The following is a 57,671-nucleotide window of genomic DNA, read 5'->3' on the forward strand; positions in this document are numbered from 1 at the left end:
GCACCCCTGCAACGTCAGGGTGTGCGGTGGTTGACAGGTTCATAGTGTTACGGCGGCCATAGCGGAGGGGAAACGCCCGGTCCCATTCCGAACCCGGAAGCTAAGCCCTCCAGCGCCGATGGTACTGCACCCGAGAGAGTGTGGGAGAGTAGGACGCCGCCGGACAAACCTTTCCTTCAGGGGCCCACCATCTGGTGGGCCCCTGAAGCGTTTCTCAGGCCTTGTCGAAGAGTGCCGCCTACGACATCCGCATCCGTTCCGCGAACCGAGTGAGCTCGTCGAGGTCGTCGCCGGCGGGGATCACCAGTCGGGTCACGCCCTCTTCGGCGAGGGCCTCGACCTGGTCCTTCGTGAGGTCGGGAGAACCCCAGCGGGTGTACTCCGGCCGGCCCGCCAGGTCGCGTTGCAGCGCGCGTTCCTCCGGCGGGAGCATGCCGCCCGGGAACCAGCCGTCCCCACGAGACGCCGCTCGCCGGGCCGCGGCACGGCTGGCGCCGCCGACGTGGATCGGCAGCATGGCCAGGGGTGCCGGGAAGCTGGTCAGGTCCTTGAACGCGAAGAACTCTCCGTCGAAGCTCACCGGGCCCCCGGTCCACAGCAGGCGCAGCACGTCGATGGCCTCGTCGGCGCGGCGGCCCCTGCTGCTGAAGTCGACGCCGACCGCCGCGGCCTCCGCCGGGATGTTGCCGATGCCGATGGTCAGCAGGCGCATCCGGCCCCGGGATAACACGTCGATCGTGGCCAGGCGCTTGGCCAGGATGACCGGGTGGCGGTACGGCAGGAGGAGCACTCCCGTTCCGAGCAGGACGCGGTCGGTCGACGCGGCCACGAAGGTGAGGGCGTCGAGCGGGTCCAGGAACGGTACCGACTCCATGGTCAGGTGGTCGGGGACGTAGAAGCCCTCGAAGCCGCAGGCCTCGGCGTGCCGGGCGACGGCGACCAGCAGCTCGGGGTCGGTGGGCCGGTGGTGGACGGCAAACCTCATGGCCGGGACCGTAGAGGTTGACGCCGGCGTCAACGCAAGGCTCTGGCCACCGCGTCCGCGGCGTTGACGACGTGGGTTCTGGCTTCCTCCTTGATCTGGGCGAGGGCGACCACGCCGACGCTGGCCTCCAGGCCCTCGACGTGTGGGACGGCGGCCGCCACGCCGAAGGCGCCCGGCTGCAGCTCGCCCTCGGTCGCTACCGCGCCGAAGTCGCCGTCCCGGCCGGCCAGGATCGCCTTGCCCGCCGCGCCGACCTCCAGCGGGTGGCGGGAGCCCGTTCGGTACGCCACGTGGAACTGGGTCCAGCTCGGCTCCACCACTGCCAGTGCGTAGGCCTCGCCGCCGTCCGCGATCGTCAGGTGGGCCGTCGCACCTACTGTCTCGGCCAGGCGGCGCAGCGCCGGGAGGGCCGCGTCCGCCACCAGCGGCTGGGCCCGCCTCGCCAGGTGTAGGACGCCTGCGCCCACCCTCAAGCGGCCGGACGGGTCCCTGCGCACCATGCCGTGTTCGGACAGGGTGGCGACCAGGCGGTACACCACCGCTCGGCCGACGCCCAGGCGGGCCGCGGCCTCGGTCATGGTCAGGCCGCTGGGAGCGTCGGCCACGAGGTGGAGCAGGCGCAGGCCGCGGTCCAGGGTCTGCGCGGTCTCGGTCACCTACTCATTGAACGCCAGCGCGTCCGGCTTCGTCTCGCAGGTGGCGGTCCATTGCGGTACGACGGCGCCCTTCACGGTGATGGTGCCCTTGAGCTGGAAGACGACCTGCGCGACGGCCACATCGGCGGGCATGTCCACGGTCAGTTCGGCCGCGCCGGTGTGCGGGTCGTCCTGGTTGGGGCCGCCGAGCGACAGGGGCAGGTTGACCGGGACGGGGCCCTCGGAGCCGGTGATCGCGAGCGCCGACGGGGTATCGACCGCGATCGCGATGCCGTTGCGGCTGTACCACAGGCTGAGCTTGAGGTTCATCCAGACGCGGCCGGTCTTCGCCCAGCCCCGGGCCTCCGCCCACGGCTCCAGCGTCGCGTTGGCGGAGAAGACGACCGTCGAACCGTTGATCGACTTGTCCGGGCTGGCGATGTCGCAGCGGAAGGAGGCGGCGTCGCGGCGCCTCGGGTACAGGCCGGGGATCGGGGTGCTCGTCTCGGCGGTGCGCAGGTCGATCCACTGGGTGCGTTCGGTGTCGGTGATCTCGAGCCGGGTTGTTGCACCCTTGGGCGCGGCGACGACGATGAACGCCTGGCTCTGGAACTTCGGTACCTGATGCGGCTGGCCGTTGATCTTCACCAAAGCGTCGGCGAACCCCGTCGTGATGGTCCCTTCGGGCGCGGATCCGACATACGCGACGACCCATTCCTCGTCGGGGTTCTTCGGCGGCGGGGTTGCGTTACGCCCTTCGATGTCGGCCGGATAGGTGTCGGTCGCGCCGATCATTTCCAGGTGCAGGCCGGCCTTCGGCCAGCGCAGGTTCGCCTCCTGTTTGCCGAGGACGCGGATGAACGGCAGCTCCAGGCTCGCCGGGCGGGGGCCCTGATGCACCATGACCTTGGGGTTCGGCGGCGGCGGGCTGACGGTCGACCAGTCCGTGGGCGGGTCGGATTTCGAGCAGGCCGACAGGAGCAGTACCCCGCACAAGGCGAGTCGGCGGATCAGCACGTGGCTGATTCTGCGGTCGCGCACCCGGGTCGCGCGACATCGCGTCACAATGCCGACCGGTACTCTTGCATCTGTGACCCTACGCCTGTATGACACCGCCACCCGATCGGTCCGGGACTTCGTCCCGAAGACGCCCGGGCAGGTCGGCATCTACCTGTGTGGGCTCACCGTGCAGGCCGGTCCGCACATCGGCCACCTTCGCTCCGGCGTCAACTACGACGTGTTGCGCCGGTGGCTGCTGAAGTCCGGCTTCGAGGTGACGTTCATCCGCAACATCACCGACATCGACGACAAGGTGCTGCAGAAGGCCCTGGAGGCCGACCAGCCGTTCTGGTCGATCGCCTACGCCAACGAGCGCCTCCTCGCGGCCACCTACGACAAGCTGGGCGTCCTGCCGCCGACGTACGAGCCGCGCGCCACGGGGCACATCCCCGAGATGCACGAGCTGATCAAGGTGCTGATCGACAAGGGGCATGCGTACCCGGCGACCGACGGCTCCGGCGACGTGTACTTCGACGTGCTGTCCTTCGGCGACTACGGCTCGCTGTCGAACCAGCGGCCGGAGAACATGGAGCCGGCCGCCGACGGGCCCGCCCGGTCGAAGAAGGACCCGCGGGACTTCGCGCTGTGGAAGGGCGTCAAGGCCGACGAGCCGTCGAACGCGTACTGGCCGTCGCCGTGGGGGCCCGGCCGACCCGGCTGGCACATCGAGTGCTCGGCCATGTGCTGGCGGTATCTCGGCGAGGAGTTCGACATCCACGGCGGCGGGCTCGACCTGACGTTCCCGCACCACGAGAACGAGATCGCCCAGTCGCACGCGGCCGGGCACCCGTTCGCGCGGTACTGGGTGCATCACGCGCTGCTCAACCTGGGCGGCTCGAAGATGGCGAAGTCGCTCGGCAACGTGGTGTCGCTGGAGTCGCTGGTCGAGTCCGGCGTGCGGCCGGTCGAGATCCGCTACTACCTGCTCGCGCCGCACTACCGGTCGGTGATCGACTACACGCCGGCGGCCATGGAGGAGGCGGCGGTCGCGTACCGGCGCCTGGAGAACTTCGTCCAGCGGGCCTTCGAGCTGACCTCGTCGGCCGAGCTGGGCGAGCTGCCGGCCGAGTTCGCGGCGGCACTGGACGACGACCTCAACACCTCCCGGGCGCTCGCCGTCGTGCACGACCTCGTGCGGGACGCCAACGCGGCGCTCGCGGCAGGCGACAAGGTCTCGGTCGCGCGGTGGCTCGGGTCGATCCGGGCCATGCTCGACGTGCTCGGCGTCGACCCGCTGTCGGACCAGTGGCGGTCTGCCGAGTCCGGCGATTTGACCCGGGTGGTTGACTCACTCGTGTCGCTCGCGCTGGAGCAACGGACCGCCGCGCGGGCCCGCAAGGACTGGGCCGCCGCCGACGCGGTGCGCGACCAGCTCAAGAACGCCGGTATCGCGGTGGAGGACACCCCGACCGGCCCCCGATGGACGCTGGAGAGCTGAGGCACATGCCAGGGAATTCCGAACGCCGCGGCAAGCGCGTGGCGTCGAAGAAGGGCGCCGTTAAGGGCTCCGGCGGCAAGAACCGCCAGTCGCTCGCCGGCCGCGGCCGCACGCTGCCGGCCGACGAGCGGCCGTGGCACAAGGGGTACTCCGGCGACGAGGAGCTGCCCCAGCGCACCGCCTGGAAGCAGGACAAGGAGCGCCGGGCCGCGGCCGCAGAGGGCCGCGCGCCCAAGATCGGCCAGCCCGGCACCAAGCGCACGGCCGGCAAGGGCCCGTTCGGCGCGTCTTCGAAGAAGGCCGCGCCGGCCCGGTCGGGCCCGCGGGTGTCGCCGGGGCGCAAGGCCGCCCAGCCGAAGGACGGCCCGGAGCTGCTCGTCGGCCGCAACCCGGTCGTCGAGGCGCTGCGCACCCACGTCCCGGCCACGGCGCTGTACGTGGCGCTCGGCATTGACATGGACGAGCGGGTCAAGGAGGCCGTGCGCACCGCCGCCGAGCGGGGCATCGCGATCCTCGAGGTCACCCGCAACGAGCTCGACCGGATGACCGGCGGGGTCCTGCACCAGGGCCTCGGCCTGCAGGTGCCGCCGTTCGCGTACGAGCCGTTCGCCGACCTGCTCGCCTCCTCGCTGGAGTCGACCACGCCGCTGCTGGTGGCGTTGGACGGCGTCACCGACCCGCGCAACCTCGGCGCGATCATCCGCTCCGCGGCCGCGTTCGGCGCGCACGGCGTCTTCCTGCCCGAACGGCGCTCGGCCGCGATCACCGCCACCGCCTGGCGCACCAGCGCCGGCGCGGCGGCCCGGGTCAAGGTCTCCCAGGTCACCAACCTGACCCGCTCGCTCAAGGCGTGCCAGGAGGAGGGCTTCGTCGTCGTCGGGCTCGACGCCGACGGGGAGACCTCGCTGTACAGCCTGGAGGCTGCGGTCGGCCCGCTGGTCGTGGTCGTCGGCTCCGAGGGGCGCGGCCTGTCGAGGCTCGTCGGGCAGACCTGTGACCTGCGGGTGGGCATCCCGATGGTCTCCGACGTCGAGTCCCTCAACGCCTCCGTCGCCACCGCGGTGACCCTCGCGGAGGTCGCTCGTCGGCGATCTGCCTGATCTCTGGCGCATTGGTCCGGGCTGCCTAATATGGGCCCGGTGAATGAGCCTCAGCAGGGCTTCGCGATCGGAGTCGATCTCGGGACGTCCAACACCGTCGCTGTCATCCGCTGGCCCGACGGACGGACCCGCCCGCTCCTCGTCGACGGGGCGCCCATCATGCCCTCGGGCGTCTTCGTCGACGAGAACGGCCGGCTCCACGTCGGCCGGGACGCCGCGCGGCTGGCGGGCCTGGACCCCTCCCGCTTCGAGCCCAACCCGAAGCGACGGATCGACGAGCCCACGGTACTGCTGGGAGACCGCGAACTCCCGACCGTCGACCTGCTGGCGTCCATCCTGGCGTCCGTCGCCCGGGCCGCGGTCGAAGCGGTCGGCTTCCTCCCCACGGCGGTCCTGACCTACCCGGCGGCGTGGGGCACGCGCCGCCGGGAGGCCCTCCAGACGGCCGCTCGGCGGGCCGGCTGGCCCCCGGTCATGCTGGTGCCCGAGCCGGTGGCGGCCGCCCGGTACTTCGCCGACGTGCTGCGGCGGCCCGTTCCCGTCGGCTCGGCCCTCGCCGTGTTCGACTTCGGTGGCGGCACGCTGGACATCGCTGTCGTGCGCAATGACGGCGGTCGTTTCGAGGTCATCGGTACCGGTGGATTGGAGGACCTGGGCGGGCTCGACGTCGACGCCGCCCTGGTCGAGCACCTCGGGCTGGTGATCGGGCAGATGGCGCCTTCCACGTGGGCGGCGCTGCGCAACCCCGCTACCACCTCCCAGCGGCGGGATCGGCGGCTGTTCTGGGACGACGTCCGTGGCGCCAAGGAGATGCTGTCGCGGGCCACCGTTGCGCCCATCACCGTTCCGGGCCATGACCAGGCTATTCACCTGACGCGTGAGGAGCTGGACAAGGTCATCGAGCCGCTGGTCCGGCGGGCCGTGTGGGAGACCGGGGCCGTCGTTCAGCGCTCTGGGCTGCGGGCCGACCAGCTCGCTGGGCTGTTCCTCGTCGGCGGGTCCTCCCGGCTGCCGCTCGCCGCCCGGCTGCTGCACGCTGAGCTGGGGATTCCGCCTACCGTGCTGGAGCAGCCGGAGTTGCCGGTGGCCGAGGGGGCGCTGGCTGAGCTCGCGCCGGTCAGCGGGTACAGCACGGACAGCATCCCGGCGGGTCGCGTCTCCAACCCTCCCTCGGCGCCGGTGTCGCCCGGCTTCGCCGGTGCGCCGACGTCCGCGCCCGCGTTCGGGAACGCATCGCCGCCTGCTGGTTATCCGATGACGGCCGCGGAGGCCGTTCCGCCGTCGATTTCGGCACCGCCGACCCAGAGCTACTCCGCACCGCCGAGCCAGGGCTATTCAGCGCCGCCTACTCAGGGGTTTGCAGCGCCGCCCACTTCCGCGCCGCCAGCCCAGGGCTATTCCGCGCCGCCGGTTTCTGGGGCGCCCACGTCGCCGCCGCACTCCGGGCAGCCGCCCTTCGCGCCCTCGCCCGCTCCGGGCGCCGGCGGTTCGGGGAAGCGCCGCACGGGGCTCCTGGTCGGTGTCGCGGCCGCGGTTGTGGTGCTGCTCGTCCTCGGCGGCGGTTACTGGTTCTTCTTCCGCGACCGGGACACGGCGGTCGACTTCACCACCATCTCCAGCTACGGCTCGATGGACCTCGGCGCCGCGGACCAGGTCACCGGAGTGACGACGGTGACGATCGGCGAGCGGGTGTACGTCGGCTGGGAGGCCAACAAGAAGTACCAGGTCGCCGCCTACGACCTCAAGAACAAGAAGCAGGCCTGGGGCCCGACCGTGATCGACGACCCCAACACCACCTGGCGCCTGTGGCCGTTCGCGAAGGGCATCCTCGTCGCCGGCACGGGCGCCTCCGACGGCGGCGCGCTGTACCTGCTGAACTCGGACGGCAAGCAGCTGAAAAAGGAAAAGTTCGAGACCCAGGACCGGCTGTACCCGCTGGAGAACATGTGGGTGCAGCACTCGTACAAGGACAAGAAGTCGATCGCGTTCGGCTGGAACGGCGACCTGAAGTGGTCCCGTGACGACGCCAAAGCGGGCAGCTACCTCATCGGCGAGTCGCTGCCCAGCGACCTGCGCGGCCCGGCCGGCCTCGGCGGCGGCCCGCAGAACGTCGAGCTCAAGGACCGCACGACGATCATCAGCGTCGACGCCGACGACAAGGTGCGTCTCCTCGACGCCGCGAACGGCAACAAGGTGGTTCGCGAGTACCCGAGCAAGAGCGACTCGTACGAGTGGTACGTCGCCCACGACGGCAAGCTGTTCAAGACGTCGTCGCAGGCGAAGTACAGCATTGCGGTGTTCGACCTGTCGAAGGCCGGCGAGCCGACCCAGATCTTCAGCTCAGCGGACACCAACCGCCGGATCATGGCTCTGTCGCTGTGCGGCGCCGACCGGATCTGCGTCCTGGACGCTGAGGACTCGTACGGCAAGAACGGCGTCGTACGCGCCATCTCGATCTCTGAGCGCAAGCAGCTGTGGCAGGCCGACGCTCCGGCGACGAACACGCTGGTCCCGGTCGGCAAGCAGATCCTGGCCACGGCCACAGGGTCCTCCAGTGAGCTGGCCAGCTTCCTGTTCGACGACGCGGGCAAGCAGCTGCTCAAGGACGACCGGAAGGCGATCGGCGTCCGCGTCTCGGGCGGCAGCCTGCTGTTCCTGAACAAGGCCCCCGGCACCCTGAGCGACACCGAGGTGTCCCTCGTCGGCGTGACCGCGTCGACTGGTGAGCGGGTTGCCGTCGGTACCGTCAAAGGCACCAACTGCTCGTGGAACGCGGCCTTCATCGCCTGTGAGGCCGACGGCAAGCTGCAGGTGTGGCGGTTCGCCAAGTAGCTACTGACATGGAAGGGGCGGCGCTCTCGTCGAGCGCCGCCCCTTTTCTTGCCTTAGATCAGATGCGGTGGCCGGTCGCGGCGTTGAACGCGTGGTGCGTGTTCGCGTGCGGGCGGACGTACACGATCTCGGTCAGGCGCGGGGTGCGGCGCGGGTCGGCGCGGACGACGAAGCGCTCGTCCTGGCCCTCCAGCGCGACGGTGCCGTGCACGTACGCGTCGGAGCCGAGCTCCTCGACCAGGTCCACCGTGATCGGGATGCCGCCGTCGTTCGGGCCGACCAGGTCGGTGTCCTCGGGGCGGAACCCGACGGTGACCTTGCCGTTGCCGCCGTCCGTCTGCGCCGCGGCGATCTGCTCGCGGGTCAGCGGGAGGACGACCTCGCCGAAGCGGCCACCCTGGTCGGTGAGCGGCACGGTCTTGATGTTCATCGCGGGGGAGCCCATGAAGCCGGCGACGAAGACGTTCGCGGGCCGGTCGTAGAGCTCACGCGGGGACGCGACCTGCTGCAGTACACCATCGAGAAGAACCGCCACGCGGTGGCCCATCGTCATGGCCTCGACCTGGTCGTGGGTGACGTAGACCGTGGTGATGCCCAGCTTGGCCTGCAGCGTCGCGATCTGCGACCGGGTCTGCACACGGAGCTTCGCGTCGAGGTTCGACAGCGGCTCATCCATGAGGAAGACCTGCGGCTCGCGCACGATGGCGCGACCCATGGCGACACGCTGGCGCTGACCACCGGAGAGCGCCTTCGGCTTGCGGCCGAGGTAGTCCTCGAGCTGCAGCATCGCGGCCGCTTCCTTCACGCGCCGGTCGATCTCGTGCTTCGGCGTCTTGCGCAGCTTGAGCGCGAACGCCATGTTCTCGTACACCGTCATGTGCGGGTACAGCGCGTAGTTCTGGAAGACCATCGCGATGTCACGGGCCTTGGGGGGCAGGTGCGTGACGTTGCGGTCGTTGATCAGGATGTCGCCCTGGTCAACGTCCTCCAGACCAGCGAGCATGCGCAGCGAGGTCGACTTGCCACAACCCGAGGGACCGACGAGGACGAGGAACTCGCCATCCCCGATCTGCAGCTCGAGCTGGTCGACCGCGGGCCGCGGGGTGCCCGGGTAGATCCGGGACGCCTTCGCGTACGTGACCGTAGCCATAGCAGGGTGCCACCTTCCACCGGCAGGAACGTGCCGGACGATCCGAGTAGAAGCCCTTGGGCAGCGAGTTTGCTCCCCGAGGTTGCAGCCAGGTTAAGCGCTTGTTCCGCCCGTGCCAAGGTCGACGGTGGTTTTTGGGGTGATTCGGTCCTGTTTGGGTGCTCTAGTATGTCGGGAGCGCGGACCGGGTCCTGGCCGATAGGATCGTGGTTGGTGCCCTACGTCGTCACGTGGGGCGGCCAGCCGACGTGGCGCAATTGGCAGCGCACCCGACTTGAAATCGGAAGGTTTGGGTCCAGATCCCGCAGTCGGCTACCTGCTAGTCCGTTAGGCCGGCGTTCGTGCTCATTCGTGCTCGGCGACCACGTCGCTCGGCATCCTGCGTCCCCGGGACGTCTAGTCAGACACATCGGCCAACGTAGCCTGACTGGCGTATGGCTGAGTGCCAGCCGACTATCGCGATGCTCGGCGAGCCGGTTGCATAGTTCCACGGGCCGCTTTCTGGTTGCCTCGATCGGGATCTTTACCGACGCGTGACATCGGGGCCATCCCCGCGATGCCCTGGGTGAAGCCAAAGCGCCCGGTAGTCGGGCTGACGTGCGCTGGCAGCGATGTCACGGCGCTGTTCGGGGCCGCGTCTCATGACATGGCGTCGTGGCACACAGAACCGATGTCGCGGCGGCGCTTCCCACCTCGCCCTCGGAGCACGATGACGTCGGCAGCGCCGCGGGCTCGGCATGAGCCAGCGTGACCCTCGCGGACCGGCTGTGCGCCGTGTCTGGTCGGTCGACCATCACGCGTTATGAGTTGTCCCGCTACGAGCGCGGACTGCGGGTGCCGCGCTGCCACTCGAAGTCTCGCCGCTTGCCTCAAGGTACCGCTGTAGGACCTGCAGCAAGCCGCTGCCGAGCGGCTGATGTCGGCGGTACGGCCGGCCCTCCCGCGCAAGTCTGTCGATGGCCGGGCTACCCTGCGCCGGTGAGTTCGCTGAAACGGTCACAGTTCGATGCCCTGGTCGAGGAGGCGACTGTTGACTGTTACAACGAGGATGAGCAGCTGACGGGCCTGTACACCATGATCGAGGACAACCTCGCGCTGCCGTTCACGACGGAGGTTCTCGGCGTCGAGGTCACGGTGCGCCGGGTGGATCTGCGCGGTGACCGGATTGTGGCGATCTGCCACCGGGGTCGTGAGCGGCAAGCGATCGAGATCCTGGACCTTCCCTTGCCCGATCCTCGACCCGAGGGTGCGCAGTGGATCGAGGCGTACCGGCACTGGGGCGGATGACCTGTGAGCGAGTACCAGTACTACGAGTTCGTGGCGATCGACCAGCAGTTGACGGCGGCGGAGCAGGGCGAGCTGCGGGCGGTGTCGACACGCGGCCGGATCAGCGCGTCGAGCTTCGTCAACGACTACCAGTGGGGTGATCTGAAGGCCGACCCGCGCAAGTGGATGGAGCGGTACTTCGACGCCCACCTGTACCTGGCGAACTGGGGCACTCGCCGGATTGCGCTGCGGCTGCCGGTACAGCTGCTGGATCCGGATCTCGCGGCGACCTACTGCGTGGGTCACGCCGCTTCGTCGTGGGCCACGGACGAGCATGTGATCCTCGACCTGTACAGCAGGGATGAGGACGGCGACGAGGAGTGGTGGGAGGAAGAGGCCGCGCTGGCGTCGATCGTTCCGGTCCGGGCTGAGTTGGCCGCCGGCGACAACCGGCTGCTGTACCTGGCGTGGCTGTTGTGCGTGCAGGACCAGGAGCTGGACGAGGACGAGTTGGAGCCGCCGGTGCCGCCCGGCCTGGCCGAGCTGTCGGGGCCGTTGCAGAGCCTCGCCGGCTTCCTGCGCCTGGACGACGACCTGCTCGACACCGCGGCCCAGGCCAGCGCACCCCTGACTGCGCCGGCACCCTCGGCGGCGGCCTTGGCCATGTGGGTGAAGCAGCTACCGGCGGCCGACAAGGACAAGGTCATCGTGCGGCTGCTGCGGGGCGACGGCACACACCTTCGCGCCGAGTTGCTGCGCCAGTACAGCGGCGGGGCGGCACCGGCGGCCGTGAGCGGCGGCCGGACGGTGGGCGAGCTACTGGCCGGCGCCGAGACGCGCTGGGCCAGCCGGCAGCGACTGGCCGACGAGCGTGAGGCGGCCGAACAGGCGCGCCGGGAGGCGGCAGCCGCAGCTGCCCGCGAGCAGCGCCTCGACGCGCTGGCCGCGGACCCGGAGCGGGCGTGGCAGCAGGTGGCCGAGCTGATTGCGACCAAGAAGCCCAAGGAGTACGACGCGGCGGTCGCTCTGTTGGTCGACCTGAAGGCGCTCGGCGAACGCGACGGCCGGCGCAAGGCGTTCCGCGGGCGGATCCACCAACTGCGTCTGGAACACGCCCGCAAGCCGAGCCTGCTGGACCGCCTCGAACGCGCCGGCCTCATCGCGAGCGCCGCCGGCACAACGCCGGCATGAGCGCAGAGCTCTGTCGGCAGGGACAGGCCCTCCGTCTCGCTGAAGCGTCATAGACTGGAGTACGTCACGTACTTGACGTACGTACGTGCGGGTCGCATGCTGGACGGGGAATGGTTGGAGGGCGTATGTCCATTGCCGCGCATTTCGACAGCTACTCGGCTGCTCGAGCGCACTTCAAGGATCTCCTCGACGCTGCTCGCCGCGGCCGGGTGGCGACCGTACAGCGGGAGACCGGCCGGGCAGCGGTCGTGGACGCCGACCGCCTGAGGGTGAGCCTCGTCGGCGTCCTGCCATCGCCGCAAGTGGTGGCCGAGGACGGCGGATGGTCCGTCTTCCTTCCAGGGGTACCGGTGGCCGCAGACGCCTCGACGTTCGACGAGGCGATCGACGAGATGGTCCTCGCACTTCGGGAGTACGCCGACGACTGGCAGGAACGGCTGCTGGACGCCCCGAACCATCGGAACAACTGGGCGCTGGTCCAGGTAGTCGAGCTCAGCGATGACGCGCAGCTGCGCGAGTGGCTGGTGGGCGCCACCCGATGAGCTGGCCGACGCCGACCCGCCAAGATCACCAGAAATTCTGCGAGATCGAAGGGTGGGAGCCCGTCCGGACCGCGCGTGGCCGAACCGGCACCCACCACCTCACGTACGAGCTGGCGTTGCCAGACGGCCGGATTCTGCGAACCCGGATCTCCCATCCACCAGACCGCAGCACCTACGGTCCCGGCATCTGGAGTCACATCCTGCGCGACCAGCTCGACGTCACCGAGGACGTCTTCTGGAAATGCGTGCGCGACGGCGTCAAACCGGCTCGGGGCAGGCCTGAATTGCCAGCGGCCGAACCGATCCCTGCCGAGGTGGTTCACCTGCTCATCACCCGAGTCGGTCTCACCGAACCGGACGTGGCGCGCATGACGAAGGACGAGGCCATCACGCGGCTGAACCAGTACTGGGCCGGCGAGTGATGGGAGGACTCATGACCGAGTCCTTCCACCCCGCCGAGGAGCGTAAGCGGCTGGGGCCGACACGGCGCCAGGTTGCCGACCTCCTGGGTGCAACGCCCGGCCGTGTGGGTCAGGCGGCGCAGCGTTGAGCTGGCGAGCAACGAACTGCAAGTAGTGGGAGGTGCTTGAGGCTCGCCAACTCGTCGCGTTGCCTCGACCGGGGCGCTGGCCGCTCGTTGCGCTATTTGAGCGTCACCCAAAGCGTGGTACCGCTCCGTCCGGCGGCCAGTGGTCGGATGAAGCGAGGCCGAGGGTCTTGCAGAGCTGCTGCATGGCGGAATCGGTGTCGCCATTCGGCCAGCGGTAGTCCACCATCCATCGCCCGTCGTATGACGCAGATTTGGTCCCGGTGGTCAGACCGACGCGCGGCCGGCGTACTTGATGAAGCCGAGTGCGCGGTAGCCAGGCATGCGGCGTTGGAGTGAGGCGGCGAGGATCGGTGTTGCCGGGTCGTGGTAGTCGTGGACCTCGGCGGTGTCCTTGCCGGGTGCTGTGCGGATCACGCGGCCGGCGCACTGGATCAGCAGGCCGTCGTAGGAGATCGGGCCGGCGAGGAAGAGGGCGTCGAGCGCCGGGGCGTCGAAGCCCTCGCCGATGAACGGCGTGGTGCCGATGACGAGCAGGCCGTCACCGGCCTTGGCATCGCCGAGCCGGTCGACGGCGGCCCGCCGGTCGGTGGTGCTCATCGATCCTTGCAGCACGAGCGCCTGATGGCCGCGCGTGGCGAGCATCGCGGTGAGGGCCTCGACGTGGGCGACGCGGCGGGTGAGGACGAGACAGTTACGCCCGCGAGCCAGGGCGGTGACGACATCGTCGACGATCTGGGTGTTCCGCAGTTCGTCCACTGCGAGGAGCCGGTGGACCTCCGCGAGCGCGCCCGGCGCGTCCAGATCTACCTCGGCGACCTTGAACATGGTCTCGTGGAGGTGCAGCAACCGTTGCGGACCGGCATCCAACTCCAGCGCGGCGACGATGGTGCCCTGCTCCTCCTCGGTCATGGCGTGCCGGACAGGCCCGAGTTGCCAGGTGACGAGCTGGCCGAGCCCGTCTCGGCGGGTGGGCGTGGCGGTGAGGCCGAGCCAGAACTGCGCCGCGATGCGCTTGACGGAGTGCTCATAGGCGGCGGCGCCGAGGTGATGGCATTCGTCGACGATGATGTGCCCGTACCCGGCGGTTAGGGCGGCGATGTCGTCGCGCCGCGCGAGGGAAGGCAGCAGCGCGATGTCCACCGTGCCGGTGAGTTTGCGCCGGCCGCCGCCGAGTTGGCCGGCCCGGATGCCGAGGAACTGTTCGATGCGCTCGCGCCATTGGTCGGCCAGAGCCTTGCGGTCGACGAGCACCAGCGTCGAGGTGCCGCGTTCGGCGATCACGGCGCAGGCCATGACCGTCTTCCCGGATCCGGGTGGTGCGACGAGCAGCCCATCGTCATGGGCCAGCACTGCACCAACCGCGGCGCTCTGCCTGGTCGTAAGGACGGCGGTGAACGCGACGTCGATCTCCTGGCCCGGGTTTCGGACGTCGCTGATGGCCAGACGGGAGCCGGCCCGTTCGACGATCGTGGTGACGGTGTGGCGCAGGCCGCGCGGCAGGATGAGGTGGTCGTCGAGGGTGAGGTCGTAGCCGCGGATGAACCGTGGGGTGTCCCAGGTCGACTTGCGTAGGCGTTGCAGTTCGTAGAACTTGGGGTTCGCCATCGCGGCGGCGTGCTTGAACGTGGCAAGAGCGGCTGGGGTCAACTGTGCCGCGTCGAGGGTCAGCCCGGCGCCGGCCTCTGCGTGAACGACCAGGGGCAGGGCAGGATGGACGCGGGTCGCGGTCGACCGGCTCATCGCGGCGACGTCGGTGCCGGTGGTGGCGTGTTTCGCCTGCCGGGCGAGGCGTTCGGCGCCGCCAGGGCTGAGCCGGTCCAGTGTCGACAGGAACGCCCACTGGTCCTCGTACGGCTCCAGCGTGGCGAGGTCGAGGAAGGTGGTCAGTCCGTGGTCGTTGCGGCGGCGGCCCTGCAGCGGCGCGGCGATCAGGTTGCCGAAGCCGCCGTCGGGCAGGATGTCCTGGTTGGGGAACAGCCGGTCGTAGGAGCGTAGGTCCATCGACCCTCGCAGCACCATCGCCTCGTGCAGCAGCACGGTCCCGACGGCCCTGGCGACGGCCGCCTGGATCGGGCCGGTGAAGAAGATCCACACGTGCGCGCCGCGACCGGACTGCGAAATCTCCAGTCCGGCCGGCACCGCGCTGGCGCGGGCCGCCTTGACGTAGGCGAGGGCGTCGAGCATCGCTGTCGGGCCGTCGAAGTCGGCCACCACGAAGTGGCAGGTGTTGCCGGGCAGCAGCGGGTACAGCCCCATGAACACGTCACCGACGAGATGCGCGGCGACGACCTCCGCCGTACGGGGCAGGTAGGCGGCTGCGCGCCGGTCCATGCCCTTGCGCCAGCCGCCGGCGACGGCGGGCATCCACCCGGCAGTGCCGGTCCGGGCGTTCTCCCACCGCACCGCGTACACGTCGGTGCGGGCCTGGAACCGGTCGTTGAACAGTGCCAGCTTGTCCCGCACCGATGACGCCATCGTGACCAGACCCGGCGTGGCGACCGGCGCCGCCAACTGCTCCGGCGCCGGAGCAGTGTCGCGGCCACTCAGTTCCAGCAGCCGGGACAGCCGGGTGTTCTCCGCCCGTAACCGTTCCACCTCCCGGCGAAGACCGGCGAACTCGTCCACCGCACTCACGCCGACCATCCTCGTGGACCGGCACCGGACACCCCGGAGGGGGTCGCTACTCTCCGGGGAACGTCGCACCGCTCATGACTTCGCAACGCCGGTCGGCTGTAGCTCCAGCTGTGACGTCCGTTGCTCGAGGACGTCTCGCCGTCCAGCGGCTGGTGCTGTTCAGGTCACTGCTCGTCGGCCGCGACGATGTGTACGCCCAACGCTGCGAGAAGGACGGCCAAGCAGCGGTTGGTGCCCGCAGTTTGAGTGACTGCCTGGCGGACGTGGCACGAAACGAAGGACGCCGCCGGTACCGACCGTTGGCCGACGACGTGCTCCATGACCACCTGTCCGGAAGGACCACCGTCGGGCTGTACCCGATGCTCGGCGCGGTGATGGAGGCAGCCGACAGCCTCGGCGTCATCGCGGACTGGCGAACGGAGGGATCACGCGGATCGCGGTGAGAAAGCACGGGGCCCACCAGCAGAAACGACTCCGGTAGGGTGCAGGGCAATTACCACGGGGAGGTACAAACGTGCGTGTCGGCGGACGTCGAAAAGTGCTAGGTGCGACGATGATGGTGGCGGCCCTGCTGGCCATGGCGGCCTGCGGGCGCAGCGACCACGCCGCGGATGCGGAGAGTGCCGCATCCACCAGCGTTGCGCCTGAACCCGTCGCCGCTCTTGAGCAGGCGGCGCCTTCGCCGTCGTCGTCTCCCATACCCACCCCTAGTGCTTCGCATCGAAGCCCGTCCAAGTCGAAGTCGCCCGTCGTGCCGTCGCGCGATGCGGGCAAGGCATCGCAGGCTTTGCCTCCGGCTCCGCACCCGCCCGCGCCGGCGCCCAGTTCGCCGGCGCCGGGCGCGAGTTGTCCGAGCTACACCGGACCGAAGGCGCCGATGGCCGACGTGCGCGCGGCGCTCGATGCTGCCGCCGCCAAGCAGTTCTGGCCGGTGAGCGCACCGTCGATCAGGGTGCCGTCCAAACTGCTTTACGCCGTGGCGTGGCAGGAGAGTGGTTGGCAGTCGACGATTGTCGCGTGCGACGGCGGTATAGGGACGATGCAGATCATGCCCGCCACGGCGACTTGGATGAACACGAGGTTCGAGAGCTCATACGACGTGAAGACGCTGACCGGCAACGTCATGATCGGTGGCGAATACCTCGCCTGGCTCATCAGGTACTTCGGCGATGCGTACTACCAGGGTAGCTACGATCTGTCCGTCCCGGCGCCGGACGGTGGCGTGTCGCTGTTGGACAGCGTTGTATCGGCATACAACTACGGGCCTGGCGCGGTCGATCCGGTGAAGGGCAAGGCCGGCATCCCCAATTGGCGCTACGTTGACAACGTCGAGGCGCTGATGACCAACTGTCCCTGCCTGGCGTAGAGGCCAACCGCAACTGACGTGATGGGCGATGACCGCTCGGGTCAGGGTGCGCTGATCATGATCCGGTCGACGGACGGCGCGCGATCGTCCGGGTTGCCGAACGTCACGCTGTTGCGGCCCTTCTTGAGATTGATCGTCACCACGGAGCGGCTGCAGCACTTGGCTCCTCCGGCCACAGTGATCTTGATCGGGCTTCCCCCGGCCACGCTGACCACGGCCGTCCGGGAGTCGTTGGTCACCAGGTACAGCGTCAGCGTGTACGTACCGTCATTGGGCACGGTGACGTCTGGGAAGGTGAGGGTTCCGGTCTTCTTCGCCCCTGGCCCCAAGCGGCCGAGGTTCTGCACGATGCTGCCACCCGAGGCACCCGTGTACGGGACGATTTGGGCCGGGCCGCCCAGCTCGGCGGAGCCCGACTCTGCCTCCAGGACGATCGGCTGGAATGGTGGACGAGCGGACGAGTGCGACGGTGACGGGGAGGCATTCTGGCTGGGGTCGGCCCCGGCACTCGATGAGGGCGTACCGGCGGTGGCCGGGCCGCTGGGGATGACGTCAGGCTCCCCACCGCCGGCGCTGCGGTCGTCGGGGGACGACGAGCGCATGGCCACCGACACCGCGATCACCACGCACAGCGTCACGAGAGCCGTGACCACCCAGATCCAGCGACGTCGGGCGGAGGCGTTCTCCCGGCGGTGACCGAGGTAGCCCGGCGGCTTCGTCACCGTGTTCACGTCGCCCTCGGTACTGCCCTGGGGGGGATCCACTGTCGACCGGACCCACCGCTGCGGCCGGTGGCTCGGCGGTGACCGGAGCAGCCTCACGGAGTGGCGGGTCTGATGGACCCGACGTGGTGCCGCGCGTGGGGTGGACGGCGGGCTCGGGCATCCAGCCGCCTACGCGCAGCCGGCTGGCGCTCCCGTCGTCACTGGTCATAGGGCATGAATGTAGCCTCCGCCGCCGGGCGGTGCACCTGACCAGCGGACCCTTCGAGCAGGTCGGCCGGGCCGGCCAGGGTGAGGGCGCGCCAGAGAGCGGACCGGAGCACGCACGGGACCTTGGGCCCTACCTGGCCGCAGCAGCCCTGCCTAGCCTCGAATGGTGGAGATGGCCGAGTTCGAGCACCGCGTCAGGGGGATCATCGCCGATCCCGCGCTCACGTACCGCCAGCGGCTGCACCGGCTCGCCGGCATCGCGGAGGAGGCGGTCGCGCCACCCGCGGTCAGTGACGCGTGCCGGGAGGCGCAGGAGAAGGGCGTCATCTGCGACCTCGCCGAAGGTCACGCACCCTACCGACCCCGGTACGTGCTGCCCGACTACGCCGCCCTGCTCCGCAACGGCTCGGCGTTCCTGGAGCTCGCCCCGCCGCGGGACCTCGACGAGGCCCTCGCCTTCCTCCTCATCGCGTACACCTCGGTGCCCTCGATCACGACGTACCCGGTGTACCTCGGCGACCTCGACAAGCTGCTCACTCCCTTCGTCGAAAAGATCAATGACGAGGAGTTGTACCGCCGGCTGCGGCTCTTCTGGATCTCGCTCGACCGGATGCTCCCCGACGCGTTCGTCCACACCAACCTCGGACCGGACGACACCCGGGTCGGCCGTACGATCCTGCGGCTGGAACGCGAACTGCTCCAGGTCGTGCCCAACCTGACCCTCAAGGTCGACCCGGCGCGCACCCCCGACGACCTGTTGCTCGACGGCGTGCGGACCGTCTTCGCCTGCGGCAAGCCGCACTTCGTGAACCACCCGATGATGACCGGCGATCTCGGCCCGGACTACGCGGCGGTCAGCTGCTACAACTCGCTGAAGATCGGCGGCGGATCCCACACGCTGGTGCGCCTGAATCTCGCCGAGGCGGTCCGGCACTGCCCGGGCGGGGCGCAGACGTTCCTCGCGCAGACACTCCCGCTGTTCGTCGAGCTGACCGCCGAGCTGATCGAGGCGAGGATTCGGTACCTCGTCGAGACCGCCGGCTTCTACGCCCACGACTGGCTGGTCGCCGAGGGACTCATCTCGCTGGACCGGTTCTCCGCCATGTTCGGCATCTACGGCCTGGCCGAGGCCGTCGAGGCGCTGCTCGAACGCGAGGGCAAGCACCTGCGGTACGGCCAGGATGCTGAGGCCAACGAGTTGTCGTATCGGATCACGAGCACCGTGGCGGACCTGGTGGCCGCGCGTCCCTTGCCGTACTGCGAGGGCAACGGCGGGCGGGCGTTCCTGCACTCCCAGTCCGGCATCGACAGCGACGCCGGCGTGACGGCCGGCACGCGGATCCCGGTCGGCCGCGAGCCGGCACTGTTCGAGCACCTCAGCGCGGTCGCCCCGCATCACCGGCTCTTCGCCGCCGGCATCAGCGACGTCCTGCACTTCGACGACACCGCGCGGCGCAACCCGCAGGCGGTGGTCGACATCATCCGCGGCGCGTTCGTGAGCGGGATGCGCGACTTCACGTTCAATCTGGACAGCAACGACTTCATCCGGATCACCGGCTACCTGGTGCGCAAGTCCGACCTGACCAGGATCGAGTCCGGCGCCCGCCACGAGTCCACGTTCCTCGGCGCCGGCTCGGTCGCGCAGTCGCACGTCGACCGCCGCGCGCCCAAGCGGGTGATCAGCCATGAAAGCAACCCGCGGCCTGATCGCTGACGTCATCCGCTTCTCCGCCGTCGACGGCCCCGGCAACCGGTTCGTCGTGTTCCTACAGGGCTGCGACTTCAACTGCCTGGCCTGCCACAACCCGCACACCATCCCGGCCGAGTCGCGCGCGGCGTGCTGGCGCACGGTGCCCGAGCTCGTCGCGCAGGTACGCGCGACGGCACCGTTCCTGTCCGGCGTCACCGTCTCGGGCGGCGAGGCCACCCGGCAGCCCGAGTTCCTGCGCGACTTCTTCGCCGCCCTGCACGAGGACGAGCAGCTGGCCCGATTGACCCGGTACGTCGACAGCAACGGCGATGCGCCCCGCCCGGTCTGGGACGCCCTGCTGCCGGTGCTCGACAAGGCGATGCTCGACCTCAAGGCCCTCGACCGCGGCCTGCACATCCGCCTGACGGGCAGACCCAATGACCGCGTGCTGGCCTCGATCCGCCACCTCGCGGCGCACGGCAAGCTGCACGAGGTACGCCTGCTGCTCATACCCGGCGTGAACGACGACGCTCGGACCCTCACGGCGACGGCGGCCTGGCTCCGCGACGTTGACGCCGGCATCCGGGTCAAGGTCATCGGCTTCCGCCGCCACGGCGTACGAGCCGCCGGCCGGCGCTGGCCAGAGGCCACACCGGAGCAGGTCGCCGGCTGGGCCGACACCCTGAGGGCCGCCGGCCTGACCGATATCGACGCGATCTGAGGTGGGCCGTGGCGCGGGTCAGGGAGCCTGCTGCCGGTGAGCAAGTGCGTCGTAGGCGGCCGCCGGCCATGGGAGGTGACGTATGAGCGTGGCCGCCGAGTCGGCCCATCTTCTATGGAGATCCGTTCGGCGGGTTCGGCCTGGTGGTGGCCGGCAACCGTCAAGGCCGAACGGCCGATTGAGTCGAAGGATGATCATCACTACCGTGTGGCCGTTGTTGCACCATGAACGACGATGACGGGGAGCAAAGTGCGCCTTTTGCGCAAGTTCGGCGCCGTTTTCGGGGCAGTAGCTCTTGCGGTGACGGCATTGTCCGGCGTGGCCAATGCAGCCGCGCCAACCGCTTCGTACGACGCATTCACCATCAACGGAGCTCACAGCTACACCTTCGACACCAGTAACGCCACCATCTCCATGATCGTCGGAGACCGCACGCATTTCGACCTCTCGGCCTACGCCAACGGTATAGAACAACGGGCTTTCGTCACGGTGGTCGCGCCGACAGCGCAGACGATCGGCATCGGCACGTTCCCCATTGCGGGGTCGAGCGATGCCACGCACTACAGGCTGGACATTGTCGCCGGAAACACCCGTTGCATCGAGATGAACGGCTCGCTCGCCATCCATGCCTTGACGTTCGACCCGGCGACCAACGAGATCACGTCGATCGCGGCCAGCTATTGGACAGACTGTAACGGGTGGCATGGTGAGATCCGCTGGCACTCGGATATGCCCTTCGTGGAGGCCGTTCAGACGCCCAACGACATCAGCTTCGGCAGGGTCGATCTGGGACACAGCTCCCAGGTTCAGACGGTGACGATCACGTCGTCGGGTATGTCGGCGCTCAAGCTCGGTGCCGCCTCGATCGGCGGGGACACACCGGAGGCCTTCACGATCACCAGCAACACGTGCACCAATGCCACGCTGGAGTACAGGCAGAGCTGCGCGATCGGTGTCAGAGCCCGGCCCACCGGCCCCGTCGAGCAGCACGCGACACTCACGGTGTTGGACAACAGCAGGTCCGGGAAGCGGACCATCGGCCTGGGCCTGAGCGGGCATCTCGGCGTCGAAGGCACGTATGTGCCGGTCAACCCGACCCGTCTGCTCGATACCCGGGAAGGCAACGGTGCGCCGAAGGCGCCGCTCGGCGGCGGCAAGACACTGCACCTGCAGGTGACCGGGCGTGGTGGTGTGCCGTCGAGCAAGGTCTCGGCGGTCGTGCTCAACGTGACGGTGACCGGTCCGACGTCGGCGGGTTACCTGACGGTCTACCCGTCGGGGATAGCCCGCCCGACGGCGTCGAGCTTGAACTTCCCGGCGGGGTGGACAGGTGCCAATGGGGTCACCGTGCCGGTCGGTACCAACGGCCAGGTCGACATCTACAACGCGGCCGGCAACACCCACGTCATCGCCGACGTGCAGGGCTACTACTACAGCTACGACGACACCCAAACCTTGTGGACGGCCGGGCAGTATTGGCCGACCCAGCCGGAGCGGTTGCTCGACAGCCGAGCCCCGGCGTTCGGCGGACCGCTGAACCCATGGGAATACGTGGAGATCCCGGTCAGTTACGGCGCGGCGTACGACGTGCATATCCGGGCCCTGGCGGTGAACATTACCGCGGTCAGCCCGACAATGAGTGGGTACGTGACGGCGTGGAACGGTCTTGCAGAGCGGCCGAAGGCGTCGACGCTGAACTTCACGCCGGGTTCGGTAGTGCCGAACTTCGCGGTTGTGCCGACCTCCTGGTGCTTCACGTGCGGCGCTAAAGGTGCTCCGTCGATCGGGGTCGGTAACTTCTCCAGCGGGCGGACGCACATCGTCGTGGACATCTTCGGGTTCTACGACGACGGTCAGATCCCTGGTGGCCTGCGATTCCACCCGCTGACACCGACCCGGATCGTCGACACCCGGGACGGACTTGGCGCACGCACGTTCACCGGTGCCGGCACCAGCACGGTCGCGGCCCCGTCCGCGGTCGCCAGCGACAACACGTACGCGCTGGTGGCCAACGTGACCGGCGTCGACCCGGTGAACTCGACCTACCTGAGCCTGTGGGCGACGGGCGACACCAAGCCAACGGTGAGCAACCTGAACCTCACACCACACGAGGTCCGGCCCAACGCCGCCTTCGTCAACCTCGGCCCCGGCAACAAGTTCAACGTGTTCAACGCCGCATGGAAAGTCGACGTCGTCATCGACGTGTCCGGCACATTCGAGTTCCTACCCGGATCGGTGCCGTCGGCCCAGAGCAGCAGCTTGGTCCGGCAAGGTCCCCTGCATTCCAGTTCGACCGGCACACCGCAGCGGCAACCGATGCGGTAGATCGACTCAACCAGTTGTTCAGCTGAGCAAAGGATTCATGCCTGCTGACCTGGGTTGGTGTGGCATCCCGCGCCGGTGGCGGGAATAGTCAGGGATTGAAACTGGCGGCCCGCAGCGCACGACCTCGGTGCGCTGCGGGCTGCGTTACGTTCTTCGTCATTCGCGATTTCACGCGTACCGCGGGATCAGGTCATGCATCCGTCCGTCCGACCCGTCGTATCCATTCACACCAATCCGCAGCGACCGATACACCCCGAAAGCGGCGCAACCTGAGATTCATCGATGGAGTCCGGCTCAGAGCTGTTTGACCTGTGTCGTTGACTGGGCTGTCGGTGTCACCGGTGCCGGTTTCGCCGCGGAGGCACTCCCGCCGGACGGCACCGAGGGCGGGTATTCGTAGAACGTGCCAACTACGTCCACGACCACGTTGCAGTAACCGCCGGCGTTGAAGACGTTGAACTTGCCGTCCTGGCCGATCATGGTCTGTACCGCGTTCGGCACGACCGACCCGGCGGTTGGGTTGAGGTTGGACGTGCCCGGCCTCGCAGCTCCGGCGGGCCAGACCGTCAGGTACGTAGCCGAGGTGGGGAGCACGGCCGTCACATTCGTCGCCAGCACCCGCGTGTCGACATCCATCACCGAACTCGGCACCGCGATCGACGCTGTGGATCCCGGCCCGAGCCGTGACGGCCAGCCCTGCCCGCTGCGGGTGTCCGCGATCCGGGTCGGCACGACCGGCTCGAAGCGCAAGCCACCCGGCAAACTGATGTCGGCGTAGAACCCGACGATGTCGACGATGATGTGCGCGTTGGTGCTGGTGTAGACGGCGATCGACGGCAGCCCGGTGGCGCCGCCGCATCCGTCGCAAGGCATGGCCGGAACCACGGCGAAGTTCGGCACGGTGGCGTTCGCCGTGTAGTTCAGCGTCGATGTCTCGGGCAGTCGGCCCTGCTGACCGTCCCAGGCGGTCAGGTAGCCGCCTCCGGTCGGCTCGGTGGCCGTGATGTTCACCGCGAACCCGCGCACATGGGGGTTGATCGCGGCATTCCAGGAAGCGACGGAGTTGACGTAGTGGCCGGCCGGGATCCGGCCGACCCCCCAATCGCGGGTGTCGGTCAGGCGGACCGGTTCGGCCAGCGGGTGGTACTGCGAGCAGCCCGCGCAGTTCTCCCGGAGGTCGTCATGGCTCCGGGTGTAGTAGCCGAACATGTCCACGACGAGCTGCACCGGACCGCCGGCGTTGTAGAAGTCCACCTTGTTGTAGGTACCGAACTTCACGGTGACCGAGTTTGCCCCGGTCCAGCCCTTGACGTAGTTCAGTGAGGATGCGGTCGGGCGGGTCGTGCCCGTCGGGTAGACGGTGACGTATCCGGGGCCGGCGGATTCGGTGACGGTCACGTTGAGCACGACCGCGGAGGCTTCCTCAGGGGCGTCGATCATCACGGTCACCACACCGCCGGAGGCGACCGGCCCTCTGGGCGCTCCTCGGCCGGAGCGGGTGTCCATGACACGGTACGGCCGCACAGCAAGATAGCTTCCCCGGTTACTGACGAACCCGTCCACGCTCAGGTCGATCCGCGTCGAACCGGCGTAACTGTCGTCGGGCAGGGAGATCGCCGCGGCGCTTCGCCCGGTCGCGGTTGGCTGCGCGACGACGCTCATCGAACAGGTCTGCCCACCGGCCAGCGTCTTGAGGGAACAGCCGTCGTCCACGATGCGGAAAGAGGTTGGATTCGCGCCGGTGATCGACGCCGTGCCGAAGGTGATCGGCAAGGCTCTCAGCCCGGTCACCGTTATCGTCCGCGGTGCCGACACGTCATACACCGGCACCCAGCCGAAGTCGACGGGCGAGGCCGTGGCGTCACGCTGGTCGTACCCGGTCAGCGACACCAGCCGGACGACCCGGCCGGCGATCGAGTTCTCGGCCAAGGTCAGCAGCGCCGTCTGCTCGCCGAGGGCCGCCGCCTTCGCGGTAATCGTCAGCTTGCAGGTCTCGCCGTAGGAGAGGGTCTTGCCGGAGCAGGTGTTCGCCGAGATCTGGAACACCCCCGGCTTCGTCCCGGAGAGCGCGGCCGCGCCGAACGTGGTCGGCTGCGTGCCGTTCACCTCGATGGTGACGTCCTGCGGCGCGGGCACCTGCCCTGCCGGCAGTTCGCCCATCTGCAATCGGTACGCACGGCTGTCGGCGGCCCGATAGCCGATACCGGACTGGAAGCGGATCTCACCCTTGACGAGCGTGCTGACCCCACAGGGAACCGAGTAACTCGCCGCGAAGGCGGTGAACTTCCCTGTCGCGTCGTCGTAATCCGCCTGGCTGACGGTCAGCGTGCCGCGTGCTACACCCGCGCACTCCTCTCCGTCGCCGCGGATGTTCAGCACGGTCGTCGACGGCGGCGGATGCTCGTCGATGATCATACCGGTAACCGTCGGGTAGGACTTTCCGGCGGTGAACCGGGTGCCGCTCGGCGGCGTGACGTCCAGGTGGTGGGAGTGGCCGCCGGAGGAGCCGTCCATCCACAATGCATAGTTCACGTACTGCTGGTTGGTCACGAGAGAAGTCCGGGACGCTTCGTAGGAGAAGCTTCCGCCGCCGTTCCCCCAGTCCTCCAGGTACATCGTGAAGGCCGTGTACGGGGCGGCGGGCGGCGGGCCGGCCGCCGCGTCAGCGGTGCCGGACAGCGCGCTGGACGTCAGCAGGACTGCAACGGCGCCGATCATCAAGCCACGAATGGTGCGCATTTCCCCGCCACATGGTCGATCACGCTGAACGCCGGGCAGCAGCCCGGCGTTCCATCAAGATAGAGATCCACACCATCGCAGGCAAGGTACGCAGACCAGCTCTGGCCGGCCCGGTGTCCCCGGTTTTCGAGTGTCCCCGGTTTTCGAGTGTCCCCGGTTTTCGAGTGGTACACGGTGGTTGGCGCGGATGTCGTGCCCCTTCAGCGGAGCTCCGGCGACGGCCTCGTCCTGGAACGTCAGGATGCCCGGTCCGAGTGCCGGCGCTGGGCGCTCGGGCCGGGCATCATGTCATGCCGGGAGGGTCACCGGCGTGGGCGGAAGTAGTTCGCGATCATGTAGTCCGTGACCTGTGCACCGATCTTCGCGCCCTCGACGTCGGCGGTGCGGGTGTGGATGCCGCCCCAGATCCGGGCCTCGATGACCTCGTCGATGGCGCCGGTGAAGCTCGAGAAGTGCCGCGTGGTGCCGGACTGCTCGCTGTACGCACTGAACGGGATGTCATCGCGGCCGAAGAAGTACTTCAGGGCCGACATGCTCGCCGCGGTGAAGCAGGTGTGTCCGGACATGAAGTCCGGGTGCGGGGGAGTGACGAGCAGCGGCATCCAGGCGGTGTCAGCGTCGGTGGCCGCGTTGCCGTCGGTGTCGGCCTGCTGGATCGCGGTGACCGGCCGCCAGAACATCCAGGCTGCCTTCTCGTTGTAGCAGGCGGCCGTGGCGTCGGCCTCCGCGAGGTCGACCATCGCGAACATGCGCGCCGTCCGCAGCGCGCTGAGTTGCTGGGTCGTGGCGAGCTGGCGCTTGATCTCCCACTCGCCGAGGTGCCGGTCGTGCCACCAGATCGCGGCCTCGGTCTGGTCCTGGGTCCGGATCGTGCTGTTCGCCGCGCCGATGGCCTTGACCTCTTTGAAGTCCCGCGCGTACTGGTCGCTCGTGAGCGCCACCGGCCCGGTCGTGCGGAACATCGACACGCTGGGGATGAGGAACGGCTTGAGGTAGGCCACCCAGGCCCCGTCGTTGGCGAAGGTCGGCGGGGTGGGCCGCCACTGCCCGGGCTGGGTGCCGACCGGCCAGCTCACGTTGGCGAAGGCACCGTCGTTCTGCCGCGCGCTGATCATCGCGGCGGCGGTCTGGCTGCCCACGGTGATCCCGGACCGCTTCGCGCTGCCGGGCGAGATCGTGGCCAGCCAGTCGTCGTACTGCGTCTGGAGCCGGGACTGCTGGGCCGGGAACAAGTAGCTGAGCACCTGGAAGGCCGCGGTGCCGACCGCCGCGTCCACCGACTCGCGCCCGTTGGTCGACGGTGCGCTGAGATACGGCTGGTACGGCTTGCCGGCGATGGCGTTGACGGCGTCGTAGACGGCGCCGTGGACCATCGCGAAGCTGCGCGCCTGGACCTGTGGCTGCTGGCTGGCCACGTCCCAGATCGCGGTCTGCGCGTTGCGGTCCCAGATAATGACGGCATTGGTGGATGTAGTGGTGTCCGCTGCGTATGCGGAAGAGGTGCCGAACGCTACCGGTGACCCGGCGGCGAGGATACCGGCGACAGCTGCGCACACGAATTTGCGGCGCGTGCGTACCTGACTTGTCATCCTTGACTCCCTTTGCCGGCAACCCGACCAGCTGATTGCCGCATTGATGTAGGCGTTCCTACTAAGATCAGCGGAGCCGGCCTCCAAGTCGTTACGGTCCCGCGGAAACGAGCGGTTGAGCTGCACGAATACCATCGTTACAACCCCGCCACGCAGCGTCAGTGCCCCGGCGAGCGGCTCCGCGTGCCGACTGCGTCACGGGAAGTCATTGCTTGATTGGACATTGACCGAGTTCCCTAGTTGGCTCGCGCGCCGGGCCGCGACGGTTGAGCCGCCTGGGTGAGCGGACCGGGTGAGAGCAAATTCGGTCCACCCTCGCGGACGGCGTCGCCTGGGGAGAATCGAAGGCATGACCAACGACTTGGTGGAGTTCATCGAGGCGCGGCTTGCCGAGGACGAGTCGCTCGCCGGCATCATTTCGGCCGGCGCCTACGCGCCGCAGGTGTGGCGGGTCAAGCCGGACCAGCCCGGCGGCTGGCGGGAGATCCGCGCGTTCGACGGCGCGAACATCGTGGGCATCTCGCAGACGTCCGACGTGGGCGAGTTGGTCGCGGTCGTGCCGGGGAGTCGTGAGCAGCACGTCCACATCACCCGGCATGATCCTGCCCGGGTGGTTCGGGAGGTGGCAGCCAAGCGGCGGCGGCTCGAGCGGCACAAGCCGGGCTACGCCAGCGGTCAGGTCGAGTACGGCCAGCACCACGAGGTCTACCGGCGCGAGGACGGCAAGACGATCGAGGTGCTGGTCCAGGACGACGAGCCGCGCCAGCCGAACTGGTGCCGGACCTGTGCCGAGCCCGCTCCGTGCCGGGAGCTTCGCAACGACGCGTCGGTCTGGTCCGACCATCCCGACTACCCCGAGTGGGCCGTCTGAGCCGCTCGGTCGATCGCCGCCTCCACCCGGTCCGCCAACAGCCCTACCGCGCCGACCGCCCGGCTCATCGGGTCGTCCTCGGACCCGCCGAGCGCCCGCGCCCGCCGGTACGCGGCCTTGACCTCCGCCCAGCGCGTCTCCTGCGACGGTGTCATCCGGCCGCGGAGCGAGGCCAGCTTGAGCAGGTTCGCCTCGGCGCCCGCAGTCAGCGTCTGCGCCTCGCCGGCGTAATGGTCGTCGATCGCCGCCTCCAGCTCGGCGTCGTTCATGACCGGCACGACCCGGGCGGCGAGCTTGTTCATGTTGCGGTACGAGCCCTGCAACAGGAACGGCGGCTCGGTGCGGGACGCGTCGGACTGTGCCGCGGACGCGATGTACGCGCGGTTGTTCGCCAGGACCACCTCCTGCACTCGCTGGAGCTTCCGGAGTACCGCCAGCATCTGGTCCACCTCGACCGCCGAGTACGGGTGGGCGAGCTGGTCCGGTCGTACCGTGTCGTCGCCGCGGGCCAGGCGGACCAGCAGCTCGACGTCGCCGCGGTCGCGAGTGGACAGCGGGGCGAGGACCGGGTTCGAGGTCAGCGCGTTCTCGATGTAGGAGAGCGCGAACAGCTCATCCTTGCCGGCCAGCACGTCGCCGAGGTTCCACACGTCGGCGCGGTTCGCCAGCATGTCCGGGATGCGGAAGCGCTGGCCGGACTCGGTGTACGGGTTGCCGGCCATGCACACCGCGAACCGCTTGCCGCGCAGGTCGTACGTGCGGGTCCGGCCGTTCCAGACGCCCTCCATGCGGCGCTGCGCGTCGCACAGGGAGATGAACTTCTGCAGCAGCTCCGGCGACGTGTGCTGGATGTCGTCCAGGTACAGCAGGACGTTGTTGCCCATCTCCAGCGCGAAGTTGATTTTCTCGACCTCCTGGCGGGCGGTCGCGTTCGGTGCCTCCGCCGGGTCGACCGACGTCACCAGGTGGCCGAGCGCCGGGCCGTTCACCTTGACGAACACCAGGCCCAGGCGGTTGGCGACGTACTCCATCAGCGTCGTCTTGCCGTAGCCCGGTGGCGAGATCAGCAGCAGCAGGCCCATCGCGTCGCCCACCGCGCCCAGCTGCCGGGCCAGGTTGTCGCCGATGAGCGGGAGGTACACCTCGTCGAGCAGCCGGTTGCGCACGAACGCGCTCATCACCTTCGGCTTGTACTCGTCGAGCCGCAGCCGCTGCCGTTCGCGGGTGGCGAGCTCGGTGCGGTGCCGCTGGTACTCGCGGAAGGCCGGGACCCGTTCGAGGCGGAACCGGCGGGTGCGGGCGAGGACCTCGTCGAGGCGCAGCTCCATCCGGCGGCCGGTGATCCTCGGATGGGTGCCGAGCAGGCCCTCGACGGTCGCGGTGAGGGCGGCGGAGGAGTCGTGGCGCGGCAGGCCGGCACCGCAGAGCACGATCGCGGCCGCCTCCTCCAGGTCGCCGTCATGAAAACCGTCAGCAGGACCGTCGACGGTACCGGCGAACGAGGAGAGCCACGCGTGGGCGAGCTGGCGGCGCGCGGCGAGATCGCCGTCGAGGGCACGCAGATCCTCGTTGAGCTCACGGGTCGAACTCGCGCGCCAGAACCGGTCGAGGAACGTCCGCACGCCGGCGCTGGTGACGAATCCGAACGGCGCGCTGCTCAGCTCCTCGAACAGGTACTCCCCGGCGATCCCGGACCCGGCCGTGGGCCCGGCGGCTGGCTGGAACGCGGTCACCGCCGCCTGCAGCTCGGCGCACAGCTGCCCCACCGCGTCCGAGTGGCCGAACGCGGTCCGGGCCCGGGCGAGCGACCGCGCCCGCCGGGTCCAGGCGGCCTTGGCCTCGTCGTCGGCGCCGAACGTCCAGAACAGTTGCGCCGCCGCGCGGTCCGCCGCCGGGTAGCGCAGGAGACCGGCGCCGGCGTGCAGCCGCAGCAGCGCGTCAAGAATGAGCGTCGCGTCGTGGTCGTGGACGCCTCGCTCATATCCTTCGGCGTACCGGCTGTCGGCGACGCGGCGCACAAGGTCGCGCAGGCCGCCGTCGGTGAGGGCGGCCTGGTGGAGCGCGTCCAGCGTGCGGGCCGGGCCGTCCGAAATGGACTGTCCCGTCGCCGCGGCGTCGAGCACCATGCAGGCCAGGTGCTCCGAGCGGTACACGTCGGGCGCCTCGGACACGAGCAGCTGTCCCCAGAAGGGGCGGGCGGCGGCGATCACCGGGTCGTCGACCGGCGCGCGGTAGTCGGTCGCGGTCACGGTGAACGCGAGCTCGTCGCCGTGCGGTACGAGCGTCAGGTCGATCGCCTGGGTGTTGACCGCGAACTGGTGCCGGCCGAGGCGGATGACGTCGGCCGAGCCGGCGAACAGGTCGAGGCGGTCGCGCAGCATCCGGCCGGCCTCGAGCCGGGCCGTCCTGACCCGGCCGTCCAGCTCGTCGGCGCGGACCTGGTCGCCGAGGGCGCGCAGCTCGCCGGCGACGCCGCGCAGCTTCGCGACCATCGGGTCGGCCGCGAAGTACGTGTTGACGTCGTCGGGTGAGGTCATCGTGGCGACCCGGCGCTCGATGCTGCCGAGGATCCGCTCCGCGGACTCGACCAGCCGGTCGGCGCGACGGGAGCGCTCGTCGAGCAGCGCCTGCTTCCGCGCGGAGAACGCCTCGTAGACGTCGGTGCGCTTGTCGCCGAGCTGGGCGAGGAAGTCGTCGAACTCGCCGAAGCGGGACTCGAGGTTCTCCAGCTGGAGCATCAGCCGCCCCAGCTGCTCGTCACACCGCTCGGGCGTGTCGGCGACCGCGAGCGCGCCGACGACCGCCTGGCCCAGCAGGGCGAACTCGGCGGCGAACTCGGCCCGGCCCTCGACGGCGAGCAGCTCGCGGCGGCGGGCGTCGAGGACGGCGCGGGCGCGGTTGACGCCGCCGAGGACCTCGCCGATCCGCTCCAGGATGCCGACCCGGACGGTGGCGTCGGCGATCTCCAGCGACCCGACCACCTCCGTGACGATCTGCAGCCCCTCGGCCTGCGCGGTCAGCCGCTCGCCGACCGGCGCGGCCTCGGCCACGGTACGGACCGCCTCGGCGTCGGCGACCAGGCGCTCCACGTCGGAGTGGTAGCCGGCGAAGGCGTCGTCGCGCTGCAGGAACGTCACCGCCCGCTTGGCGGCCGCGACGAGCTCCTCGTCGAGCCGCTGCTGCAGGGCCGCGATCCGGTCGGTGTCGGCGTAGCGCAGCTCGCGCAGCGGGACGAGGGAGCCCTGCGCGTGGCGGAGGCCGGCGAGGCGGCGCACCCAGGCGTCGGTGTCCACCGGCGCCTCGCCCTGGGAGCGGCGGATGAGCGACTCGACCCGCTCGGCCGCCTCGCCGACGGCGGTGGCCGCGTGCTCGGTGAGCGCCTGCACCCGTTCGAACTCGGCCAGCACCTGCTCGGCGGTGTTGCGCAGCTCGGCGAGCGGGCTGCGCAGGTCGCCGAGCTCCGGCTCGCCGAGCCAGTGGTAGTGGTCGAACGTGCGGACGCACGCGGCGATGATCGCCTCGAAGACCGCAGTCGACGGGCCCATCTCGGCGACCATGCGGGCCACCGACAGGCAGTCGGAGATGCCGCGGACCAGATCGGCGTTGCCGACCCGGTCCAGCGGCCCGGTCCCGAGCGGCTGGGCCGCGGCGTACGTGTCCGACAGGTACGGCGTCTGCCACACCTGCATGGTGTGGACCCGGGTCGGCTCCTCGGACATGGCCCGGAAGACCACCAGCGTCCCGTCGTCGAACAGGGAGTAGCCGTGGCAGACGAGCGGGCTCGCGACCTCCTTGCGGATGACGTTGTAGGGCAGCAGCAGCGATCGCCCGTCGGCGCGGGCGTGGAAGACGTAGAGGACGTCCTCGCCGTTGCCCGACCGGATGACCCGCTCGAACTCGAGGTCGGCCACGTCGGTGTCGAACGTCCGCGCGACGCCCGTGGCCAGGTAGTAACCGCCCGGGAAGATCAGGCCCTGGTCCTCCGGCAGGCGCTGGCAGCCCTGGCCGATCCCGTCGAGCCGGACGACCCCCCGCGTCCGGGTGTTGAAGACCAGGAACCTGAAGACCGTTTCCTTGTACGGCCGGATGCGCAGCAGGACGAGCGGACCGACGCGCGCGTAGCTGACGTCGGCGTCGGCGAGGCTCTGCAGCGGCTCGTCGACCGGCTCGCGGTACACACCCTCGCCCGTCTCGGTGTTGTTCTCGACCTTGACGGTGAGGTCACCGCCGAGGGTCTCGACGAACACCACGTCCTCGATGGAGATGTGCGGGAACCGGCCGAGGACGTGGTGCTCCCGGCCGACCGGGGTCCACTCGAAGTCGTGCGACGGCGGGAACACATGGTCGCGCTCGCCGCGGTTGTCCACATAGGACACCTCGCCGGCCGTGTCGACGTTCCAGCGCAGCACCTTGATGTCGTCGGTGCGGGGACCGGTCTGGAAGACGGCGAGGAGCTTCCCGTCGAGCCGTCGCAGCTGCAGCAGCCGGGTGTCGCGGTAGTACCGGTACACCTCGCCGAAGTCGCGCAGCAGCTGCGGGTCGCGCAGCAGGCCGGGCAGCTCGTCCGGGGACGGCACGTCGAACCGGAACGCGTCGCCGTCGCGGCTGAACCGGTGCAGCGAGAACACGTCGTCGACGGTGGTCTCCGGCTTGAGGCCGATGAAGACGTTGTACCCGAACAGCATCAGCCCGCCGACGGACACGATGTCGCGCGGGACGCAGTTGTGCTCCGTGCGGATCCGCTCGGTGCCGAGCAGCCGCAGCTCGGTGCCGCCGAACACCTCGGTCCGCCGCGTGTTGAGGGCCTCGGCCCGGCCGCTCAGCTCGGCCGCCTGCGCGGCGAGCCGGTCGCGCAGCACCTCGTAGGTGCCGGCGTCCAGGCTCGCCGCGACGGGCTTCACCGTCTCGACGGTCACTGCGCGGCCGCCGCCAGCGCCGCGACCGGCCGGTCGGCGATACCGAGCTGGCGGGCCGCGTCCAGCAGCTCACGCAGCTTGTCCCGGTCGGGGCCGCCCCGCTGGATCTGCTGTACCAGGAAGGCCGACAACGTCAGGTTGGACACGTCGGCGGTGCTCATCGAGCCGAGCAGCCGCCCGAGGTCGCCGGCCAGGTCGCCGTTGCCGTTGAGGTAAGAGGCGCCGACGGTCTGCACGACGTCGGAGTGCTGGACGAAGCCGTCGATGCTCTTGCCGAGGCTGATCGAGCCGAGCAGCTTGTCGAAGAAGATGCTGTCGCCGCCGACGATGTCGATGTTCGCCTTCTCCAGGCCGGCGGCCAGGACGAGCGCCTGCTGCTCGGCGACCTGCCGGTGCACGTCGATGCCGGCGAGGCGGACCTCCTTCTCCATCTCCAGGCGCAGGCGGTACTCCTCATGCCCGCGGGTCGCCTCGTCCATCGCGGCGAGCGCGGCGGCCTTCTCGGTGAGCCCCTCGGCCTCGCCCTTGAGCTTGTCGCGCAGCGCGTCGGCGAGCGCGGCGGCCTTCTCCCGCTCGACGGCGGCCTCGGCGAGGCCCGCCTTCTCGATCGCCTCCGCGGTCGCGACCGCCTTCTCCCGCTCGACCGCCGCCTCGGCCCGGCCGACCTTCTCGATCGCGTCGGCGTTGCGCTCGCGGACCTGCACGTCGGCGAGGCCGGTCGCGGCCGCCTCGGCCTGCACACCCTCGGCCAGGCGGATCTTGGCGCGGGCCTCCAGCTCGGCGGTCTGCTGCCGGGCCTCGGCGAGCACCAGCTCCTCGCGGGCCTTGAACTTGGCGGCCTGTTCGGCCGCCTCGGCCGCCTTGATGCCCTTGACCAGGTTCTCCTGCGCCTCGGCCTCCGCCTGGATGACGACGGCCTGGCGGGTGCGCTCGGCCTCCTCGACGACGCGGAGCCGCTTGATCTGCTCCTCCTGCTCGGCGACGGTGCGCTCGACCGCGATCCGCTCCCGGACCACCTCGGCGATGGCCCGCTTCTCGGCCTCGACCTCCTTGTCCTTGGCGATCGTGCTCAGCTCGGTGTCCCGCTGGCGGGCGATGACCTCAAGCATGCGGTCCTTCTCGATGCGCTCCGACTCGATCGCGATGACCCGCTCGCGGTTCTTCTCGGCGACGGCGATCTCCCGGCGCTTGTTCTCGTGCTGGACGCCGACCTGCTCGTCGGTGCGGATCTCGGCGGTCTGCGACTTGAGCCGCTCCTCGGCCCGGACCCGGGCGGTCTCCGCCTCCTCGCGCGCCCGCAGGGTGGCGACCTCCCGCTCCTGCTTGATCTCCGCCTCGGTCTGGCGGCGCTCCAGCTCCAGGACCGCCTCGCGGGCGTCGACGTCCTGGCGCTTGATCTCCTTCTCCTCGTTGCGCCGGAACTCGTTGGTCCGCACGTGCTCGATCGCGGTCAGCTCGGTGATCTTCCGGATGCCCTGCGCGTCGAGGATGTTGGCGTTGTCGAGGTGGCTCAGCGGCGTCTGCTCGAGGAAGTCGATCGCGGCGTCCTCCAGGCTGTACCCGTTGAGATCGGTGCCGATCACCCGGACGATCTGGTCGCGGAACTCGTCGCGTTTGGTGTACAGGTCGACGAAGTCCAGCTGCTTGCCCACGGTCTTGAGCGCCTCGGAGAACTTCGCGTTGAACAGCTCCTGCAGGGTCTCCTGGTCGCTGGCCCGCACCGTGCCGATCGCCTGGGCGACCTTGATGACGTCCTCGACGGTCTTGTTGACCCGCACGAAGAACGTGATCCGGATGTCAGCGCGAATGTTGTCGCGGCAGATCAGCCCTTCCCGGCCGGTCCGCTCGATCTCGATCGTCTTCACCGAGATGTCCATGACCTCGGCCTTGTGCAGGACCGGCAGGACGACGGCGCCGGTGAACGTGACGTCGACCTTGCGGACCTTCGAGATGATCAACGCCTTGCCCTGTTCGATCTTTCGGAACAGGCGGCTGACGGCGTACAGCAGACCGACCGCGATGAGCGCGGCCACGCCGAGCACAACGAGGAAGCCGGTGGTGATGACGGTCATGAGAGCTCCCTCTGTCCGGGGGTGGGAACGATCCAGAAGAACTCGCCGTGCTGGTCGTATTCGTAGATCACCGCCGAGCTGCCCGCGGTGAAGGTGTCGGCGCCGGTCTGGCGAACCTGCACGATCGCGCTGGAGCCGTCGGCGGCGGTGACCTCGGCCTGGCCGAACGTCTCGGTGACGGTGCCGGTGCGGACCACGCACGTGCGCCCCACGAATGCAGCGCGGGACTCGCCGCTCGTCGCCGGGAAGAGCCTCCTCAGCGGTACCACGAGCAGCCGCGTCATCAGCCACGCGACAACGAGCGCGACCACCAGCACGGCGAGGCGCAGCAGCACGCCGTCGATGACGGTCGAGCCGGCCAGGCTGACGAACCAGGCGACCAGCACGAGCACCGACAGCCCGACCGTGGCCGGCACGCCGCCGAGGCCGACGCTGCCCAGGAAGCCACCGAAGCCACCGGCCGCACCACCGTCGAGGCCGTCGAGCGCCTCGGTGTCGGTGCCGCCGAACAGGACGATCAGCCAGTACGCGATGACAAGGACGAGCAGGAATGTGAACAGGACGGTGGGGAATTCGAGGGTCGCACTGAGAAATTCACCCATCGGCCTGCTGCATCCCCCCTGCTCGCTACGGCCATGGTGACAGGCTTCGTCAAGACCCACTCGCCCCGCAGCCTGCGGTCCACAGTGGATGACGACCGCGAATCAGGACGAGAACTCGGACAAGCCGGCGCTAAACGGCACAGTCGCGGTGCGCCCTCGGTCGCCCCGGCACGACGAGCCGGGACAGCAGACGCGCTCGCCGTCCTCCAGGTAGTGCGTGACGGTGTCGGCCGTCGCGCTCAACGCGGCAGCCGTCCGGCGAGCGAGCAATGGGGACAGACGCCGTCGGGCCTCGTCGAGCGTGCACCATGCCCAGCCGCGCAGCTCGTCCTGGGGGGATCCGGAGGCTCGCGGTGACAGGTCACCAGCGGACGCTATCGCGTCGCCGGCGTCGAGCGGGGCTTCGCGGGCCGGGATCGTCAGGAGCCGGCGTCGGTCGGCCGGATGTTGTTGTTGAGCCGGAAGCGGTTCTCGGGGTCGAACTCGCGCTTGATCCGGGCGAGCCGATCCAGGTTGTCGCCGAACGCCGACTGTCCGCTCGCGCTGTCCAGGTCGGCGCTGAAGTTGAGGTAGGTGCCGCCAGCCGAGGGCAGGTCGTTGACCTCGTTGAACGCGTCCCGCACCCACCGTACGTTGGCCTCGGTGTCGGCGGCGTCGGTCCAGTTGCCGTCGATGCTCACGATGTAGGCCGCACTCCGATCGCCGAAGGCGGTGTCGTGGATCCCCGGCCGCTGCACGGCGCCGCCCATCTGCGGCACGTGGACCAGCGTGCCGGGGTGCGGTCGGTCGAGTCCTTTTCGGAGTACCACATCGAGCACGTCGTCGCCGAGCTCGCGGACGTTCACCGACTTCCAGTAGCTGAGCGACTGCCCTTTCGGAAACATCCAGTCCAGGAGTCGCTGGACGTCCCGGAACGGCTTGGGCCCACTGAGGTCGGCGAGCGGAGTGCCGAACTCGCTGATCGGCCTGAGGATCGTCGCGCCGTCGTCCGCCGGACCCGCGTACACGGCCCCGGTGATGAAGACGTCCCGGTTGTGCACCTGCGGCGGTAGCAGCGGCGAGGCCGGCATCGACCAGAACATGGCCCGGCTGGTGACCTCGTCCGGCAGGCCGGCCGTCCAGGCCCGCCAGGCGGGAAGGATCTCCTCCGCGTCGGACGCGGCGTACATCGCCGCCCCATACATGACGACGGGTCCGACCGGGTGGGCACGGAACTCGAAGGCGGTGACGACGCCGAAGTTGCCGCCGCCGCCGCGCAGTGCCCAGAAGAGTTCCGGGTGCTCGGTCTCGCTGGCTCGAAGGAGCATCCCGTCGGCCGTGACGATCTCGGCGGCGACGAGGTTGTCGCAGGTGAGGCCATACCTGCGGTGGAGCCACCCGAGCCCGCCGCCGAGGGTCAGACCGGCGACGCCCGTCGTCGACACGACGCCGCCCGGCACGGCCAGGCCGAAGACCTGGGCCTCTCGGTCGACGTCTCCCCAGGTCGCGCCTCCCTGGACCCGAACGAGCCGCTCGGCGGGGTTCACCCAGACGCCCCGCATCGCCGAGAGGTCGATCATCATGGCCTCGTCGTAGGTGCACTGGCCCGCGATCCCATGGCCACCGCCCCGCACGGCGACCAGCAGATCGCGTTCGCGAGCGAGGTTCACCGCGTCGATCACGTCGGCCGCTCCCGAACATCGGACAATGAGTCCGGGGTGCCGGTCGAACATGCCGTTGTGCACGACGCGACTCTCGTCATAACCGGGATCATCCGGTGTGATGAGCGGACCGTGGAAGTCCGCGCGAAGTGCGTCGATCCGCTCGTCGGTGACAGCCGTTTCGCCACCGTCGAGCCTGCGGAGCCTCACCGTCATTCGCTGGGCCTCCAGCCGGTCGAGTCCTGAAGCCTCGCGGTCAACATCACCCGCGATCCGGTTCTTAAACCCACGTCCGCGCGCCGACCGGTACGCCGAACGCCCAGCTCACACCCGGTACAACGGGTTTGGCGCGGTGCGGCCGTGGTAATCGGGTCCGGCCGACCTGACGCCGCGGAGGTGGAGTGTGACTGTGGGGATGACCCGGTTGGCGAACGAGTCGACGGAGTACCGTGCCGCCCGCGAGGAGCTGCGGCTGGCCGAGGTCGACCTGATGCGCCAGCGCGAGCGGGTGGCCGAGTTGCGCCGCGGGCTGCCGACGGGGGCGGTGGTCGAGAATTATGTCTTTGAGGAGGGCCCGGCCGATCTGGCCGCGGGGGACGAGCCGGTCCGTCAGGTCAGGTTGAGTGAGCTGTTCAGCGGGCCCGATCGACCCTTGATCGTCTACCACTTCATGTACGGCAAGGCCCAGCGCGCGCCGTGCTCGATGTGCACGATGTGGATCGACGGGTTCAACGCCGTCGTCGACCATGTGTCCCAGAACGCCGACTTCGTCGTCGTGGCGGCAGCCGACCTATCGGCGCTGCGGTTCCACGCCCGGGCCCGCGGGTGGGATCGGCTCCGGCTTCTCAGTGCGGCCGGCAGCACGTTCAAGTACGACCTGGCCAGTGAGGACGAATCCGGAGCCCAGGACTCGACCATCTCGGTCTTCACGCGGGACGCCGACGGGACGGTCAGGCACTTCTACACCAGCCATCCGTGGATGTCCGCCGACATCCGCGAGCGCGGTGTGGACCTGCACAGCCCGGTGTGGCACCTGCTCGACCTGACGCCGGCGGGGCGGGGCGAGTGGTACCCCGAGCTGCGCTACAAGCCTTGAGCGAAGTGCCGCACCGAGACCGTCACCGGTTGCCCGGCGCCGGTGTCTGGCAGCGCGGCCCGGGCCGCCGGCACGGCCGGTTGTCTCTCGGATCGTCGTCCCGGCCCGGTCTTCCCATCGGAATGCCGTTGCCCTCGGCGAGCGTCCCGCCCCGCCTCGGCTGGGACGGCAGCTGGACCTTCTCCGTCTTGTTCAGGGCCGCGTTCATGAACTTGCGCCAGACCGGCGCCGCCATGGTCGCGCCGAAGAGGCGTTGGCCGCTCTTGTTGACCAGCTTCTGTTCGTCGTTCTTGTTGCCGATCCACACGGCGGCGGCCAGTCCGGGTGTCTTGGTCTTGTCCCGGCCGGGTGGCGTGTAGCCGACCATCCAGGTGTGCGCGTTGTCGGACGTGTCACGCAACTGCCAGGTGCCGGTCTTGCCGGCCGCCGGCCGGCCGTTCATGTCGGAGGCGGTCGCCGCGGCGACCTTGCTCAACGCGTACGTGACGTTGTCGGCCATCGCGTCGGTGAAGCCCGGGATCTGCTTGGGGTTGATGGTCTCCCCGTAGACACGCTGGCCCTTCTTCTGCACCTCCTGCACGAAGTGGACCGACGCTGCCTTGCCCCGGGCGGCGAACGTCGCCATGCCGTTGGCATGGTCGAGGACGGTCACCGGGAACTGCCCGATGCCCAACTCCGTGCTGAAGCCGAACTCTGAGGGGTTCTTGGTGGTCAGGTCGAGCCGGCCCTTTTCCGGGTGCCACATGGAGCGGATCCCCGCCGCGCGGGCCACCTCGAGCACCTTGGCCCAGCCGACCTCCTCCGCCAACGCGAAGTACGGCGTGTTGAGCGACTTCTCGGTCGCCTCCAGCAGCGTGCACCACGTCTGGCAATCGGCCGAGTCGCCGTCGTTGTTCTTGACGGGGCCCGGCTTCTGGCCGGTGACCCGGTGGCTGCGCGGGAAGTCCTTCGGGCTCGTGCCGTCCCAGTGGGAGTCGATGGCGTACCCATGGATGAGCCCCGCGGCGAGCGTGTAGACCTTGAACGAGGAGGCGGGCGGGTGCGCGCCGAAGTCGACCGGCTTGCCGTCCGACAGCACCGGGTCGGCGTACCAGCCGGCGTAGTCGCTCCCGTCACCCTGCGATCCGCCGTAGTAGGCACGGACCCGGCCCGTGCCCGGCTCGACGGCCACCAATGCGCCCTGGAGATTCGGCGGCTGGCCGAACAGCGGTGAGTCAGCCGTGGCACCGCTGGCGTATTTCAATGCGGCGTCCTGCATCGGCTTGGCCACCGTGGTGTAGATCTGCAGGCCACCGTTGCGGATCTCGTCGGACGAGAACCTGGGCCGCCCGTCGGGCCCGGTGACCCTGGAAAGCTCGTCCATCACGTGGTGGACGATCAGCCCCGCGGGCTTGTCCAGGCCCCACTGGGCACGCAGCCGGCCGTCCACGACGGGGTCGACCTTGATCACGTTGTCCGGGTACTTGAGCTCGTCGGCCGCCTGCTGGGTCAGGTAGCCGAGCTGAACCATGTTGGACTTGATGTAGTTGTGGAACCGCTCCTTGGCCGTGTCGGGGTTCCGGGTCGGGTCGTACGGGCTGCCCTTCTTCGGGTCGGAGCCCTCCGGATCCTTGATCATGCCGGCGAGCACCATTCCCTCGGCGACCGTCAGGTTGCTGACCGGCTTGCCGAAGTACGCCTGCGCGGCCGCCTCGATCCCGTACGCGTGCCGGCCGAAATAGACCGCGTTCAGGTACAGCTCAAGGATCTTGTCTTTGTCGTACTTCTCGTTCAGCTTGGTCGCGATGACCGCCTCGCGCACCTTCCGCGCGTACGAGATGCCCTTGAGGTCGGCGAGTTTGCGGGCGTACTGCTGACTGATCGTCGAGGCGCCCTGCCGCTCACCGCCGGTGACGTTGTTCCACGCGGCGCGGGCAATGCTGCTGTAGTCGACGCCGTCATTGGTGTAGAAGCTCATGTCCTCGGTGGCCACGACCGCTTGCTGTACGTGTTTGGGAACCTGGTCGAGGGTGACCACGGTCCGGTTTTCTTCGCCGATCCTCGCCATGGGCGTCTGGCGGTCGGCGTAGAAGATCGTCGTCGACTCGTACATCTGGAGGTCCGGCGGCAGATCGACCGAGTCGAAGTAGTAGGTGCCGGCCACCAGCCCGATGCCCATCAGCATCAGTACGGCGGCGGTGGAGGAGATGATGACGTTGCGTCGGCGCCATCGCTTCGGCCGCCCGCTCGCCGAGGGCTCCGTCGGCGTTGCGGACCCGCTCTCGCCGAAGCTGGGGCGGCCGGTCAGGCGGCCGGTCAATTGGCCGATGATCGCGCCGCTGAGAATTCCGGCGGAGCGCCGGTGCCGACCCCGGGGGTTGTCGCGACCGCCGTGACCGAGGCTGCCGTAACCGCTCTCGTCGGACGACCCCGCAGGCCGCGGGTCCCTCCCCAACGAGTCGTTCGGGTCACCAGAGTTCACTCGTCTCACCTCGTCAGACAGGCCTTCTGTCGTCCCGCAGGCCACGACAACGGCCAACCACAAGGAGCGTCCACGTCGGTGGCGACGTTACAACGCTCCTGGACGGCGATGAAGGCGGCGGTACTTCGGCGAGAAGCAAGCCGTGTTCTCGTCACCACCGCGCGTCATATTCGCCGCTAGCCCGCGAGCAGCAGGGTCCGCAGCGACGAGGACAGCCACTGCTCGGCGCGGTCGAAGGTCCAACCGTGTTCGTCGATGAACTGTACCCAGGCGTCGATCGACAGGAACACGGCGATCGTGGCCGCCGCGGTGTCGACGTCGGTTCCGGGGCGCAGTGCGCCGAGCTCGGCGATCCGCTCGGCGCCGCGCCGGGCGCCGGCGACGTGGCGGGCCTGTCCGTCCGCGTATGCCGCCGCGATGGTCTGGTCAACCTGTGCCGCGGACCTCAGCCCGGCGAGGATGTCCCGGCAGCGTTCGTTGAGCTGCCTGGTCAGCCGCGTCTGGAGGTCGATGATCTGGCCTGCGTCGGTCGAGCGCGTGATTTCGGCGGCGAGCTGCGGGACGCCGGAGAGGGCGTCCACCTCGTCGAGCATCGCGGTGACGAGCCGCGCCTTCGACCCGACGCTGGAATAGATGGTCTGCACCGCGACGCCGGCCTCGCGGGCGATGTCGGTGACCGAGGTGTGTGCGTATCCCTGACGAGTGAACAGCCTGGTCGCGGCCAGGATGATGTCGCGGCGGGTCTGTGCCGCCTGCAACTGTCGTCGATTGGTCGCGACCCGTCCTTGCTCGTCCGAGGATTTCATCTTAACATCGTTCCAGTCAGTAGATTGATATTCTACCTTGGGGGGACCATGGTGTCAGGGAGAAAGATATCGGTGACGGCGGTGGCGCTGGTCGCGGCGATTGCCGCCCTCGCTCTGGGCCGGGTGATCTGGCCCGATCCCCCGGGCGCGGCCACTCCGCCGCGGGACCTGCTGCCGCTCTTCTTCGTGCTGTCCGTGCTCGAGGCGATGGCCTTCGGCGCCGGCGTGGCGTTCCTGTGCTTCGGCCTGGCTCCGCTGCGGCGTCTCGGTGCCGGAGCTGCGCTGACCTGGGCCGCGTACGTGAGCATTTCGTTCATGCTGCTCAGCTGGTGGCCGCACGACAACCTGCACCGCGTGCTCGGCCACGCCGACTTCGCGGGACTGGCCCAGCTCGAGTACCTCTTCCACGTGCCGCTCATGGCGGGTGCCGCCGTCGTCGCCGGGTTCTTCCTGCGGATCAGGCGGGCAGGCGACCATGTCCCAGCGTGAGCAGCTCATCCGCGGCCTCTACCGCACCATGTTCGAGTCCGGCGACGTCACGCTCGCCGACCGGGTCGTCACGCCCGGGTTCGTCGACCACGCCGCACCGCCGGTGCCCGTCCCGGCCGGGCCTGACCAGCTGCGGGCGGTCGTGAGCTACCTGCACTCGGTGCTGGCCGACATCCGGTACGAGATCGATGACGTCCTCCACGACGGTGACCGGGTCGCGTACCGGGCCGCCATGTCCGCGACCCAGATCGGCGAGCTCTTCGGCTTCCCGTCATCGGGTCGCAGCTTCCGTATGCAGCAGATCCACATCGTCCGGTTCGACGGCGACCTCATCGCCGAGCACTGGGCATGCCGTGACGACCTCGGCGCCCTGCGCCAGCTCGGCCATATCGCCTGAGTCCCGGACAGGCGGCGGCTGGCGGCCGACCCGAGCCGCGCCGGCCGTTCGTAAAAGCAGCCTGGCCTGCCGACGTTGGTCATTGTGACCGAGTGCCGTCGGAGGCCAGGCTGCTGTTCAGATTGGATACGGCCACCGCCGCCTTGACGACCGCCGGTCAGACGGCGGCGAGCGACGGCGCCAGTGCCCGGGCACACATCTCGCGCGTCCAGGTGATCCGGTCGAGCGCGACTTCGGGGTGATCGCCGAACTCCTGCGCGGCCCGGGCGTAGCACTCGTCCGGTCCGAGCCGTTCGAGCGTGCGGTCGACGGCGTCGCGGACCGCGGCGTCGTCCAGGTCGTAGGTCTTCGGCGCGTCGGAGACGAACAGTGCCATGCACAGCACCGGGTTGACTTCGCGGATCGTCATGGCGGATCACCTGCTCACAGTGGGGTGTGTTGCATCCACGTTCTCTCGAACCGGCAAGCGACGGCTTCGACGCCACCTGCACTGTCCGGCTCCCGGTTTCCGCACCCCACGGATACCTGCTGGCCCCCATGCCCGACTCACCCCGCGTCACCTTCCCGGGTGGGTCATGGGCCCGGTGGCGCCCGGCGCGACTGCGGCCGTCCACCAGGTGCCGGAACGGCTCCTGGCGGTCGCGGAGGCGTGGAACGCCGGGAGTTCAGGCCCTGGCGGACGTGACGTGCGCGCGGATGCGGTAGAAACCCTTGGTCCACCCCTCGACGATCAGTTCGAAGGTCGAATTGAAGGCGGCGATCCTGGGCCCCTTCTTGCCGAGTGCCGTGGTCGACAGCGCCGTGCCGCTCAGGTCGGCGAGTGACCACCCGATGAAGTCGACGGGAGAGCCGCACCGAAATGGCAGGTTGCTGTAGCTGGCGATCGAGTAGGCGTCGTAGCCGACCACTGGGTCGTCGTTCACGAGCTCGACGAGGAAATCGACCTTGGCGGGATCCGTCCGCACCGCCATGCCGTTGACCCGCAGCTTGATTCCGTAGGGCGTCGTTTTGTAGGAGTAGTCGGCTACGTGGTCGGCGTCGTTGTGGTCGCGGGTTCTGGTGTTGTAGACGTACGTCCCGGTGATGGTGTCGCCCGGTTCGACATCAGCGCACAGGACGCCGGCGGTGTCGATGACCTCGTCGACAACGGCCTTGATGGTGATTGAAACGAGCTTGGGTGGGGCGGCGACGGCGGTCGATGCGCTCGTGAGAACGAGCGCTGCGCTCGCAAGTGCCGACAATGCGGTGATCGAGGCGGTCGAGGCCGCCCACCGGCTGATCTTCGAAGCAGACAAAGGAAACCCCCGCGGAAACGTTGTGACGGCGCGGCGGCCGCCTCACCGACGGTAGCGGGGGAGGCTTTGGTGTATGGGCAGATTTCGTTGGGCGGCCGGTGTGAAACTTCGGCGACCGCGGATCACACCGTCAGGGCACCGAACGGATCCGCAGTACGAACACGCTGCCGAGCAGGGTCACCACGGCGGTCAGCACGTACAGCACGGGATAGCCGCCGAGGTGCACCACGATCGGCGCCGAGAGCGCCGGCCCCAGCACCTGGGGCGCCGAGTTGGCGATGTTGATGACGCCGAGGTCCTTCGCCCGGTTGGTTGCCTGCGGCAGCACCTGCGTGATCAGTGCGGCGTCGACCGCCTGGTACACGCCGTACCCGGCGCCGAGGACCGCCGCCGCGACCACGGCGACCGGCCACGACGGCCAGAACGCCAGCAGTAGCGCGGCGGCGGCCATCACGATCCCGGACCAGATCACGAACACGCGCCGGCGGCCGGTGCGGTCGGAGCGCCGGCCCGCGAACACGGTCGTGGCCATGAGCGCGACCGTGTAGACCAGGATCAGCACGAGCAGGCCGGTGTCCGGGTCGGCCAGCCGCACCCGGTCCTGCAGGAAGTACAGCAGGTAGAGGGTGCCCAGCGCGTTGCCGAGCTGCACCAGGAACCGGGTGATCCAGGCCCACGCGAAGTCGGGGTGCCGGCGGGGGCTGACCCAGAAGCCGGCCAGGGAGAACCGGGGCCGATCCGCGCGCTGGAGCCGGTCGTCCGGAGTGAGCAGCACGAACGGTACCGGCAGCAGGACCACGAGCACCGCGAGCGCGACGTAACCCGGGCCGGTCCCGGTGACGATCGCGGTGACCAGCACGACGCCGAGGACCACCCCGAGCACCTGCGGGATGCCGACCCAGCCGGACACCGCCCCGCGCTGGTCCACCGGCACCCGGTCGGGCACGGCCGCGGTCAGCGTCGCCAGCATGGTGTTGAGGCAGGCCTGCGCGGCGACCCAGCCGAGCGCCACCCCGAGCACCGTGTCCTGCCGGGCGAGCAGCAGCAGCGCCGCACCGGCCAGCACGGCACCGCCGAGGGTCCAGCCGTGGCGGCGGCCGAAGCGGGCCGTGGTGCGATCGGACAGCGCCCCGGCGAGCGGGTTCACCACGACGGCCGCGGCGGCGCCCAGCGCCGTGACGAGGCCCAGCATGCTCTCCTTGTCGCCGGGGCTGATCGCCTGGATCTGGTTGGGCAGCAGTACCTGGATCGGGGTGAAGAACCCCATCCACACGGCGAGGTCGGCCAGCACGAGCAGGGCGATCCAGCGGGGTCGCACCCGCACGACGGGCTCGGCGAACGGCGCATGCACCGCGGCGGCGGTCTCGGCGGTCGGTGCCGAAGGCGGGGTCGGCGGCGGCTCCGGCATGGCGGACTCCCACGAGCTTCAGGAAATGCGAGAGGTGCTCGCGACCATAGCCCTGATCGGTGGTGACCTCAACGGCTCAGGCGACGCGAAGGGCCCGGCAGCCGCGGCTGCCGGGCCCTTGGTGTGCGGCGAGGGTCAGCCCACCGTGATGTAGCTGACGTTGGTGGCACCGGCGTAGGAGATCACGCCGAAGTACCGCTTGGCTGGGTCGAGCCCCGTCCAGGTCGCCGTCAGCGTCACCGGCACACCGGCGGTCACCGCCGGGTTGCTGACGCTGAGGTTGCCCGCGGCGCTGTTGGGCACCACCCAGTTGCTGATGGCGTACGACGTGGTGCCGCCGGGCGTGGCGAAACCGTTGACGTAGACGTCGTACGTGCCGGCAGCCGGCGCGTTCAGCGTCGCCCGCTCGTCCGCCGAGCCGGAGGCCGACAGGCCCACCAGCGTGCCGCCCTTGTAGACGAACAGGTCGAGGTCGGCCGTCTTGTCGTTGGAGACAAGGTCGAATCGGGCCGCCTTGGTGCCCTCCGGCACCGTGACGTGGTAGACCTTCGTGCCCGCGCCGACAACCGGGTTGGCGGTGTCGAACGGTCCGGCCGCGACGCTGTCGGCAACCGGGGCCACCCCGACCAGACCGGCGACGGAGGTGCCCAGCGCGGCCGCCGTCGAGCCGGGCGTGACCGGGTAGGTCGTCGAGCCGGCCGCGATCGTCCCGGTCACGTCACTCGGCGCCTTGACCGCCACGGGCCGCAGCGCAATGGGGCTGCGCACGCTGTGCTTGCCGTCCGACCAGGTCAGGTTGCCCGTGGCCCAGGCACCCAGCGGGGTCGTGGTGCGCGTGAACGTGACCGTGAAGGTCTGCGTCGCGTTCGGCGCCAGCGTGAAGCTGGACGGCGAGACGACAGCGGTGAAGCCGGGCACGTCGGCCGTGGCCCTGTAGGTCGCGGTCGTGGTGCCGACGTTCTTCACCGTCCGGGTCACCGTCTGGACGCCGGCCAGCCCACCGATGGCGATCGAGGCCTGGTTGAGGTCCGGGCCGGCGACCGGCGGCAGGGTGTCGAACGGCGGCGCGAACTGGACCCCGAGGCTCACCATGTAGCTGCGGTAGTCGTTCGGGCCGGCCGGGTACACCAGGCCGGGGTCGGCCGCACGGTTCGGGTTCACGAAGCCGGCGCCCTGGGCGAACGGGCTCGTCGTCGTCTTGGTGTCGACGGCCGACGTCATGAGCGCGGACTTGATCTCCGACGGCAGCCAGGTGGGGTGCAGCTGCTTCATGAGCGCGCCGACGCCCGCGATGTGCGGCGAGGACATCGAGGTGCCCGAGTAGAAGTCCCAGTCGCGGCCGTGGTTGCTCGGCGGCGCGACCGCGGCGACGACGTCGTTGCCGGGCGCCGCGATGTCGGGCTTGAGGATGTCGCCGTCCGTGGTCGTCGACGGTCCCCGCGAGGAGAAGTCGGTGATCTCCGGGACGTCCGGCGCCGCCGCCAGCTCCGCCGGGGTCAGATCCACGATGCTCGCGGTCGCGCCGGCCGTGGCCGCGTACGCCTTGACCGCGGCACCGTCGACGTCGTTCAGGTGGACCGACGGGATCGGGTGGTAGTCGCCGTTGAGCGAGTTCGGGCTGGTGTTCGTCATCACCATGCCGACGCCGCCGGCCCGCTTGACCTCGAAGCTCTTGTCGATACGCGCGTTGACGCCCCGGTCGCAGATGACCACCTTGCCGGTGACCTTGGCCGGGTCGAGCGTGCCGTCGAAGCAGAGCTTGGCGTCGTTGTCGCTGGCACCGGCCAGCTTCCCGCTCAAGGCGGTGATCAGCGGCGCCGGTGTGTTCAGGGCCGAGGTGGTCGACGCACCCACGTACCGCGCGCCGTTGCCGAGCGCGACCGTCCGGTACGCCTTGCGGAACGTGGCGGCGGCGACGGTGGTGACCCACGGCGCGGGGTGGTCCAGGGTGCTCGCACCCGGGCCGTTGTTGCCGGCCGAGTTCGCCACGAAGATGCCGACGTTGGACGCGGCCCGGAACGCCTGGGCCACGGAGTCGAGCACCGACGACTCGGACGAGCCACCGATCGAGTAGTTGATCACGTCGACACCGTCGAGGACGGCGTCGTTGATCGCGGCGACGCTGTCGGAGTTGAAGCAGCCGGCCGTCACGCCCGGCTTGCCCTCCCAGCAGACCTTGTACATCGCGATCGAGGCGGCCGGCGCCATGCCCGACGCGGTGCCGATCTGCTTGCCGTCGATGGTCACCGTGACACCGGCGTTGCCGGCGGCGGTCGAGGCGGTGTGCGAGCCGTGGCCGGAGCCGTCGCGCGGCGACAGGTAGTCCTCGTCGGCGATGTTCTTCTTGCCGAAGCCCTCGACGTAGTACCGGGCGCCGACGAGCTTGTTGCCGCACAGCGACACGGGGAAGTTCTCACCCGCGACGCACCCGCCGTGCCAGTTCTTCGGCCGGGGGTTGATCTTGGCGTTGGCGAACGAGGGGTTCTCGGGCCAGATGCCGCTGTCGATGACACCGACGACCACGCCGGCACCGGCGTTGGCCTGCCCACCCGCCTGCGCCCACACGCCGCCGGCGGTGTTGAGGCCGAGGAACTCCGGCGAGGCCGTGGTGTCGACGTGCGACACCTGGTCACGCTCGAGCGCGACGACGCCCGGGGTCTTCGCGAGGGCGGCCGCCTGAGCCTTCGTGAGGTCGGCGGCGATGCCGTTGTTCGTGACCGTGTAGTCGTAGATCTTGGTGGCGCCGACCTTCGCCAGCGCCGCGTCGTGCTTGCTCGTCAGGTGCGCCCGCCACGCCTGGACCGCCGCGGAGTTCGGGTCGAGCTTGTTGCCCGCCTTGGGCTTGGTGGCCTTGAACCCGGGGTTGTAGCCGTCGTAGCTGCCGACGGGGTCGTCGGCGAACGAAACGATATAGCGGCCGTCGCGGTAGCCATTTGAATTGCCTTGCGTCGATGCCGCATTGGATGATGCCGCGTTGGATGTGGTCGCGGCTGCGATACTGCCCGCGATGGCGAGAATCGGGAGTGCGGCCAGGCTCGCTCGCCGCACTCCCTTCGACCTGAAGATCATGTGGTTCTCCTCAGCGGTGCTGATGCCCAGGTTGGGGCACGTCGCATCATGACTAAGGAGACGATGACTGTCCATACTGTGCACGCTGCGGAAGCGTTGCCGAAACCAAATCGGCACATTCACCAATACGTGGCCGGAATCGAGTAACGCAGGCGGGCCCTGATTCGCTCTTTCAGTGGGAAGCTGTGCGAACCGTCGAGCGAGTGGTGACCCTCGCGGTTTGCGATGGGGGAAACGCGGGAATCGTACTTTGCAAGGATCAGACGGTAAGCGACGTCTCCATGGTGCCGATACCGGTCGCGGGGTGGGTTCATGATCGACTCACCCCGCGTTCACCGGCGCGACCGTCCGGCGTCGTCGCATCGTGACAACGTTTGAGTGCATGTCCCATCGCAAGTTTCTCGTCGTGCTCACGGCACTGGCGATCTCCTCGGCCGGGCTCATTCCCGGCAGCGCCGCTAGCGCGCACAGCCAGCGATCCACGTACTGGGACCGGCAGGCTACCTACCCCGTCTTCGAGAACCGGCCGGCCGGCGAGGACCCCGCCTCCGCCACCGCGGCCGAGATCTCTGCCGTCACCGACGACGGCCGGACGCTCATCTACACCGACGCGCTCGCCAAGCGCATCGGGTTCCTCGACATCTCCAAGGAAAGCAAGCCGAAGGGCCTCGGCACGCTCGGCGTCAACGGCGAGCCGACCTCCGTCACCGTCCGCGGCGACTACGCGCTCGTCGTCGTCGACACCAGCGAGAGCTTCACCAACCCGTCCGGAGTGCTGCACGTCGTGCGCATCAAGGACCGGAAGGTTGTGCGCACGCTCGACCTCGGCGGCCAGCCCGACTCGATTGCGTTGAGCAAGAACAAGCGGTACGCCGCCATCGCCATCGAGAACGAGCGGGACGAAGACGTCAATGACGGTGACCTCCCGCAGGCACCGGGCGGGTTCGTCCAGATCGTCGACCTGCCGTCGGACAATCCGGCCAAATGGTCCGTCCGCAAAGTCGCGTTCCCGGCAAGTGAGCTCAAGGGCATCACCGCGCCGGAGGACCCGGAGCCGGAGTACGTCTCCATCAACGATCGCGACAAGCTCGTCGTGACCCTGCAGGAGAACAACGGCATCGTCGTCATCGACCTGCGCTCCGGAAAGATCGAAAAAGCCTTCAGCGCCGGTACCGCCACCGTCAAGGGCATCGACACCGCGAACGACGGCAAGATCGACCTGACCGGGCAGATCACCGACGTCCCGCGGGAGCCCGACGCCGTCGCCTGGGTCGACGACCGCTACGTCGCGACCGCCAACGAGGGCGACTGGAAGGGCGGCACCCGCGGCTGGACGGTGTTCGACACCTACACCGGCAAGGTCGTGTGGGACGCCGGCAACACGTTCGAGCAGCTCGCCGTCACCTATGGCCTGCACAACGAGGACCGCGCCGACAACAAGGGCGCCGAGCCCGAGGGGCTCGCCATCGCGACCTTCCACGGCACGCGGTACGCCTTCGTCGGGTCGGAGCGCAGCAACTTCGTTGCCGTGTACGACCTGAGCAACCCGGCGAAGCCGGTCTTCAAGCAGATCCTGCCAACCACGAACGGGCCGGAAGGGCTGCTGCCGATCCCCGGCCGCGACCTGCTCGCGATCTCCAGCGAGGAGGACGACGCTTCGGTCAACGTGCGCTCCAGCGTCACCCTCTACGAGCTGGGCAACGACAAGCCCGGCTTCCCGAGCGTGATCAGCCCCAACGGTATCGGCTGGGGCGCGCTCGGCGCCCTGAGCGCGGTGCCCGGCAAGCCGTCGAAGTTGTACTCCGTGACCGACGCGGCGTACACGCCCACCCGCATCCTCACGCTCGACGCCGGCAAGGCGCCGGTCGAGATCACCACCGAGCTGGTGGTCAAGGACGCCGCGGGTGCGCCGGTCGGCTACGACGCGGAGGGCATCTCCGCGCGCCAGCAGGGCGGCTTCTGGCTCGGCGTCGAGGGCGCCAACGGTGCCGGCAACAAGCTCGTGCGCCTGGACCGGGACGGGCGCACGGTCGAGACGGTACAGCTGCCGCTCGAAATCACTGCCGGCCTGGCCAAGCAGGGCATCGAGGGCGTGTCCGCCGTCAACGACCGCAACGGCGAGCACGTCTGGGTCGCGCTGCAGCGCGAGCTGAGCACCGACCCGAAGGGCGTCGTCCGCATCGGCCGGTACGACGTCGCGACCAAGGCCTGGACGTGGTACGGCTACCAGCTGGAGTCCACGACCACGCCGGGCGACTGGATCGGCCTGTCCGAGATCGTCGCCGTCGACGGAAACACGCTCGCGGTGATCGAACGCGACAAGCTCAACGGCCCCAACGCGAAGATCAAGCGGGTCTACACGGTGACGGTGCCGCGGACCGACCCGCAGCCCGGCACCCTCCCGGTGCTGCCCAAGCGCCTGGCGGTCGACGTCCTCCCGGCGCTGCGCGCGGACAACGGCTGGACCCAGGAGAAGCTCGAGGGCCTGACCATCGGCGGTGACGGCCAGGTCTACGCCATCACCGACAACGACGGCGTCCAGGACGCCACGGGCGAGACGGTCTTCCTCCGCCTCGGCCCGGCCCGCAAGGTCTTCTGACGGCAGGGCGCCGCCCTCGGGGTCACCGAGGGCGGCGCCTATCGTGACCTCCGTGCTCAGTCACGACGCCGAAAACTGCGCAATCATGGTCCGCGCGCGATCGCTCGCCGGTTGGGTGGGCACCGGCAAACCGGTGACACCAAGATCCGTGCTGCGTCCCCGCGACGTCCCCGCCGTGGCGGCCGCGATCGGCATCACGCCGCCGGACCGTACCCGCACCGCGGCGGACATCGAGGCGCTGCACCGCCCATGGACGGCGGCGCAGGCGATCGGGCTCATCACCGTCGACGGAAGCCGGGCCGTGGCGAAGGCCGCCACGGTCGCCGATCCGCTGGACGCCTGGTGGAGCGCTTTCCTGGCGGTACTGGAGGCCGAGTCGAACGACCGTCGCGGTGAGGGCGCCGTGGTGCTGTGCCGCGCCCTGCTGCTGATGCTCGCCGACGAACCTCCGCCGTCGGTCGAGGAGCTCGAACAGCGGCTTCCCGAGCAGCTCATCTACCCGCAGCTCGGCGCGGCGTGGAACGCGTTCCGTCGTGGGGTCGACCCGGTCGACGCGGCGCTCGACGCGCTGGCGGAGTTCGGCGCTGTCGATGCCGACCACCGGCTGACAGCACTCGGCCGGTGGGCGTGCGACCGCTTCGCCGCGGCGACACCGCCGCCGATCACCCCGGACCTGCCGGCGGACGACCTGCTGGCCAGGGCCGCCCGGCTGCCCGAGCCGGACGGCTGGCACGCCGCGCAGCGCTGGCTCGCCGATCGGGACCTGGAACAGGCCGCTACCGAGATCCTGGCCGCCGCCGCGGACGCGACCCCCGCGGCCCGGATCTTCGGCGCCGACCTCGTCGGCGCGCTGGGCGAGAAGACCCGGCCGGCCTGGCAGGCGGCCCTCGACCGGCCCATGCTCGCGCCGCACGCCCGTTCGGTGCTGGGGCTGTGGGACGGGACCGACCTCGACGAGACGGACCGCCGCTGGCTGGCGGTGGAGTGTGCGCTGGCCGTGGACGACATCGAGGAGGCGTACCACCGCGTGGACGACGCCGGCGGGATGGCGATCGTCGCGGCCAGTACACATCCCGGCGCGCCCGGCCTCCACGAGGCGCTCACCGCCGCCGGGCGTCCGCCACGACGGGTGTACCGGCTGAAGGTCGTCCTGTCCGACCTCGATGTGCCGGTGTGGCGGACGTTGCGGGTGCCGGCGACGATCACCCTTGACGTCCTGCACGCCGCGATCCAGGCGGCCTTCGACTGGGACGACGACCACATGCACCTCTTCGAGTCGGGCCGCGACCGTTACTCCGACGGCGCCTTCGCGCTCGACGACGCCGATGAGGAGTCGGCGGTACGCCTGGTCAAGGTCATGCCGGACAAGCGCGCGACGATGACGTACGTCTACGACCTCGGCGACTGGTGGGAACACCGGATCACCGTCGAGCGGATCGACGAGCTGCCCGACCCGGACGCCGCCGTCACGATCGAGTGCGTCGCCGGCCACGGCGACGCCCCCATCGAGGACTGGGATCCGCAGGACGGGCCCGCCACGACGCCGTTCGACCCGGACGCGATCAACCGCGAGCTGGCCGAACTGTTCAGCTAGGCCGCCGGCCCGGTCACAGGCCGGCGGCCGTACGGCTTCAGCTCGCTCGGGCCCGATCGAGGACCTCTTCGGTCGTCAGTGGGCTCTTCGGGTGGTGGCTCAGGCACAGCGGCGTGCGGACCTTCGCGAACGGCCGGCCCTCCAGCGCCACGTAGAACTCGCCCGTGCGCAGCTGGGACACGCCCGGTACGTCGCCGCCCTTCGCCCTTGCCATCTCCCGCGCCGCCTCGATCTGTACCGGGGCGTTGAGCAGGCCGTAGCACTGGGTGGCGGCGTTGCCCGGGATCTGGTTGTGCAGGCCCTTCGGGGACTGCGTGGCGAACATCAGGCCCAGGCCGTACTTGCGGGCCTGCGACGCCAGCGCGAGCGTGCTCTTGGTACACGCCGTCATCGCACCCGACGGGGCCAGCGTCTGGGCCTCGTCCATCACGAACAGACCGCCCAGCGGGCGGTCGCCGGCCGGGTGCTTCTTGATCCAGGCGAACAGCGCCATCTGCAGCTGGTTGACGAAGCTCTGCCGCTGCTCGTCCGACTGCAGCCCGATGAGGCTGATCACCGAGACGCGGGCCCGCTTGCCGGCCGGCGGCGTGAGCAGCTCGCCCGGGTCGACGGCCTGACCGGTACCGCCGAACAACGGGTCGATCACCATCGCCGCCGTCAGCGTCTGGCCGAGCTCGGCCGCGATCCTGCCCGCGTTGGCCAGGTCGCTCACATACGGCGGCAGGTCGTCGAGCAGCTCCGCGAACCCGCGCAGCGTCGTCTCGCGGTGGTGCCGCGCGTAGTGGACGAGCGCCTCCTTGAGTACGGCCCGGCCACGCTCGGCCTTGACCGTCCTGCCGTCGACCTTCGCCCGCGGCGCGAGCGTGGCCAGCGCCGCCTCGACGGCCGCCTCGAACTCGTCCGGGTCGTTGAGGAAGCTCTGGAAGTCCGGCAGCGGCTGGAAGCTGATCGGCCGCCCCGCCTCCCGCCGCGGCGTGTACACCACGACGTCGGTGTGCTCCAGATACTCCTGGGCCTTGACGGCATCGCCGTCGCGCCACCCGGCCGGGTGCTCGGGCCACGGATCCCCGAGCCGCGCGAGGTCGTTGTTCGGGTCCAGCACGATCGCGGACACGCCCTGCAGCGCACACTCCTCGACGATCCGCCGGATGAGCACGGTCTTGCCGGATCCTGACCCGGCAAAGATGGCCATGTGTTTCCGCAGGGCTTCCAGGTGTACCACCACAGCTTCGTCACCCTCAAAGGCCCGCCCGAGGCTGAAGACCGACCCGGTCAACTGCGCCTCGGTGGCCTGCGGTGGCGGCGCCTCGGGCATGGCCAGGTCGGGCGCCGGCAGGTCGGCGGCGGCGTCGGCAAGGGCCTTCTGCAGGAACGAGACCGACTGCGTCGGCTGCCGTGCGATCAACCAGGCGCTCAGGTCCGCCGGCGGACTCGCGAGCAGTTCCTTGAGCGCCGCGAGGATCCTCAGGTCGTCCTCGGTGACGGTGAGCCGCACACCACCGGCCGCCTCGAAGCTCGCGACGACCTCCCGCATCTTCGGTGACGTCGGCCAGGCGCTGTTCCGCAGCAGGAACAGCTTCCGATGCCCGACACCGCTGGCGATCCCGGCCTCGGTCAACGCGGTGCGGACCCGGTTGAGCACCGCGTTGGTGTGGTAGAGCGTGGAGATCCCCCGAAACCCCCAGTGCGCCTCGACCTCGGTGGCATCGTCGAGCGTGCGCCGCAGCCGCGCATGCAGGGCAGGCTTGGTGCTCGGCGGCGGGTCCTGCTCGAAGTGCCTCCCGCCCTCGCCACGCTCCATGATCCACGCCTGCAGCCCGGCCGACAGCAGCCCGGGCAGCTCGACATCGTCGGCATAGTCGGCGAGGGCCCGGCTCACGTCCGCGGCCTGCTTGAGTTCCTCAAACCGCTGATCGATCGCACCCAGAGTCGGCGCCGGCGGACGGATGATGGGCGGCGTGCTGTCGTCCGCAACGGTTGGGTCGAGGGAGGTCATCACGCGGACCTCACCGTCCCGGACGCAGCCCTTGACGTGCAGGTCGACATGCTGCAGCAGCTGGCGCGGCATGAAGTCCATGGCTTTGTCGAAGGCGTCCGGGTGCACCGGCCAGGTCGGGTACGGCGGGGTGAAGTCGACCGTGCGGTAGTGCGCCTCCAAGCGCTTGGACACCAGCGCTTGCCCCACGGCAGGAGACGGGATGCGGCCGAGGACCTGTGTGGGCATGAACCGGTCCTGGACCGAGGCAATCGCGTACTTCTTGATCACCTCCCACGTGGCGTGCTGAGCGGCGACCACGGTGACCGTCTTGCGGGTCGTTTCACGCAGCGACATCAGGCCGTTGGTGATCTGGTCGAGGAGCAGCGAGTCCTGCCACTCGGCGTCCTGCTGGTTCTGCATCGCCTTCACGAGCGGTGCCAGCAGGCCGTCGATCTGGTCCACCGCGATCACCGACGGACCCGTCAGGGACAGCAGCCAGGAGATCTCATTGACGATCTTCTCCGGTGGGTACGCGCCACGGGGCAGGCCCCAGGGAGCGCGCTCGCCGGGCTCGCACTCGTCACCGGAGAGCAGGAAGTTGTTGCCGATCTCGCGTGCCTGGAAGTCCCCGGCGTTGTACATCACCAGCGCCCGGGCCGTGTGCCGGCACTCCATCGCGATCTGCGGGTTGAACCGGTCCAGTGCCTCCAGGAACGCCGTGATGGCCGGTCGGTCGAGCGGTGCGTCGCCGATGACAGCCTGACGCGCCACGAACGGCACTCCGGTGAGCAGCGTGACCCGACTCAGGAACGTCCGCAGTTGGGTCTCCTGGTCGTCGATCCGCCGGGCCAGACCATTGATCATCGAGTGGGCGACGCTGTGCCAGAACCGGGTGCCCTCGAGCAGGCTGACCAGGAAGAAGTAGCCGTCCTGGCGCTGCACCTTCTCGCGCACCCAGCCGAGCAGGTGCGTCTTGCCCGATCCACGCTGGCCCTGGACGACCAGGCCGACCGGGCTGCCGCCGTCGGCGTCCCGAGCGTCATCGATCTTCTCAACGATGGCTCGGGCGACGTCGCGGTGCAGGGTGTCGACATGGAACTCCGAGCGCTTCCAGACGTCGTCCTGGGTCGGTACCAGCTTGATGCGCAGGCCGGTCAGGGCCTTGAGCTCGGTGTCGCTCATGGCTCGATCGCCAACACGTGCTGGTCGCGGCTGCCGATCCGCACTGCTGCGTCACGGTCCCGCTGCGTCAGGGCCTTCTGGTTCGTCTCCTCCTCGATCTGCACTCCGCGCATCCGGGTCATCAGAATCAGTACACCGTCGACGTCCCGCCGCGGGATGCTGCCCAGCTCCTGGCGGACGTCGGCCAGCCCGACCCAGCTCCCGTCGGGATCGGCCAGCTTCCGGTACGCCCGGCGAATGGCCTGCTCGATCTCGTCAGCTGGCAGTGGCGAGCCCGTCGACTCGACCTGAAGATCGCCGAATACTTCCGCCAGAGTGGTCCCGGTGCGGTCCAGGTAGCGCTCGAGTCCGCCCAGCACGGCGTACAGGGCGTGCCCGGCGGAGCCCGAGTTCGGGGGTACCGCTCGGGTCAGCTCCTCACGGCACCAACGCCAGCCCTCGTCCGCGAGGGTGAAGAAGAACATGTTGCGAGGGCCCTTGCGGCACTCGATGAGCTTGTTGTCGATCAGCTTCTGCCGGGGCTTTCCGGTCAGCGTGAGGCCCGGCGCGTACTTCTCGCTGATGTCGCGGTTGGAGAGTTCAGCGTTTTCTGCCATCAGAATGAGCAGGAGTGCTCGTTCCGGCAGGGACAGCTTCAGTTCCGACATGCGTGACCCCCTTGTGAGCGCCGGCTCGGCGGCCGGCGAGGAACTGTTCGATCTGCCGCAGCACCAGGTCTCGATGGGTGAGGACCTGGTGGTTGGTGAACCGCAGCACCGCGTACCCGTCCAGTTGGAGCAGCACGTCGCGCTGCCGGTCGGCGGCGAACCGCGCCGGCTGGCAGTGCTCGGCGCCGTCGATCTCGACCATCAGGCGTTCGGCGCGCCAGAGCAGGTCGACCCGGATCGGGTTGGTGAGCGGGTGGGGCTGGTACGTCTGGTTCCACTCGCGGTCCGCGGCCCACGCGAGCGGAGCCAGTGAAGCCTCCAGCAGTTGTTCGGCGCGGCTTGCCGGGTGTGGCCGGCCCGCGATCGCGGGGTAGCTGACCGGCTCGTCTTCGAGCGGCTCGCCGACGTCCACCGGCGCGGCGAACCGCACGACCTCCACCGCGTCGGTCCTCGGCAACCAGCCGGTGAACCAGATGCCGAAGCCGGCGTCGCACAGCCACCGGCCGGCCGCGGCGAGGGCCTGGTCCGCCTCGTCGTCGACGCGGATGAGGATCGCGGTCCGGTGGCGCCCGTACGCGTCGGCGATCACCTTGGCGAGCTCGGCCGCCCGGACCTCAGGGCTGTACGGGCCGGTCAGGCCGGCGCGCCGGCGCAGCGACCGCTCGGCGAGGTCGGCCAGGAACGGCCCGAAGTGGCCGCGGGCCTGCGCCGCCTTGAGCGCGATCGACCGTACCGCCGCCGCACCGGCCCCGGCGGCGCTGTCGATGTCCGCCGCCTCCGGCAGCCAGGCCGAGAACAGCTCGCGGGCGATCCGGTCCAGCTCGATGAGCAGCGCCGCGACGACCGTCGCCGCGCGCGGCCGCGGCGGCGCGGTCCACCGCACGATCGCGGGGGCGTTCGCGGGCAGCGGCTCGATCAACACGCTCAGCAGGTCAGGATGAACCCCATCGATGCCGATTGGCCGATCCAAAGGAAGATCCGCCCAGGACTGCGTCACCACCAAACCTCCGCTACCAGCGATTTTCCTGGGCCTCCAGCAGCGGAGACAAGGGTGAGCCGGTCCGCCCGATGCGCCGTATGCGCGAAAGGATCAACCAGACCGCGCATCCATTCCGGCTGGCATTTCTGGTACAGGACGGTGGCGCACCGGGTCGGGATCTCCCGCCCCGCCGACCTCGGCGCCGTTACGCTGGTGCCGGTGAGCACCGCCTCGTTGAAGCGTTTCGCCGCGAGAGCGCGTGCCCTGCTCACGGCCGAGTTCGGCGAGCCCGGGGCGTACGACTGGTTCAGCCGGATCGTCGCGCGGCGATTCATGGAGGCCAACGGCTATACGACGACAGTGATCGATGTCGTCGGCGCGCGGGTGGTTGTGGACGAGGCGGCGCTGGTGCTCACGCCCGAGGTGTGCCGGGACGTCGAGGTTGTTGGATGGCTGCACCAGTTCTACGGCGCCGAGCGCAAGGATGAGGTGTTCGCCGGGATCGGGCAGGGACGCAAGGCCGGGGCGGCCGAGATCCCGGCGGCGACCCAGCTGTTCACTCCACAGTGGATCGTCCGGTACCTCGTGGAGAACTCGCTCGGGCGGCTCTGGCTCCTGAACCGGCCGGACTCCCGGCTGGCCGAACGGATGCCGTACTACATCCCTCCGGTCGAGCCGGAGACCGACTTCGTCAAGCTGGAGAGCGCCGAGGAGCTGCGGATCCTGGACCCGGCCTGCGGCGCGGGGCACATGCTCACCTACGCCTTCGACCTGCTCTCGGCGATCTACGAGGAAGAGGGATACGAGCCGGCCGCGATTCCGGGGC

At 69.5% G+C, this 57,671-nt stretch carries 42 protein-coding genes and 1 rRNA gene (1 of these 43 running past the window's edge); 21 read left to right on the forward strand and 22 right to left on the reverse strand.

Annotation, left to right across the window (positions count from 1 at the left end):
- Positions 1 to 48 precede the first annotated feature (48 nt).
- Positions 49 to 165 (forward strand): 5S ribosomal RNA (gene rrf / locus ABZS66_RS22830).
- Between the two features lie 73 nt (positions 166 to 238).
- Here the strand turns inward: rrf and ABZS66_RS22835 are convergent.
- From ABZS66_RS22835 to ABZS66_RS22845, 3 genes are read right to left on the reverse strand one after another with little or no spacing between them, the layout of a single operon-like run.
- Entirely contained in the window at positions 239 to 985 is a 747-nt protein-coding gene (locus ABZS66_RS22835; protein WP_354760706.1) for a TIGR03619 family F420-dependent LLM class oxidoreductase, read from the reverse strand.
- Between the two features lie 29 nt (positions 986 to 1,014).
- Complete coding sequence (locus ABZS66_RS22840; protein ID WP_354760708.1) at positions 1,015 to 1,641, reverse strand: helix-turn-helix domain-containing protein; 627 nt, start codon at positions 1,639 to 1,641, stop codon at positions 1,015 to 1,017.
- A complete protein-coding gene (locus ABZS66_RS22845; RefSeq protein WP_354760710.1) occupies positions 1,642 to 2,637 on the reverse strand; it encodes a hypothetical protein in 996 nt (331 codons plus the stop codon).
- A 73-nt stretch (positions 2,638 to 2,710) separates the two neighbouring features.
- Here ABZS66_RS22845 and cysS point away from each other — a divergent pair, with 73 nt between their 5' ends.
- Genes cysS through ABZS66_RS22860 form a run of 3 tightly spaced genes read left to right on the forward strand, consistent with a single transcriptional unit; the run spans position 2,711 to position 8,049 of the window.
- Positions 2,711 to 4,117 carry a cysteine--tRNA ligase gene (gene cysS / locus ABZS66_RS22850; RefSeq protein ID WP_354760712.1) on the forward strand — a complete coding sequence of 469 codons (1,407 nt, stop codon included), beginning with the start codon at positions 2,711 to 2,713 and terminating at the stop codon, positions 4,115 to 4,117.
- A gap of 5 nt (positions 4,118 to 4,122) precedes the next feature.
- Positions 4,123 to 5,217, forward strand: coding sequence for a 23S rRNA (guanosine(2251)-2'-O)-methyltransferase RlmB (gene rlmB, locus ABZS66_RS22855; protein ID WP_354760714.1), 1,095 nt, complete (start codon positions 4,123 to 4,125; stop codon positions 5,215 to 5,217).
- Between the two features lie 39 nt (positions 5,218 to 5,256).
- Positions 5,257 to 8,049, forward strand: a complete 2,793-nt coding sequence (locus ABZS66_RS22860) for an Hsp70 family protein (RefSeq protein ID WP_354760716.1) — start codon at positions 5,257 to 5,259, stop codon at positions 8,047 to 8,049.
- A gap of 58 nt (positions 8,050 to 8,107) precedes the next feature.
- Here ABZS66_RS22860 and ugpC read toward each other — a convergent pair whose 3' ends face one another.
- The gene (gene ugpC / locus ABZS66_RS22865) at positions 8,108 to 9,199 is read right to left on the reverse strand and encodes a sn-glycerol-3-phosphate ABC transporter ATP-binding protein UgpC (RefSeq protein ID WP_354760718.1); all 1,092 of its coding nucleotides are present in this window, start codon (positions 9,197 to 9,199) and stop codon (positions 8,108 to 8,110) included.
- Between the two features lie 978 nt (positions 9,200 to 10,177).
- Between ugpC and ABZS66_RS22870 the strand changes: the two genes are divergently transcribed.
- The 4 genes from ABZS66_RS22870 to ABZS66_RS22885 all read left to right on the forward strand — a co-directional run bounded on the left by ABZS66_RS22870 (position 10,178) and on the right by ABZS66_RS22885 (position 12,620).
- On the forward strand, positions 10,178 to 10,486 hold the full coding sequence (locus ABZS66_RS22870; RefSeq protein ID WP_354760720.1) for a calcium-binding protein: 309 nt from the start codon (positions 10,178 to 10,180) through the stop codon (positions 10,484 to 10,486).
- Between the two features lie 3 nt (positions 10,487 to 10,489).
- A complete protein-coding gene (locus ABZS66_RS22875; RefSeq protein ID WP_354760722.1) occupies positions 10,490 to 11,656 on the forward strand; it encodes a hypothetical protein in 1,167 nt (388 codons plus the stop codon).
- Between the two features lie 125 nt (positions 11,657 to 11,781).
- Entirely contained in the window at positions 11,782 to 12,198 is a 417-nt protein-coding gene (locus ABZS66_RS22880; RefSeq protein WP_354760724.1) for a hypothetical protein, read from the forward strand.
- Entirely contained in the window at positions 12,195 to 12,620 is a 426-nt protein-coding gene (locus tag ABZS66_RS22885; protein ID WP_354760726.1) for a hypothetical protein, read from the forward strand. The genes ABZS66_RS22880 and ABZS66_RS22885 overlap by 4 nt, the downstream gene beginning before the upstream one ends.
- A gap of 392 nt (positions 12,621 to 13,012) precedes the next feature.
- On the opposite strand, the gene ABZS66_RS22890 is transcribed toward ABZS66_RS22885, so the two are convergent.
- Positions 13,013 to 15,382: a DEAD/DEAH box helicase family protein gene (locus tag ABZS66_RS22890; protein WP_354760728.1), complete on the reverse strand. Its 2,370-nt coding sequence runs from the start codon at positions 15,380 to 15,382 to the stop codon at positions 13,013 to 13,015.
- Between the two features lie 110 nt (positions 15,383 to 15,492).
- On the opposite strand from ABZS66_RS22890, the gene ABZS66_RS22895 reads away from it, so the two are divergent.
- The gene (locus tag ABZS66_RS22895; protein WP_354760730.1) at positions 15,493 to 15,825 is read left to right on the forward strand and encodes a hypothetical protein; all 333 of its coding nucleotides are present in this window, start codon (positions 15,493 to 15,495) and stop codon (positions 15,823 to 15,825) included.
- A gap of 110 nt (positions 15,826 to 15,935) precedes the next feature.
- Positions 15,936 to 16,748, forward strand: a complete 813-nt coding sequence (locus ABZS66_RS22900) for a lytic transglycosylase domain-containing protein (RefSeq protein ID WP_354760732.1) — start codon at positions 15,936 to 15,938, stop codon at positions 16,746 to 16,748.
- Between the two features lie 41 nt (positions 16,749 to 16,789).
- Here ABZS66_RS22900 and ABZS66_RS22905 read toward each other — a convergent pair whose 3' ends face one another.
- Both ABZS66_RS22905 and ABZS66_RS22910 read right to left on the reverse strand, forming a co-directional pair.
- Positions 16,790 to 17,479: a hypothetical protein gene (locus tag ABZS66_RS22905; RefSeq protein ID WP_354760734.1), complete on the reverse strand. Its 690-nt coding sequence runs from the start codon at positions 17,477 to 17,479 to the stop codon at positions 16,790 to 16,792.
- Between the two features lie 191 nt (positions 17,480 to 17,670).
- Positions 17,671 to 17,793 (reverse strand): hypothetical protein, encoded by a 123-nt coding sequence (locus ABZS66_RS22910; protein ID WP_354760736.1) that lies wholly within the window; start codon positions 17,791 to 17,793, stop codon positions 17,671 to 17,673.
- A gap of 59 nt (positions 17,794 to 17,852) precedes the next feature.
- Here ABZS66_RS22910 and ABZS66_RS22915 point away from each other — a divergent pair, with 59 nt between their 5' ends.
- From ABZS66_RS22915 to ABZS66_RS22925, 3 genes are all read left to right on the forward strand, one after another.
- Entirely contained in the window at positions 17,853 to 19,394 is a 1,542-nt protein-coding gene (locus ABZS66_RS22915; RefSeq protein WP_354760738.1) for a YjjI family glycine radical enzyme, read from the forward strand.
- Positions 19,366 to 20,091 (forward strand): radical SAM protein, encoded by a 726-nt coding sequence (locus ABZS66_RS22920; protein ID WP_354760740.1) that lies wholly within the window; start codon positions 19,366 to 19,368, stop codon positions 20,089 to 20,091. The genes ABZS66_RS22915 and ABZS66_RS22920 overlap by 29 nt, the downstream gene beginning before the upstream one ends.
- A 234-nt stretch (positions 20,092 to 20,325) precedes the next feature.
- Positions 20,326 to 22,416, forward strand: coding sequence for a choice-of-anchor D domain-containing protein (locus ABZS66_RS22925; RefSeq protein WP_354760742.1), 2,091 nt, complete (start codon positions 20,326 to 20,328; stop codon positions 22,414 to 22,416).
- A 294-nt stretch (positions 22,417 to 22,710) separates the two neighbouring features.
- On the opposite strand, the gene ABZS66_RS22930 is transcribed toward ABZS66_RS22925, so the two are convergent.
- Both ABZS66_RS22930 and ABZS66_RS22935 read right to left on the reverse strand, forming a co-directional pair.
- Positions 22,711 to 24,831, reverse strand: a complete 2,121-nt coding sequence (locus ABZS66_RS22930) for a choice-of-anchor D domain-containing protein (protein ID WP_354760744.1) — start codon at positions 24,829 to 24,831, stop codon at positions 22,711 to 22,713.
- Between the two features lie 626 nt (positions 24,832 to 25,457).
- A complete protein-coding gene (locus ABZS66_RS22935) occupies positions 25,458 to 26,744 on the reverse strand; it encodes a PA-phosphatase (protein WP_354760746.1) in 1,287 nt (428 codons plus the stop codon).
- Positions 26,745 to 27,093: 349 nt separating this feature from the next.
- Here ABZS66_RS22935 and ABZS66_RS22940 point away from each other — a divergent pair, with 349 nt between their 5' ends.
- Positions 27,094 to 27,615, forward strand: coding sequence for a DUF6221 family protein (locus tag ABZS66_RS22940; protein WP_354760748.1), 522 nt, complete (start codon positions 27,094 to 27,096; stop codon positions 27,613 to 27,615).
- Here the strand turns inward: ABZS66_RS22940 and ABZS66_RS22945 are convergent.
- The 4 genes from ABZS66_RS22945 to ABZS66_RS22960 all read right to left on the reverse strand — a co-directional run bounded on the left by ABZS66_RS22945 (position 27,594) and on the right by ABZS66_RS22960 (position 36,917).
- Positions 27,594 to 32,516, reverse strand: a complete 4,923-nt coding sequence (locus ABZS66_RS22945; protein ID WP_354760750.1) for a DNA repair ATPase — start codon at positions 32,514 to 32,516, stop codon at positions 27,594 to 27,596. The genes ABZS66_RS22940 and ABZS66_RS22945 overlap by 22 nt on opposite strands.
- A gap of 11 nt (positions 32,517 to 32,527) precedes the next feature.
- Complete coding sequence (locus ABZS66_RS22950) at positions 32,528 to 34,603, reverse strand: flotillin family protein (protein ID WP_354760752.1); 2,076 nt, start codon at positions 34,601 to 34,603, stop codon at positions 32,528 to 32,530.
- Positions 34,600 to 35,205 (reverse strand): hypothetical protein, encoded by a 606-nt coding sequence (locus ABZS66_RS22955; RefSeq protein ID WP_354760754.1) that lies wholly within the window; start codon positions 35,203 to 35,205, stop codon positions 34,600 to 34,602. Before ABZS66_RS22955 ends, ABZS66_RS22950 begins: the two co-directional genes overlap by 4 nt.
- 419 nt (positions 35,206 to 35,624) lie before the next feature.
- Positions 35,625 to 36,917, reverse strand: coding sequence for an FAD-binding oxidoreductase (locus ABZS66_RS22960; RefSeq protein WP_354760794.1), 1,293 nt, complete (start codon positions 36,915 to 36,917; stop codon positions 35,625 to 35,627).
- Here ABZS66_RS22960 and ABZS66_RS22965 point away from each other — a divergent pair.
- On the forward strand, positions 36,801 to 37,091 hold the full coding sequence (locus ABZS66_RS22965; protein WP_354760796.1) for a hypothetical protein: 291 nt from the start codon (positions 36,801 to 36,803) through the stop codon (positions 37,089 to 37,091). The two genes, ABZS66_RS22960 and ABZS66_RS22965, sit on opposite strands and share 117 nt — an antisense overlap.
- Positions 37,092 to 37,260: 169 nt before the next feature.
- Positions 37,261 to 37,941: a DUF899 family protein gene (locus ABZS66_RS22970; protein ID WP_354760756.1), complete on the forward strand. Its 681-nt coding sequence runs from the start codon at positions 37,261 to 37,263 to the stop codon at positions 37,939 to 37,941.
- A 22-nt stretch (positions 37,942 to 37,963) separates the two neighbouring features.
- On the opposite strand, the gene ABZS66_RS22975 is transcribed toward ABZS66_RS22970, so the two are convergent.
- On the reverse strand, positions 37,964 to 40,240 hold the full coding sequence (locus ABZS66_RS22975; RefSeq protein ID WP_354760758.1) for a transglycosylase domain-containing protein: 2,277 nt from the start codon (positions 40,238 to 40,240) through the stop codon (positions 37,964 to 37,966).
- Positions 40,241 to 40,578: 338 nt separating this feature from the next.
- Positions 40,579 to 41,208 (reverse strand): TetR family transcriptional regulator, encoded by a 630-nt coding sequence (locus tag ABZS66_RS22980; RefSeq protein ID WP_354760760.1) that lies wholly within the window; start codon positions 41,206 to 41,208, stop codon positions 40,579 to 40,581.
- A gap of 72 nt (positions 41,209 to 41,280) precedes the next feature.
- On the opposite strand from ABZS66_RS22980, the gene ABZS66_RS22985 reads away from it, so the two are divergent.
- The gene (locus tag ABZS66_RS22985; RefSeq protein WP_354760762.1) at positions 41,281 to 41,697 is read left to right on the forward strand and encodes a hypothetical protein; all 417 of its coding nucleotides are present in this window, start codon (positions 41,281 to 41,283) and stop codon (positions 41,695 to 41,697) included.
- The gene (locus tag ABZS66_RS22990) at positions 41,684 to 42,094 is read left to right on the forward strand and encodes an ester cyclase (protein ID WP_354760764.1); all 411 of its coding nucleotides are present in this window, start codon (positions 41,684 to 41,686) and stop codon (positions 42,092 to 42,094) included. The genes ABZS66_RS22985 and ABZS66_RS22990 overlap by 14 nt, the downstream gene beginning before the upstream one ends.
- A 157-nt stretch (positions 42,095 to 42,251) precedes the next feature.
- Here the strand turns inward: ABZS66_RS22990 and ABZS66_RS22995 are convergent, their stop codons facing one another.
- The 4 genes from ABZS66_RS22995 to ABZS66_RS23010 all read right to left on the reverse strand — a co-directional run bounded on the left by ABZS66_RS22995 (position 42,252) and on the right by ABZS66_RS23010 (position 47,866).
- Entirely contained in the window at positions 42,252 to 42,503 is a 252-nt protein-coding gene (locus tag ABZS66_RS22995) for a hypothetical protein (RefSeq protein WP_354760766.1), read from the reverse strand.
- A 256-nt stretch (positions 42,504 to 42,759) separates the two neighbouring features.
- Positions 42,760 to 43,389 (reverse strand): hypothetical protein, encoded by a 630-nt coding sequence (locus ABZS66_RS23000; protein WP_354760768.1) that lies wholly within the window; start codon positions 43,387 to 43,389, stop codon positions 42,760 to 42,762.
- 130 nt (positions 43,390 to 43,519) lie between these two features.
- Complete coding sequence (locus ABZS66_RS23005) at positions 43,520 to 44,797, reverse strand: MFS transporter (RefSeq protein WP_354760770.1); 1,278 nt, start codon at positions 44,795 to 44,797, stop codon at positions 43,520 to 43,522.
- Positions 44,798 to 44,932: 135 nt separating this feature from the next.
- Positions 44,933 to 47,866: a S8 family serine peptidase gene (locus tag ABZS66_RS23010; protein WP_354760771.1), complete on the reverse strand. Its 2,934-nt coding sequence runs from the start codon at positions 47,864 to 47,866 to the stop codon at positions 44,933 to 44,935.
- Between the two features lie 382 nt (positions 47,867 to 48,248).
- Between ABZS66_RS23010 and ABZS66_RS23015 the strand changes: the two genes are divergently transcribed.
- A complete protein-coding gene (locus ABZS66_RS23015) occupies positions 48,249 to 50,465 on the forward strand; it encodes an esterase-like activity of phytase family protein (protein WP_354760773.1) in 2,217 nt (738 codons plus the stop codon).
- 148 nt (positions 50,466 to 50,613) lie between these two features.
- On the forward strand, positions 50,614 to 52,059 hold the full coding sequence (locus tag ABZS66_RS23020; RefSeq protein ID WP_354760775.1) for a plasmid pRiA4b ORF-3 family protein: 1,446 nt from the start codon (positions 50,614 to 50,616) through the stop codon (positions 52,057 to 52,059).
- Positions 52,060 to 52,096: 37 nt separating this feature from the next.
- Here ABZS66_RS23020 and ABZS66_RS23025 read toward each other — a convergent pair whose 3' ends face one another.
- Genes ABZS66_RS23025 through ABZS66_RS23035 form a run of 3 tightly spaced genes read right to left on the reverse strand, consistent with a single transcriptional unit; the run spans position 52,097 to position 56,788 of the window.
- Positions 52,097 to 55,219: a DUF87 domain-containing protein gene (locus tag ABZS66_RS23025; RefSeq protein WP_354760777.1), complete on the reverse strand. Its 3,123-nt coding sequence runs from the start codon at positions 55,217 to 55,219 to the stop codon at positions 52,097 to 52,099.
- Complete coding sequence (locus ABZS66_RS23030) at positions 55,216 to 55,815, reverse strand: hypothetical protein (protein WP_354760779.1); 600 nt, start codon at positions 55,813 to 55,815, stop codon at positions 55,216 to 55,218. Before ABZS66_RS23030 ends, ABZS66_RS23025 begins: the two co-directional genes overlap by 4 nt.
- On the reverse strand, positions 55,799 to 56,788 hold the full coding sequence (locus ABZS66_RS23035; protein WP_354760781.1) for a DUF559 domain-containing protein: 990 nt from the start codon (positions 56,786 to 56,788) through the stop codon (positions 55,799 to 55,801). Before ABZS66_RS23035 ends, ABZS66_RS23030 begins: the two co-directional genes overlap by 17 nt.
- 276 nt (positions 56,789 to 57,064) lie before the next feature.
- Between ABZS66_RS23035 and ABZS66_RS23040 the strand changes: the two genes are divergently transcribed.
- A protein-coding gene (locus ABZS66_RS23040) for a BREX-1 system adenine-specific DNA-methyltransferase PglX (RefSeq protein ID WP_354760783.1) crosses the window boundary here: on the forward strand, positions 57,065 to 57,671 show its beginning. Its footprint extends 1,886 nt past the window's final position; 607 of the gene's 2,493 nt are visible here — the first part of the coding sequence; it begins with the start codon at positions 57,065 to 57,067; the stop codon falls past the right edge of the window.

It is taken from the genome of Dactylosporangium sp. NPDC005572 (assembly GCF_040605515.1).
GTDB lineage: Bacteria > Actinomycetota > Actinomycetes > Mycobacteriales > Micromonosporaceae > Dactylosporangium.

Excerpts from the sequence above, each read along its gene's own strand:
- ABZS66_RS22940 (WP_354760748.1), top strand. The coding sequence starts at position 27,094 with ATGACCAACGACTTGGTGGAGTTCATCGAGGCGCGGCTTGCCGAGGAC.
- ABZS66_RS22970 (WP_354760756.1), top strand. The coding sequence starts at position 37,261 with ATGACCCGGTTGGCGAACGAGTCGACGGAGTACCGTGCCGCCCGCGAG.
- ABZS66_RS22930 (WP_354760744.1), bottom strand. The coding sequence starts at position 24,831 with ATGATCATCGACGAGCATCCGCCGCCGTCGACGACCGTGCTGAACATC.
- ABZS66_RS22880 (WP_354760724.1), top strand. The coding sequence starts at position 11,782 with ATGTCCATTGCCGCGCATTTCGACAGCTACTCGGCTGCTCGAGCGCAC.
- ABZS66_RS22915 (WP_354760738.1), top strand. The coding sequence starts at position 17,853 with ATGGCCGAGTTCGAGCACCGCGTCAGGGGGATCATCGCCGATCCCGCG.
- ABZS66_RS22960 (WP_354760794.1), bottom strand. The coding sequence starts at position 36,917 with ATGTTCGACCGGCACCCCGGACTCATTGTCCGATGTTCGGGAGCGGCC.
- ABZS66_RS23005 (WP_354760770.1), bottom strand. The coding sequence starts at position 44,797 with ATGCCGGAGCCGCCGCCGACCCCGCCTTCGGCACCGACCGCCGAGACC.
- ABZS66_RS22995 (WP_354760766.1), bottom strand. The coding sequence starts at position 42,503 with ATGACGATCCGCGAAGTCAACCCGGTGCTGTGCATGGCACTGTTCGTC.
- ABZS66_RS23010 (WP_354760771.1), bottom strand. The coding sequence starts at position 47,866 with ATGATCTTCAGGTCGAAGGGAGTGCGGCGAGCGAGCCTGGCCGCACTC.
- ABZS66_RS22920 (WP_354760740.1), top strand. The coding sequence starts at position 19,366 with ATGAAAGCAACCCGCGGCCTGATCGCTGACGTCATCCGCTTCTCCGCC.
- ABZS66_RS23030 (WP_354760779.1), bottom strand. The coding sequence starts at position 55,815 with ATGGCAGAAAACGCTGAACTCTCCAACCGCGACATCAGCGAGAAGTAC.
- ABZS66_RS22955 (WP_354760754.1), bottom strand. The coding sequence starts at position 35,205 with ATGGGTGAATTTCTCAGTGCGACCCTCGAATTCCCCACCGTCCTGTTC.
- ugpC (WP_354760718.1), bottom strand. The coding sequence starts at position 9,199 with ATGGCTACGGTCACGTACGCGAAGGCGTCCCGGATCTACCCGGGCACC.
- ABZS66_RS22835 (WP_354760706.1), bottom strand. The coding sequence starts at position 985 with ATGAGGTTTGCCGTCCACCACCGGCCCACCGACCCCGAGCTGCTGGTC.
- ABZS66_RS23015 (WP_354760773.1), top strand. The coding sequence starts at position 48,249 with ATGTCCCATCGCAAGTTTCTCGTCGTGCTCACGGCACTGGCGATCTCC.
- ABZS66_RS22980 (WP_354760760.1), bottom strand. The coding sequence starts at position 41,208 with ATGAAATCCTCGGACGAGCAAGGACGGGTCGCGACCAATCGACGACAG.
- ABZS66_RS22950 (WP_354760752.1), bottom strand. The coding sequence starts at position 34,603 with ATGACCGTCATCACCACCGGCTTCCTCGTTGTGCTCGGCGTGGCCGCG.
- ABZS66_RS22900 (WP_354760732.1), top strand. The coding sequence starts at position 15,936 with ATGATGGTGGCGGCCCTGCTGGCCATGGCGGCCTGCGGGCGCAGCGAC.
- ABZS66_RS22885 (WP_354760726.1), top strand. The coding sequence starts at position 12,195 with ATGAGCTGGCCGACGCCGACCCGCCAAGATCACCAGAAATTCTGCGAG.
- ABZS66_RS22935 (WP_354760746.1), bottom strand. The coding sequence starts at position 26,744 with ATGACAAGTCAGGTACGCACGCGCCGCAAATTCGTGTGCGCAGCTGTC.
- rlmB (WP_354760714.1), top strand. The coding sequence starts at position 4,123 with ATGCCAGGGAATTCCGAACGCCGCGGCAAGCGCGTGGCGTCGAAGAAG.
- ABZS66_RS22965 (WP_354760796.1), top strand. The coding sequence starts at position 36,801 with ATGGCCACCGCCCCGCACGGCGACCAGCAGATCGCGTTCGCGAGCGAG.
- ABZS66_RS23025 (WP_354760777.1), bottom strand. The coding sequence starts at position 55,219 with ATGAGCGACACCGAGCTCAAGGCCCTGACCGGCCTGCGCATCAAGCTG.
- ABZS66_RS22925 (WP_354760742.1), top strand. The coding sequence starts at position 20,326 with ATGACGGGGAGCAAAGTGCGCCTTTTGCGCAAGTTCGGCGCCGTTTTC.
- ABZS66_RS22990 (WP_354760764.1), top strand. The coding sequence starts at position 41,684 with ATGTCCCAGCGTGAGCAGCTCATCCGCGGCCTCTACCGCACCATGTTC.